Source organism: Polynucleobacter sp. KF022 (assembly GCF_027924105.1).
Classification (GTDB): domain Bacteria; phylum Pseudomonadota; class Gammaproteobacteria; order Burkholderiales; family Burkholderiaceae; genus Polynucleobacter.
The window spans coordinates 569,557-626,766 of the sequence record NZ_AP026972.1 but is presented as its reverse complement, the minus strand read 5'-3'; the positions used below and the strand labels follow the sequence as shown (position 1 = coordinate 626,766).

The window sequence follows — 57,210 nt, the reverse complement described above, 5'->3', positions numbered from 1 at the left end:
ACCGTCATGAAAATTAAAGATCAGGCCGAGCTTTTCCACCACGTGGACAACAACACCCTGCATAAAATTGGAGAGGCAACCCCTAATCCCTTAGCCAGATGATTCGATAGATGAATCTGAATTTAATTTTGGTAGATGCAATAAGGGCCATCATGTGATGGCCCTTATTGATGTCGCTTAACTACTAAAGTCTTTACGCAGGCTGCGCTTCAGTCTCGGTAATTTTTTCTAGCGCTGCTTCAAGATGACCAACAGTGCGATCAACATGTGCCAGTTTTTCCAAGCCAAATAAACCGATGCGGAATGTACGGAAGTCTGGACGCTCATCACACTGCAAAGGAACGCCTGCTGCAGTCTGTAAACCGAGTGCAATAAATTTCTTGCCGGACTGAATATCTGGGTCTTTGGTGTAACTAACCACTACGCCAGGGGCTTGAAAGCCTTTAGCAGCTACAGAGTCATAGCCTTTAGAAACTAATAAGTTACGCACCTTTGTACCCAACTCGATTTGCTTTTCCTTCAGAGCCGCAAAACCAAGTGCTTGAGTTTCTTTCATCACGTTACGTAACACCTTTAAGGCATCCGTAGCCATGGTGGTGTGATAAACGTGGCCACCTTTTTCATAGGCTTCCATGATCTGAAGCCACTTCTTCAAATCCATTGAGAAGCTGCTGCTTTGTGTAGCGTCAATACGATCACGTGCACGATCGCCCAAGGCAATCAATGCGCAACATGGGGAGCTGCTCCAACCTTTTTGAGGCGCAGTAATAAGGACATCCACATTACAAGCCTTCATATCAACCCACATTGCACCAGAGGCAATGCAATCCAATACAAATAAGCCATTTACAGAGCGAACTGCCTCACCCACCGCTTTGAGGTAATCGTCAGGAAGAATGATGCCGGCAGAAGTTTCTACATGCGGCGCAAAAACTACCGCTGGTTTTTCTTTCTTGATATAAGCCACTACTTCCTCAATAGGAGCAGGAGCAAAAACACCTTGTGTTGAATCTTCTAACTGGCGACCTTTAATCACGGTGACATCCTTGGTGATATTCGCCAAATCAAAGATTTGCGTCCAGCGGTAGCTAAACCAACCGTTACGCAAAACTAAACATTTTTCATTATTGGCAAACTGGCGAGCAACCGCCTCCATACCAAACGTACCGCTACCAGGAACGATCACTGCCGAACTAGCGTTGTAAGCATCCTTCAGGACACTTGAAATATCCACCATCACACGCTTAAATTCTTCAGACATGTGATTTAAAGAGCGGTCGGTATAAACAACCGAGAACTCTAATAAACCGTCTGGATCAACATTGGGAAGTAAGCCTGGCATAGTAATTTCCTAGGGATTTCAGTGATTAGCCCTAAATGATACTGATTTAAGTGTTTTTTGGGCAGATGGCAGCAAAACCCCATTTAAAAGGGCTTTTTTACCCATTTTCAGCGGACTACTTCCCTCTTTTTGAAGAAATAGCAATGCCAGCAACGATTAAAGCAAAAGCCAGGCCATGAAAAAGCTGCGGGGGTTCACCCAACATGGCGGCCGACAATAGCGCAGTAAAGAGCGGTATGAAATTAGCAAAAAAAGCGGCGACCGTCGGCCCTGCCCCATTGACTCCCAAACCCCAGCAACGATAAGCAATGAGAGATGGACCAATTGCAACAAACAAAATCAATGATGAAGTCCACCAATTTAAGTCGATAAAAGCATGGCCAGCAGCAATCTCAAAGCCATCAAAAAATCCTGTCCATAAAAGACCGACCGTAACCTGAGCCATTAAAAATTCAGCCCATGGCCACTGTCGCTCAGAGCTAGATCCAGGGCGACTTAGCATCCAGCTATAAAAAGCCCACAAGATCGTGGCCAGCATGATGAGGATATCGCCGATCACCATTTGCATGGATAGCAGTGCAACCAAATCACCGCGCGTCAACACAATACCAACACCAAGCAAACTGACGATTGCACCAATCATTTGCAGTGCGCTTGGCTTCACTTGATAAAACACTGCGCCAATAAATAGCATCCAGATTGGCATACTCGCACCGATCAAGGTGACATTAATGGCTGTAGAAGTTTGCAGAGCAAGATACAAAAGAACGTTATAACTCCCCACTCCAAATAAGCCTAAGAGCAAAAAGCGCTTTTTGTTTTGCCACAAAGCACTTCCAGGCATAAACACTCGCCAACCCAAAGGCAACAGAAGCAAAGCAGCTAACCCCCAGCGAACTGCGCTCAGGGTGATTGGAGAAATGCTTCCTACCAACACACGGCCCGCAATGGCATTGCCTGCCCATAAAGCAGTAGCCAATAATAGGTAGGTAATCGTTGCGAAATTAAGCTGGGGCATGGGAGATTTAAGAGGGGGAACGGTTATTTAGCGTCCCGAAACAAGGGATACCCTAGCATTGTAGAAACAAATCTCCCGGTATTGCTAAGATAGAGCTTAAATTAAGCATTTGCTTTAACAAAAGAGCATCAAATAGAAGGATTTACTGTGGCAATCATCACCAATATAGAAGACTTGCGGGTCCTCCACCAAAAACGCACCCCCAAGATGTTCTACGACTACGCGGACTCAGGATCCTGGACCGAGTCTACGTATCGCGCCAATGAATCTGATTTTCAGAAAATTAAATTACGCCAGCGAGTAGCAGTCAATATGACTAACCGCACAACCAAGACAACCATGATTGGTCAAGAGGTTGCCATGCCGGTTGCGCTTGCACCAACTGGTCTAACCGGCATGCAACATGCTGATGGTGAAATTTTGGCAGCTAAGGCAGCTGAAAAGTTTGGCGTGCCATTTTGCTTATCGACCATGAGTATTTGCTCTATTGAGGATGTGGCCGAGCGCACTACAAAACCATTCTGGTTTCAGCTTTATGTCATGAAAGATCGTGGCTTTATCGAGCGCCTGATTGAGCGCGCTAAGGCTGCGAAATGCTCAGCACTCGTTCTGACCTTAGATTTACAAATCCTTGGTCAGCGCCATAAAGATTTAAAGAACGGTCTCTCGGCACCCCCCAAGCTTACGATCGCCAATATGATCAACATGGCAACTAAGCCACGCTGGTGTCTTGGGATGGCGATGACGCCACGCAGAACATTCCGTAACATTGTTGGGCATGCTACTGGTGTTGGCAATATGTCATCACTATCCTCTTGGACTGCAGAACAATTTGATCCAGGGCTGAATTGGGGCGATGTGGAGTGGATCAAAAAACTATGGGGCGGCAAACTGATCATCAAGGGCATCCTTGATGAAGATGATGCGCGCTTAGCTGCAAACTCTGGCGCTGATGCGTTAATTGTTTCCAATCATGGCGGCCGTCAATTGGATGGCGCAATTTCTAGCATCAAAGCCTTGCCTGGAATTGTGGACGCCGTTGGCAAAGATATTGAAGTTTGGATGGATGGCGGCATTCGCTCCGGTCAAGACGTTCTAAAAGCATGGGCCTTAGGTGCGCGCGGCACGATGATTGGCCGCCCATTTCTGTATGGCTTGGGAGCAATGGGTGAAGCTGGTGTTACCAAATGTTTAGAGCTGATTCACAATGAGCTTGATATCACCATGGCGTTTACGGGCCATCGTGATATTCAAAATGTGACTAAAGATATTTTGTATCCAGGAACCTTTTAAATTTTTCACCTTCTAAACTACCCTCTTGCAGTCTTTGGCATATCGTTCATAGTATTCGCTTTCGCTGTATGGTTTGGTCATGCTGCATTGAGTCGCTATCGAACTAAAGATACTGAGACCTCTGAAGATCTAGGAATCATTCAGACGGCCACATTGACTTTGCTTGCCCTCATTATCGGGTTTACCTTCTCCATGGCAATTGACCGTCATGATCAGCGAGAAATTTTTGAAGAAGGCGAGGCAAACGCCATTGGAACTGAGTTCTTACGCGCAGATCTCTTGCCCTCAAAGGTCTCTGCAGCCACTAAAGACCTACTACTTCAATACGTAGATCAACGTATCCTGTTTTACTCCAAGCAAAGTCCAGAGAAAATTCAAGAGATTCGCAACAAGACTGAGCAGCTCCAAGCGGACTTATGGAATGAGATTCTTCCCGTTGTTCGCAAACAAGATACACCTACCATTGCACTGGTCGCCTCTGGAATGAACGATGTCATCAATTCTCAGGGCTATGTTCAAGCCGCTTGGTGGAATCGCATCCCTCTTACTGCTTGGGCGCTGATGGCAGCGATCGCAGTTTGCGCCAACCTATTGGTAGGATTTGGTGCGCGTAATTTCGAGAAGAACATGGGGCTATTCATGATCTTCCCTTTCGTGGTCTCAGTCTCACTCTTTTTGATAGCTGATATTGATAGTCCAAGAAGCGGTGTCATTCGCATTGAAGCCAGAAATTTAGTTGCATTGAAAAACAATCTCATTCAACAGATGGAAAAAGCCAAACCATCTAGCGGTGACAAATAAGCTTCACCATAAAGGCGGCTCAAATGAAACGTGTAGTGGATGTTTTTAAAAACCGTGGCCGCGAGCTAGTCTGGACCTATGTTATTCACCTGCAAAACGATGAAGAATTTCATCCAGGGCAGCTGGACTTTGAAGTGGAAGCACTCAGACTCTCTCAACTAGATAAACGCGGCGCAGCCAATGAACTTAGCGCCAAAGTACGCCTTAATAACTAGGATTTTGTGGTTTTTTGGGCCTAATTAGCCCTATTGTTGCAAATGTTAATGAGATTCATTATCATTTATGATGAATCAACTTAATAATGACGCATCATGACCCGATCCAAATACCACCCAGCATCCATCTTCTTTCATTGGTTTGTTTTCCTACTGGTGATAGCTGCTTTTATCGTGATTGAACTCAAAGGTCAGTTCCCGAAGGGTAGCGAGTATCGAGATCTATGTAAATCAGTCCATGGCGTTATTGGACAGCTCATTTTTTTAGCCATGGCTGCTCGCCTAATAATCCGTTTCATTTATGGCGTACCTCAGCCCACAAATCCAAAACCCGTAATTGTTTCACTGGCTAAGGCAATGCATTGGCTGCTCTATGCCCTACTCTTAATTTCCCCTATTTTTGGCATCTTGTATTTTCAGTATGGCGGCAAGGAAATCAATTTCTTTGGCTTAGTATGGCCTCAACTAGTAACCCCTAATCCCGAAATGAAAAAAGTGGTTGAAGGAATTCATGAGTTTTTAGGAAACACACTCTATATTTTGATTGGTATCCATGCAATTGCTGGTTTATGGCAACATTACGTTATCAAGGACGATACACTTCGTCGTATGTTGAATAAAGTGAATGCTTAAACCAAAGCAGGAGTAATGATTAAATGAAGCCACTCTCTAAAAAAGCCAAGATGGCTGTCGGTTGGACAATCCTAATGACCGTTATTGGCACTGCTATGTTGCACCAGTGGCAATTCTTTGCGATGGGCTGCGCATCCATTGCCCTGCTCCTCGTAGCCAATCACTACGACCTCTTAAAAGATCCTGAAGACAAAAAATAATCCCGCCTTTTGGCGGGATTATTCCTATACAGCCCAAGCCCGAGAGGTATTAAAGCGTTGGGTAGTCGGTATAACCAACTTCATTGCCCCCATAAAAAGTGGCGCGGTTATAAGGATTTAAAACAGCGCCCTGTTGGAATCTTTCCGCTAAATCTGGATTGGCGATATATAGGCGACCATAAGCGACCGCGTCAGCCAAACCATCTTCAAGCACCTTCTCACCCATTGCCTGGTCATAGCCGCCAGCAGTAATAAATTTTCCCTCATAGACAGCGCGGAACATTTCGGATGTAATTGGAGCCTCTTCATTCGTCTGGTCGCCACCACCTGCGCTAGTTGCACGAGGCTCGATCATGTGCACATAAGACAGCTTATAAGTATTGAGCTTTGTCATTGCTGCTGTGAATAAGGCTACTGGATCGCTATCGCCCATATCATTAAAAGTGCCATAAGGTGAAAGACGTACGCCTACCTTATCACTTGGGAATACTTTGCTAACTGCCTCTATGACCTGACCCAATAAGCGAAGGCGATTCTCGATAGAGCCGCCATATACATCAGTACGTTGATTCGTTTTGTCTTGCAAAAACTGATCCAATAAGTAGCCATTGGCAGAATGAATTTCAATACCATCAAAGCCAGCGGCTTTTGCATTTTGCGCTGCTACCTCGAACTCTTTGAGCAAGCGAGCGATATCTTCCTTAATCATTGCCTTAGGAGTCTCATAGTTGTGCAGCTTCCAATCTGCGCCATAAGTTTGGCCGGATGCAGGAATTGCTGAAGGCGCTTCAGGTGCCCCCTGCTCCGGATGCAAAGAGGAATGTGAAATTCGACCGACGTGCCAGAGCTGAGCAACAATAGAACCGCCCTTAGCGTGCACTGCTGCCACGATTTCTTTCCAGGCAGCAGTTTGATCTACAGAATAAATTCCCGGCGTGGCTGGATAGCCTTTGCCCAAAGGAGAAATTTGTGTAGCCTCAGTGATGATGAGTCCAGCGCTAGCGCGTTGTGCGTAATATGTTTTTGCCAATGGGCTTGGTACATCCCCAGCACCCGCGCGCATTCTAGTGAGTGGTGCCATGACTAAACGATTTTTTAACTGAATCGATCCAAGACTTACTGGGGTGAACATCATTTCTTTGCCTAACATTTGCTGCCTTTTATATAAGTAATAAGATGGTGGACTGTAACAAGGATTGATAATGTTTTCTGAACAATAAATCAGCGCTTTTAGGTCGCTCCAAATTGTTCGCGGATGCAATTAGCGAGCGCATTAAATTCTTGAGTATGCGCTGTAGATGATCGCGCAACTAAGGCAATCACTCTCTTAGGGGTTGGTGCGGCCAACTCTTTCGCCACTAGCTGAGAGTTATTCAATAAGCTACTTTTGACCGCCATACCAGGTAGCAAAGCAATCCCAAGACCAGACTCCACCATTTGCAATAGCGTTAACAAGCTGGTTGCTTCTAGGCCTTCTGCTTTGCGAATATCCGTCCGCCTACAGGCTTGCAAGCTATGTTCACGCAAGCAATGCCCCTCCTCTAATAACAAGAGCCTTTCAGCCATTTTGGCCGGTAAGGTTACCTCTTTACCTTTTAGCGCTGGATCACCTTCCTTAGCAACCAACCAAAAGCGATCATCAAATAATTCTTGTACCAAAAGGCCGCTGACATCATATGGCAAGGCAATCAAAGCAAAATCTAATTTATGCTCAGCCAATCTTGAAAGTAAATTTGCCGTTAGATCCTCTCTGAGAGTAATTTTGAGATCCGGAAATCGCGTGCGAACTTCCGGCAAAACCGTTGGCAATAAAAATGGTGCGATCGTTGGAATCACCCCCAAACGAATTGTGGCGGTCATTGGCTTGCCTGATGCGCCCGCATACTCCACCAAATCTTCAGAAGCAGCCAAAATTAGTTTTGCACGCTCAAGCACCTCTAGCCCAATTGGGGTGATCGAAACATTCTGACGATCACGCTCTACCAAATGAATGCCTAGCGCATCTTCCAGCTCTTTTAATCCCGCACTCAATGTTGACTGCCCCACAAAGCAGGCTTGAGCCGCTCTTGTGAAATTCAGCTCTTTAGCCAACGCAACGAAATAACCTAACTGCCTTAGAGATGGTAAATACGCCATAAATACCCCCTGTTATCGATTTATTTGATAAATACTATCATAATGATTTACTGGACTGATAAATAAATTAGGCGCACACTGAATCCATGGTTGAGAAAGTAGCAAATATGGCTCAACAAACCGAAGTTAATGAAAAGGAATCAAAATGGCCCGTCCAGAAATCAAAACCATCCACAACTTAGAGTCCGCCTTTGCGGGTGAATCTATGGCACACATCAAATATCGTTACTTTGCAAAGTTGGCTCGCGCAGCTGGCGATGAAGAGACCGCCAAAATATTTGAAGCAACTGCTGAGCAAGAAGTAATGCATGCGTTTGGTCACTTAGACTTACTCTACCCCGCCAATACAATGACACCAGCGCGTGCCTTAGAGATCGCAATTGAAGGTGAAACTTATGAATACACTGAAATGTATCCATCCTTTCGTAAAACTGCAGTCGAAGAAGGTAACGCTGCTGCAATTCAAGAAATTGATGAGCAAATCGCAGAATCAAAAGAACATGCCGAGCAATTTCAGGCGGTATTAGCTAAAGCGGCAAAACGCTTCGCTGCACTAGCTAACGTGGAAGAGCGCCATGCCAACCATTACAAGCAGGCTTTAGAGAAAGCAAAGGTTTTGGCTGCTCAATAAGAGTGGCTCAGAAATAAATTGCAATTAAATTTAAAATGAATGAATTATTTAAGGAACCAGTATGAAATCTTACCAATGTATCGTGTGCGGCTATATCTACGATGAAGCAAAAGGAATTCCGGAGGATGGCATTCCTGCTGGAACCCTTTGGGCTGATGTGCCAGAAGACTGGGAATGCCCTGACTGCGGCGTAGCAAAAGCTGACTTTGAGATGGTTCAGATAAGCTAATACTTACACTTCACCCCTAGTCCTGTTTATTATTTTGTCATTTTGGAGAGCTCAGCTTTGGATCAAACCACCCCTCAATCCCCATCCGCGATTGTCATCATTGGCAGCGGATTGGCTGGCTATACCGTCGTACGTGAAATCCGTAAACTAGATAAAACAGTGCCAATCACTTTAGTGACTCGAGAGCCTGGTTACTTTTATTCAAAGCCGATGCTCTCTACCGCTCTAGCTAGCAATAAAGAAGCTTCGCAACTCATCTCTACCCCTGCCGATGGCATGGCAACCCAACAAGAGATGACCATCATGAGTGAATGTGATGTGATCTCCATTAACCCTGATAAGCAAACCATTCAAACTAACAAAGGCGAAGTGACCTACGGAAAACTGGTGATGGCCCTAGGGTCTGATCAAATTCGCTTACCACTTCAAGGTAATGCCGCCAATACGGTGATGACTGTTAATGATTTAGAGGACTACGCACTCTTTCGTAAAGCAATTGTTGGCAAAAAGAAGGTTGCCATTTTGGGCGCCGGTTTAATTGGCTGCGAATTTGCCAATGATCTTGTGCTCGGTGACTATGAAGTGGATGTCATTGACTTAGCCCCTCAGGCCTTAGGCCGCCTATTACCAGAGGCGGCAGCGCTTGAGCTGCAGCAAAAATTGAGTGACGCTGGCGTATGCTGGCATCTATCGACCACCGTTCAGGCAATTGACCACCAAGCAGAATCATTACAAGTGACACTAGCCAATGGCAAGACGATTACTTGCGATGTATTTTTATCCGCAGTAGGCTTAAAACCGAGAATTGAATTAGCTAAAGCAACCGGTATCAACGTTGGCACTGGCATTCAGGTGAATCGCCAACTAAAGACTAATCTTAAAAACATCTTTGCTATTGGAGATTGTGCAGAAATTGAAGGTTTAGTGTTGCCTTACGTGATGCCGATCATGCAAGCAGCAAGAGCATTGGCGCCAACCTTATTGGGTCAAGCCACAGCACTCACCTATCCTGCAATGCCGGTGATGGTGAAGACCCCTGCTTTACCCACCATAGTTTCCCCGCCAGCAAAGGGCGCTGAAGGTAAGTGGACTACCACCCCAGTAGAAGGTGGCCTTGAAGCCCGCTTTGAATCTGCCGACGGCAAGCTGTTGGGCTTTGCACTAATGGGTGCAGCCACAGCACAACGTGGCGCCCTCACCAAAGAACTGCCAGCCATACTGGCCTAAGCAACATCGATACAGAAATAAAAAGGCCCGCATTGCGGGCCTTTTCTTTATGCAGCTAGCGGTGATTAAGAAACAATCACGAACCAAGTTGTGTTGTGTGATTGAGCAACCATCAAAAACAACATCGGGATAGATAGGATTGTGTTTAAACGGGATGTCAGCATCGCAACACGAGCAGACTTTGCTTTTGCATCTGCCTCGGCAGCAACGATACCAAGGGCACGCTTCTGATTTGGCCAAATAATGAACCAAACGTTAAAGGCCATGATCAACGCGATCCACATACCCAAGCCAATTGCACGGAATGGAGCTTGCAATGTGAATGCTTGATGCAAGTAACCACTTAAACCTGCAACGATCAAACCAGTAACAACAGTTAACAAAGCTGCGTAACGGAACCAAAATAATGCAGTTGGGGCAATCACTTTACCAATCGCTGGTTTTTGCTCATCAGGAATCTTTGGCATAGAAGGGATTTGCACAAAGTTAAAGTACCAGAGCAAACCGATCCACATCACACCAAACATCACGTGTAACCAACGGAAAATAAATGGGAGCTCAGCAGAACTAAAGTTTCCGCCCAATGCAAAGATGATTAAAAAGAGAAGTACAAAGCCAGCTAAAACTGTGCGGCCTAGCGAGGTCAAGATAGAAGCCATAAGATTTTCCAGATTATTAAAAATAATTACTTAGCAAAATTCTGACTAGCAAAATCCCAATTCACCACATTCCAAAAGTTTTCCAGATACTTTGGTCGCGCATTGCGAGTATCGATATAGTAGGCATGCTCCCAAACGTCGCATGTCAAAAGAGCTTTAGCATCGGTAGTAAGAGGAGTTGCTGCATTGCTGGTAGAAACTAGATCAAGACTGCCATCTGCCTTCTTAACCAACCATGCCCAACCTGATCCGAAAGTTCCAACTGCGCATTTGGTGAATTCTTCTTTGAATTTATCAAATGATCCCCACTTAGCATTAATGGCATCGGCCAATGCACCAGTAGGAGCTCCACCGCCATTCGGCTTCATGCCAAACCAATAAAAAGTGTGATTCCAAACTTGGGCTGCATTATTAAAAATACCGCCGGAAGATTTTTTAACAATCTCTTCAAGGGAGGAATTCTCAAACTCAGTGCCCTTAATTAAATTATTCAAATTAGTGACGTATGTCTGGTGATGCTTGCCATAGTGATACTCCAAAGTTTCCTTAGAAATATAAGGGGTCAAAGCATCTAGCGCGTAAGGTAACTGAGGTAAGGTATGTTCCATTTGTATTCCTTTAAATTTCATTAAGCAAAAATATAGGTTATTTTGGGATAACTATAGACTATTCTGACTTTTTTGTTTGAGGGGCAAGTAAATGCTGTACCCCCATATCTCAAGACCCAACTATAAAAAGAAATGCCGGCAATAGGCTCGCCGGCATCCGATAAGAGCAAGGGTTCTGCAGCTTATTGAGCCGTCCAGCCACCATCCATATTCCAAGCCACTCCACGCACCTCAGAAGCATCTGGTCCGCATAGAAACACTGCCAGGGCTGCTAATTGCTCGGGACTCACAAACTCACCAGACGGCTGTTTTTCAGAGACCAAGGCAGTCTTCGCAGCCTCATTAGAAATGCCTTCACGCTCAGCGCGAGCATCGACCTGTTTTTGAACCAAAGGGGTTAAAACCCAGCCCGGGCAAATCGCATTACAAGTAATGCCAGTGCGCGCGTTCTCTAGAGCAGTCACTTTAGTGAGACCAACAATGCCATGTTTGGCAGCAACATAAGCTGCTTTCTGAGTAGAGGCCACTAAGCCATGAACAGAAGCAATATTAATAATGCGACCCCAATTACGCTTCTTCATACCAGGCAAAGCATGATGCGTTGTATGAAAAGCAGAGCTCAAATTGATGGCGATGATCGCATCCCATTTGTCTGTTGGAAACTCTTCAATATTTGCAGTGTATTGAATGCCAGCGTTATTAACCAAAATATCTAATGAGCCGAAGCGCTTTTCAGTTTGCTTGATGAGATCTTCAATTTCAGCAGGCTTGCTCATATCGGCACCGTGATATTCAACCTCCACTCCACAAGCTTTAATTTTGGCAATGGCTTCATCTTTTTCACCAAAACCGTTAACCATAATATTGGCGCCTTGCTTTGCTAACGCAATTGCCATACCTAAGCCAATACCACTAGTTGAGCCAGTGACTAGCGCAGTTTTACCTTTTAATGTGGACATTTCATTTACCGTATCAAGTTGACCAAAGGGCTTTTTTGCCCAAAACTTGATGTTACAGGATCCGGGACTTAGATCAGATGCAGCCAGCGGCCTAACTGGTGCCAAAAGCTATCTGGAACCAGGGTGAGGAGCCAGGTGAACATAATGAAGCGCAATAGCTTGCCTATGAACATATAAACAAGACATGGCTGCCAAGGAAGTTTTAACCAGCCGGCCGCTAAACATAGGGGGTCACCAAGACCCGGAAGCCAGGAAAGCAATAGTAATTTAGGGCCCCAATTTTCTAGCCACCGCTTCAGGCGACTGTTACTAGGTTCATCCATGGATTTAAAACTATTGCGGGCGATAACCCCAAGCCACCAATCCACCATTCCACCCATAGTATTGCCGACTGTGGCAACCATAATGGCAACCCAAAATAAGTGCGGATTCAGAGTGATGTACCCAAATAAAATAGGTTCAGATCCAGCTGGAATTAATGTGGCAGAAATAAATGCGCTAATAAATACTGCCGGCAATCCGACAGAGGGCATTCCAAACCACGAAAAAAAATGCTCAAACATATGCTCCATTAAGCAACCGTCGCTTGCATATGTTTGATTAGGCGAACAGATGGCACCGGATGGCATCCGTCTGTATTTATTTCTATCTTCTCTCCAGGTCTCATTTGGTCTATTTTGCCTTGTTTTGGCCAATATCCAAGAATTTCAAATCTTGCTTAAACTAATGCCTTAATTGGCAAATAAACCATAAAACCTATAAATCGAGACATTCATGAGTCACCCTATCCCTAAACCTGACCAATACCAAGAAATGCGCGAAGCCTTGCGTGACCTCTGCGGCTCCTTTGATTCCGCTTATTGGCAAAAGATTGATCATGAGAGAGATTATCCGGAAGCTTTTGTAGATGCCATGACTAAGGCCGGATGGTTGGCCGCATTAATTCCAGAAGAATACGGCGGCTCTGGCTTAGGCCTTGCTGAAGCCTCCGTCATCATGGAAGAAATTAATTTTTCTGGCGGCAATTCAGGTTCATGTCATGGACAGATGTACAACATGGGCACCCTGTTACGTCACGGCTCTGAAGCTCAGAAAAAAATGTACTTACCCAAAATTGCATCAGGTGAGCTGCGCCTTCAAAGTATGGCTGTTACAGAACCCACCACTGGAACCGATACGACCAAATTAAAAACCACTGCAGTTAAAAAGGGTGATAAGTATGTAGTGAATGGTCAAAAGGTGTGGATCTCTCGTATTCAACACTCAGATCTCATGATCTTACTTGCGCGCACTACGCCAATCAGTGAAGTGCAACGCAAATCCGAAGGTATGTCGATCTTTATCGTGAACCTTGCCGATGCAATCGGCGAAGGCATGGAAGTTCGACCGATTGCTAATATGGTCAACCATGAAACCAATGAAGTGTTCTTTGATAATCTAGAAATTCCAGCGGAAAACTTGATTGGCACAGAAGGCCAAGGTTTTAAATACATCCTTGATGGCCTAAATGCAGAACGCGTCTTAATCGCCGCAGAATGTATTGGCGATGCCTATTGGTTTATTGATCGTGCACGTCGCTATGCCAATGACCGTGTTGTATTTGATCGCCCAATTGGCAAAAACCAAGGCATCCAATTCCCGATTGCAGATAGCTATATTGAAACTGAAGCAGCTAATCTCATGCGCTTTAAAGCATGTGAATTATTTGATAACCACCAACCCTGTGGGCCAGAAGCCAATATGGCCAAATACCTGGCTGCTAAAGCATCCTGGGAAGCTGCCAATGTCTGCCTTCAGACGCATGGCGGTTTTGGCTTTGCTAATGAATACGATGTAGAACGCAAGTTTAGGGAGACTCGCCTGTATCAAGTGGCGCCAATTTCAACCAATTTGATTTACTCCTACATTGCCGAACATGTTCTTGGCTTACCAAGATCTTTCTAAAAAGCGATTCTTATGAACGTTCGTCCTTTAGATGGAATTACGGTTGTTGCACTCGAGCACGTTATTGCAGCGCCATTCTGCACTCGACAACTGGCTGATTTAGGCGCGCGCATTATTAAAATTGAGCGTCCTGGCGGTGGAGATTTTGCGAGAGGCTATGACACCCAAGTTGAGGGCCTCTCCTCTCACTTTGTTTGGGTCAATCGGTCTAAGGAGAGTTTGACCCTTGACCTCAAACAAGACTCTGCAATTGCAATACTGAAAAATTTATTAAAAACAGCTGATGTCTTTATTCAGAATCTTGCGCCAGGTGCGGCCTCTCGTATGGGCCTGAGCCCAGAGGTTTTGCAAAAAGAAAATCCTGGCTTAATTACCTGCGCCATCTCAGGCTACGGGAACGATGGGCCTTATCGAGACAAAAAGGCTTACGACCTCCTAATCCAAAGCGAAGCAGGCTTTCTTTCAATTACCGGAACGCCGGAAACGCCTAGCAAAGCTGGTAACTCGATTGCTGATATTGCCGCAGGGATGTATGCCTATACGAATATCTTGGCAGCATTACTGCAAAGAGGGAAAACTGGGAAAGGCACGGTAATTGATATCTCCATGCTGGAGGCATTAAGCGAGTGGATGAGCTTCCCAATGTATTACGCCTACAAAGGTGCAGAACCACCACCTAGAAATGGCGCATCACACGCAACTATTTATCCATACGGGCCATTTAAAGCGGGTGACGGCAAAACGGTTATGTTGGGTCTTCAAAACGAGCGTGAATGGGTACAGTTTTGCGAAACGGTATTAGAAAATCCAGCACTTGCATTGGATGAGCGATTTGATCGCAACTTTAAGCGCAATGAAAAACGTGCTGAGCTCTTAGAAATTATTGATGCTTGCTTTAGTAAGCTCACTTCAGAACAGCTGATTGCCAGATTAGAGAAGGCGCAAATTGCAAATGCGCATCTCAATGATATGGCAGGCCTTTGGAAGCATCAGCAACTCAAAGCACGCAATCGCTGGACTGAGGTTGGCACCCCAAACGGCGCTATTGCTGCCCTTCTGCCTCCAGGCCTCAATGACAGCTATGAATACCGCATGGATCCCATTCCTGCGGTAGGAGAGCACACCGACTCCATCCTCAAAGAGCTCGGGCTTTCCGAGTCTGAGATAGCGTCTATGCGAGCTAATGGCGCGATTTAAAGCAGTGGCGAAGTAAGGTGCGCCGCATTCTCTAGATAACGACGCCAAGTTGGTCGTTTTGCCCAAGCTTTTGGATCCACATAATCAGCTTGTGCCAAATAAGACTCAATTAATTTTTCTAACTTAGCGCAAAAATCAACGTTGTAAACAATCAGACTGATTTCAAAATTCAGACGTAGGCTTCGTTGATCAAAATTAACAGAGCCAAAGACGGCAATGCGCTTATCAATTAATAAGCTCTTAGTGTGCAGTAAGCCGCCATGGAACTCCGCAATAATTACTCCAGAGTTCATCAAATCCTCATAGAAGCTTTTACTACTCCAAGCAACTAGCGTGGAATCATTCAACTTAGGAACAATCAAGGTGACCTTAACGCCTCTGGCTGCCGCAGCCATCAGCGCTTGAATTAAACCATCATCTGGACCAAAATAAGGTGTAGTAATGGTCAACTCTTCACGGGCATCCATAATGGCCGAGAGTAGAACTTGATACAAGATATCGTCACGATAAACCGGCCCTGAAGAGAACTCCTGAGCCAAAGCGCCACCAGCATGAGGAGAGGAAGGTGGCTCACGATCCCTAAAGTTGGTGATATTCGGGTTGTCAACACTCCAATCGAATGCAAAGGTCAATTCAAACTGTGATGCAACTGGGCCTTCAATGCGAACCATGGCATCAACCCATTCACCTACACCTGAGTCTTGCTTAAACGTCCGCGGGTCAACTAGATTCATACTGCCTGTCCACACTACAGCACCATCAATAACGAATATCTTGCGGTGTAGACGTAAATCGGCGCGACGGAACTGAAAGCGGCCAATCTGAATTGGTAACGCCTCCGTTACCTCAATCCCCGCTTTACGAAAACGTGCCGGCCATGGAGACTTAAACCAATCTTTACTACCCAGAGAATCTAGTAGTACACGACAGGCTACGCCGCGCTGAGATGCTGCAATTAAAGCCTCACAAACTCTATCGGCATCCCCGCCGAGAGCCCAAATATAAAACTCCAGATGCAAGCTCTTCTTAGCGTTATTAATCTCATCAATAAAATTATGCAAGATTTTGAGTGAGTTTGTATGCAGTTCAATTTTGTTGCCAGCTACTACTGGTGAACCATTTTTAGACTCAGCCAAAAGACTGAGGGCCCTACCCTCAACTGGCAACTGCTGTCTATCAGCCGCAAACTCCTGACGCATCGTCTCAGTGAGTTTTTCATACTCATGGTTCATGCGCACAATCTTGCGCGTCAGCTTTCGACCTACAGGTCTCTCGCCTATCAGAACATACAATGAAATTCCCAAAAGGGGTATCAATATGACGATCAGAAACCATGCAAATGCTACGCCAACCGGCCTTCTAACCGAAATTAAATGAAGGCCAAATAGAAGCACAATAATGACATGCACTATCGGAACCCATATGAGAGAGAACCCGAAAAGGGATCCAAAAATAAACGCCATAATATTCATACAAGTTCCAATTCAGCAGTAATACCTAGATGATCAGACAAATTAAGCCACTCATGCAAAATTTCCGCAGAATGAATTTTGAGTCCGCGTACATAAATCCTATCCATTGGAAGTAACGGCCTCACACTCGGAAATGTTTTGGCTGGTGATCCAGTGAGTGTCTCAAAGACCTCATTAAATCCAGCAGCCTTCATTGGCGCACTTACACGATTACGCCAATCATTAAAGTCTCCTGCAACAATCGTAGGCCCATCTTGCGTCAAATCTCGAATGCGCCTAATGATAGCCTCGAGCTGCCGCTCTCTGCCACGTTCAAAGAGCGCCAGATGCACGCAAAAACAATGAATGGGCGTATCAATGCCATCCAGACTGGTAATACTATGAAGTAGTCCCCGACTCTCAAAGCGATAGGCTGAGATATCGTAGTTATTTCCTTTTTGCTGAGGATGCCTTGAGAGAATGGCATTGCCATGATGCCCATTGCGATACTCCACATTTTTTCCATAATGCCAGTGCTGCCAAAAATCCTCGGAGAGGAAGTGAGTTAACTCTGTCAGCGGCCATTGCCCAAAACGTCTTAATCTTCCTCGATGCTCTTGTTGCAATTCTTGTAAAAAAAGGAGGTCTGGATATTGAGTGCGCATTTTTTGGCGCAACTGATAAATCGTGGCATGTCGATGCAAGGGTGATACACCCTTGTGAACATTCATACTCAAAACAGTAAAACGGGAAGAATTACTTTGGCTCATTAAAACTGTCCCGCGGCACGTTGACGCCGTACGCGCGCTAAATAGATTTCGCCCTCAATTAAATCCTGGCACTGCATACATTTATTGCAAATAGAGGCCTGCTCGCGCAACTCATCAATAGAGTCGATTGGATGGGTATCCAAATACTCGCGCAAATCCACGTCGAGGACCTCGTTGCAGAGGCAAACCACTTCAGCCATAAGTCGAAAATAGGGAAATCAATCTCATTACAGCCATTTTGCCATTGCCTTGATAGAATCAAGCGCATGTTGAAAGCTTTCCAAGACGCCCTTTCTTTACTCGCCCAGCTAGACGGTGGTGTTTTGGGCATTGTTATGGTTTCCCTGCAGGTCAGCCTCAGCGCCCTATTGATTGGCACACTGTTAGGCCTACCTATTGGCGCCCTTCTGGCGACTGAACAATTTACCGGCAAAAAGACGATTATTGTGACTCTGAACACCCTTATGGGAGTGCCGACAGTGATCGTTGGGGTCTTGGTATACCTCATGCTATCGCGCACAGGACCCTTAGGGGCATGGGGCTGGTTATTTACCATCAAAGGTATGGTTGTAGCCCAAACACTACTTACTACCCCCTTAATCGCCGCTCTGAGCCGACAAATCCTGGAGGATTCCTGGAGAGTTCATAGGGACTCTTTTCTAAGCCTGAAATTACCTCCACTATCACGCTTTAAGTGGCTTTTGTGGGATTGTCGCTTTTCCCTGACGATTGCTGTCCTTGCGGGCCTAGCTAGAGCCATTTCTGAGGTTGGCGCCGTCATGATTGTGGGCGGCAATATTGATCGCTCCACTAGAACTATGACTACTGCTATTGCTCTTGAAACAAGCAAGGGCGATCTTCCATTAGCCCTCGCACTGGGCATAGTCCTGCTGTTGATTGTCCTGCTAGCTAATTTATTTACCTTTGCAGTACGCCAAATTGCGGAGCATCGCTATGGTTAATACTATCGAAAATTTTGAGAGGTTCATTGAACTCAAAGACATCATTGTCAAGAGTAATGGCAGAACCATTCTTAATATTCCACATGCCATTATTCCCGCAGACAGAATTACCGCCTGCATTGGACCGAATGGTGCTGGGAAAACTACTTTTCTCAAGGTGCTTGATGGCCTTATCAAACCGGATAGCGGCTCCGTCACCTACTCCTTCAAAACTAAGACTTCATTAGTTCTGCATCACACCCCGATGATTAAAGCTTCTGCAGCCGCTAACATTGGGATCGTTCAAGATGTCGATTCAAGCATCACCATAATGGATATCCAACAGGTCATGGAGGAAGTTGGTCTAAGCAACTTAGCCAATAGTCCAGCACATAAATTATCTGCTGGCGAAAGACAAAAACTTTGCCTTGCAAGGGCCATTCTTCTGCAGCCCAATTTAGTTTTATTAGATGAGCCTACTGCCAATCTTGATCCCAACACCACTGAACAGGTTGAAGGCCTCATTCGAAAATTTGATCAGCATGGCGTGGATGTGATTTTTTCATCTCATCAACTAGCGCAAGTGCAAAGACTCGCTCAACATATCATCTTCATTGACCAAGGTGAGATAAAAGAAAAGGGACCCGTAGGCCCCTTCTTTGAAAATCCCCAGACAAAAGCAGCTAAACGCTACTTACATCAAGAGTTGTTATCCGATTAATTACTTCGCAGCAGGTGCTGCTGGTGCAGCTGCAGCTACCGGCGGAGTAAATGGTGGAGGTGCAGTACAAGCTCCTGGAGCCGGTGTACCTGGCGCTCTAAACTGATCCGCCACCTTGTTTTGTGACAGACATAATTTGTAGGCACCCACTCTATCTCCGTAAGCAGCCTTAGCTTTAGTTAAAGCTGCTGCTTCCGCTTGCTCAGGGGTTAATGGAGGTAGTGCAGCAAACGCTACAGTACCGGCAAAAGCGCAGAATGTGAAAGCAATGATTTTTTTCATGGCTTAACCCTTTTTATTAAGATCGTCGTACCAAAGCTCATGGTGCTCTTTAGCCCAAGTCGCATCAACGTAACCAGTCTTCATACCGTCGATTGAACCTTGCATACCGATGGTACCGATATAGATATGCCCCATCGCTAGCGCGCTCATTAAGATCGCAGCACTACTGTGAATGATGTTAGCAATCTGCATCGTGCCACGTGTGTATTCAATAGTCATGAACGGCACGATCATATCGAGCACAAACCCAGAGGCTGAAATGAGGAGACCTAAAAAGGTCATACCAAACCAGAACCAGAATTTCTCACCGAAGTTAAAGAAACCAGCCGGGATGTGTTTGCCATTCAAAATTCCACCGAAGTTCATGATCCAATTCATATCGCCCTTGCCTGGGATATTCTTACTTACGAAGAGCAAGAAGAAGATCACGATACAGATCGTAAACAATGGACCAGTGAAGTTATGAATATTCTTGCAAACATCTAAGAATGATCCGTAAGCCACTCCACCCATCAAAGGCATCGCAAAATATTTGCCGTACAGAATCAATAGGCCAGTAAACGCTAAAGCCAAGAAACTAAAAGCCATCAACCAGTGAACCAGGCGATCAAAAGCGCTGAAGCGTTTGATTTTTACGCCTGACATTGGCTCATGCAGTTTGATTGAGCCTTTGATTGTGTACATTGCAACAACACCAAAGAATGCAAGTGCAAGCAACCAGCCGCCATATACAGTGATAACGCCGTTACGAATCACGCGCCACTGTTGACCAGAACGCTGAATCAACACACTAGCTTCTTTGTCTGGAATGCTGACATAGTTGTAAGGGTCGCTATTAGCTGAAGTAAATATGGATGGATTTGCTGGCTGAGCCTGTGCTTGCGTGCCGTTAGCTAAAGCATTTGGATTGGCCGGCACAGACAATGGCGGGATATCCACTCCGCTAGGAGAAGGCAATGGCGCCATCGGTGCGCGCTCAGCTAGACTTATTCCGCTTGCCAAAGTCAGCGACAAACCTGCGGTCACCACTAAAGCACGTAGAACTTTTGAAAATGATCGTTTCATACAGATGTCCTTAAACGTTTTCGTTTTATTTATAGTTATTTAGTGGATCACTTCATGCGGCTGTATTCGTTTTGACCCTGGGTGCGCTTATCAACAGACTCAGTCCAACTAGCCTGATTACCTGGCGTCCAATTCTTAGTCATAAAGCCATTATTAGCGCCCATGTAAGGGGCAACATCTGGACGTTTAGCAGCCTTAGCAGCAATTTCTGGAGGCTCAGAGCAAGCAGCCAACAACGTGGCTGCTGCAAAACATAAACCGAGAGTTTTGAAATTAACTTTCATTATTTAGCTCCTGGAATTTTTGCAGCAGGTGTTGGTGTTGGCGCTGGTGTATCTGGGCCGCCGTAGGCAGTAGTCCAGCCAAATGCTTTAGACCCTGGATACTTACCATTTTTCTCACGAATAGCAACGCGATTGTTGTAGATGCTAGAAATAATGTCGCTATCGCCACCAATCAATGCCTTGGTAGAGCACATCTCAGCGCATAGTGGCAACTTACCTTCCGCCAAACGATTACGTCCATACTTCTCGAACTCAGCAACGCTACCGTTCTCTTCTGGACCACCACTACAGAATGTGCACTTATCCATTTTGCTGCGAGTACCGAAGGCACCCTTGCTTAAGAATTGTGGTGCGCCAAATGGGCAAGCAAAGGAACAGTAGCCGCAACCGATGCAGATATCTTTATCGTGCAACACAACACCCTCGTCAGTGCGGTAGAAGCAGTCCACTGGACATACCGCCATGCAAGGAGCATCACTACAGTGCATACATGCAACTGAGACTGATTTTTCTTGACCAATGATGCCGTCGTTCACTGTTACTACCCGACGACGGTTAACGCCCCAAGGAACTTCGTTATCGTTTTTACAGGCCGTGACACAACCGTTGCATTCGATGCATCGCTCTGTGTCGCAGATAAATTTCATTCTTGCCATTGTGTTCTCCTGACTTTATTTTTAACTTAGGCAAATTTTTCGATTTGGCACATAGTGGTTTTGGTCTCTTGCATCATCGTCACCTGGTCGTAACCATAGGTTGTTGCAGTATTGACCGCCTCACCAAGAACCACTGGAGCTGCGCCTTCTGGGTAGTACTTGCGCAAGTCATTGCCCTGCCACCAACCAGCAAAGTGGAATGGCACAAACGCAGTTCCTTGATCTACACGCTCAGTCACCAATGCACGAACCTTAATCTTGGCACCTGTTGGAGACTTAACCCAAACGTAATCCCAGTTCTTAATACCGCGATCTGCTGCAGCCTTTGGATTGATCTCCACAAAGTTTTCTTGTTGAAGTTCAGCCAACCATGGATTTGAACGAGTCTCATCACCACCGCCCTCGTACTCAACCAAACGACCAGAAGTCAGAATGATTGGGAACTTCTCATATAGCTTCTGATTCAAGTTTTGGTCTTGAACAGTCTTATAGAGAGTTGGCAAGCGCCAGAAATTCTTCTTATCCGCAGAAGTTGGATACTTACGCATCATCTTCTCGTTAGTACTGTAGAGCGCTTCACGGTGAATTGGAACTGCATCTGGGAAGTTCCAAACTACTGCGCGTGCTTTTGCGTTACCAAATGGATGGCAACCGTTTTTCATTACCACGCGCTGGATGCCGCCAGACAAGTCAGTCTTCCAGTTCTTACCTTCAGCAAGCTTTTTCTCATCTTCAGTTAACTGATCCCACCAACCAAGCTTCTTCACAAATACGTGGTCGAACTCTGGGTAACCAGTAGTGATTGCAGAACCCTTAGAGCAAGAACCGTCTCCAGCCAATAAGCTCACGCCTTCACGCTCAACACCAAAGTTGGCGCGGAAGTTACCGCCGCCTTCCATCACACTCTTACTGGTGTCATAGAGATTAGGTGAACCTGGGTGTTTGATTGCGGCAGTGCCGTAGCAAGGCCAAGGCAATCCGTAGTAATCGCCAGTAGTGTCGTAACCAGTAACCGGGTCTACACCACCACGAGACTTCAGAGTCTTCGGATCAAACGTTGCAACCATTCTCATGTGCGCTTTGAGACGCTCAGGAGTTTGGCCTGTGTAACCAATCGTCCAAACGGAGCGATTGATCTCACGCAAGATGTCTTCGATTTGCGGCTCTTTCCATTGCTTACCAGCAAATTTGGAGTTGAGCATTTTGTAGTTCTTGGACAACTCTTGACCAAAGCCAAGGCGATCAGCAAATGCTTGCATGATCACGTGGTCAGGAACTGACTCAAACAATGGGTCGATAACCTTCTCGCGCCACTGTAAAGAACGATTAGAAGCCGTCGCACTTCCACAAGTCTCAAACTGAGTTGTAGCTGGCAATAAATACACATTACGGTTTTTATTAACAGCATCACCTTCAGCAGCCGGCATTGCTGCCATTGCTGCAGTAGCACTTGGGTAAGGATCAACTACAACCAATAAATCTAACTTATTCATCGCACGCTTCATATCTAAGCCGCGTGTTTGTGAGTTAGGCGCGTGACCCCAGAAGAACAACCCTTTAACGTTAGTCTGCTGATCGATCATGTCGTTGTTTTCAAGAACGGCATCAACCCAACGAGAAACGGTAGTACCGGATTTCTCCATCATGTCAGGTGCGTAGCGACCCTTGATCCACTCGTAATCAACACCCCAAACTGTTGCGTAGTGTTTCCATGAACCAGCAGCCAAGCCATAGTAGCCAGGCAATGAATCTGGGTTAGGACCTACGTCAGTTGCACCCTGAACGTTATCGTGACCGCGGAAAATATTTGTACCACCGCCTGATTTACCAACGTTACCTAATGCCAATTGCAAGATGCATGATGCACGAACCATGGAGTTACCAATAGTGTGCTGAGTTTGACCCATACACCAAACAACAGTGCTTGGACGATTCTTAGCCATGGTCTCTGCAGCTTTGTACATCTGAGCTTCTGGTACGCCACAAGCCTCTTCAACTGCAGCAGGAGTCCACTTCTCCATAACCTCTTTACGAATCTCATCCATGCCGTAAACGCGGTCATTGATGTACTTCTTATCTTCCCAGCCATTTTTGAAGATGTGATACAGGAGACCAAACAAGAATGGAATGTCAGTACCTGAGCGAATACGGATGTATTGATCGGACTTCGCTGCTGTACGTGTGTAACGTGGATCAACAACGATCACTTTGCAACCATTCTCCTTAGCGTGCAATAAGCTCAACATAGAAACAGGATGAGCTTCGGCTGCATTTGAACCAATGTACAAAGCAGCTTTGGCATTCATCATGTCGTTGTAGCTATTGGTCATCGCGCCATAGCCCCAAGTGTTTGCGACACCGGCAACTGTTGTGGAGTGACAGATACGAGCCTGATGGTCTGTATTGTTTGTGCCAAAGAAAGAGACCCACTTACGGAGTAAGTAGGCCTGTTCGTTGTTGTGCTTTGATGAACCGATGAAGAACATTGCGTCCGGAGAATATTTCTCGCGGATGCTCTTCATCTGCGCAGTAATTTCTGTAAGCGCTTGATCCCAAGAGATACGTTGATACTTTCCGTCAACCAACTTCATTGGATAACGCAAACGATAGTCACCGTGACCGTGCTCACGCAATGAAGCGCCTTTTGCACAATACGCACCCATATTAATTGGTGAATCAAATACTGAGTCCTGACGAACCCACACACCATTCTCAACAGTAGCGTCTGTAGCGCAACCTACTGAACAGTGAGTACAGATGGTGCGCTTAACTTCAATCTTGCCCTTGCCATCCAGCATTGCTTTGCTAGGTTCAGCAACTGCTTTTTGTACCATGGTCAATTGGCTAGCAGCGATACCAGCTCCAACTCCAACGCCTGAACGCTTTAAGAAAGTTCGACGGTCCATTGTTGGAACTGCTGCCTTCAAACCACGAGATAGGCTACCTATCAAATGAGATGAAGAGCGGCTGCTTTGTGGGGTATTTGATTTACGAGTCAGACTCATATGGTGTCCCTGAGAAAGTTTTTTTATTTATTGAATAACCAACTAGATCTAATACTTAAAGCTTTGTAGTTTCGTAATACTTGCGCATGTGTGCAGTGATTTGCTGTCCATCATGATTAGGCTTTACTGTGCTGCCAATTTCTTGCATCACCGCTTTACCAACTGAAGTTTGAGAAGCCACTGCAACAGCGCCAACAGTGGCACCTGCGCCAATAAAAAACTTACGGCGTGATGGTTTGTTTTCTTCGCTTAAAGCAACATTTGATTTAGTGCTCATGGCTTGCTCCTAATTGGTTTTTATTGATTTCAATCAAGTGTAATTGGTAATTGCATTTTTCGCATATTGTCATATCGAATTACATATAAGGCTTACCCTCTGTTGCGCTGCAACATTAAATCATGTCAAAGCCTTGTCCCTCAATAGCAAGGAATTCTCTGGTTAGAGCGGCAACCGGGTGATACAAATGCATCTCTGGAATACCTTCTATTGCATCGCACAATTCGTCATACCAAGGGCGAATATGCTCATTGAAAAAAACCCTTTGGTTTGTAAGGTTGGAGATTTCAACATCATCCCCAGCTATAAGGTATCGCATCACTTCGCAAAGCGCTGAAATGTGGTCTTCTGTTTCAGTGATCTCTTCCGCAGCCTCAAGCCCAAACTCCTGCAGAGCTCTGCGGATATTAACCAAAGGCTTCTCATTTAAGTGGCCAGCCATATAAAAAGAGCCGTTCAACACCACATTAGGCTTGCCAACGCTAATGAAATTCAAGTCAAACTCATCGTGCCAGGCCTTGGCAGGATTATTTTTAGCAACCTCAACGACATCCATCCAGACTTTTGCCAAAGGCGCCTCATCAGAAGCGTCATGCTGCTCTGCTGTGGCTGCAATTTGATCTAGCAACTCTTGATCTGGCGGCAACTGAAACAAGCGAGCAATCAGGCCATATAAATCCGCTCTTGCCAAATCCTCAGGCAAGCCAACATCTCCTACTTCAGCCTTCACATTTTCTTTTACAACTTCTTTAGCTGTTTCACTCATGTTCTTTTTTCACCATATCTACTACTCGACAATCACTACACATCTTCAATCGATCCATTGCTGCTCCAGCAAAAGCGCCATGCGCGCCCAACTTGGTGAGCATCAAGTCAACCATCTTAAGTGTTCCGAAAACTTTGCCACAGCTAATACAATGAAAAGGCTGGGTTTCATTGAGCGTTACTCTTTGTTTACGTTGCTCTACAGTCTGCAAACGAGGAGCAAGAGTTAATGCATGCTCTGGACAGGTTTGCGCACAAATTCCGCATTGAACGCACTGCTTCTCAATAAAGGAAAGTATGGGCTCATCAGGATTATCTAAAAGCGCACCTTCAGGGCAGCTGCTTACACAAGACATGCACAAGGTGCAAGCATCCTTGTTAATTGTTAGTCCACCTAATAATGAGGACTTAGGAAGCGCCACGCCTGCTTCAGGTAAAGGTGTCTTAGCTTGCTTTTGCAGATGCTCTAAAACCGCCTCAAGTGTTTCTCGCTTCTGATTCGACAAGCCCATGGTGGCGGGAGTACAAATTGGATTTAGAGAGCCGCGTTGACGCAATGCTCCCATTGCTTTCGATACGGTCGATAAATCATCAGTAGAACTTGCCAATACCAACTGAATGCGCCCATCAAATCCATACGCCTTCAGAATGCTATTCGCTAATTCTGCTTGCTCTTCGAGAGCAGCGCGGTATGCAGGATCTTCATCTCCACTTAGCAACAAGATGATTTCAGCAAATCCATAGGACAACGCGCCTAGCCACAAGTCCAAACCAGTCGAAGCGATGTGCTCAATACCATAAGGAATTACAAACGCTGGAAGGCCTTCAAACTGCTTTGGCATGATGTGCGAGGATCTGCCCAAACCATCAATCATTTGCGTGCCAGTTTTTAAGGTGTGTAGCAGCAAACTAGGTGCCGTAGCTTGGTTGATCTTTTTGGCTTCAGCTGTAAATACATTCGCTATTGTTTTTAACTCTTTCCCCTGATGAGAAACACTAGGGTAGTTGTAACTCATTGCGCCCGATGGGCAAGAAGTGGCACAGGCTCCGCAGCCCATACACAGATTTGGATTAACCTCGACCGAGCCCTGGCCATTTTTGAAGATGGAACCAATAGCGCCGGTTGAGCAAACATCAATACAAGCACTACAACCTACTTTGCCATTGCGACCGTGCGCGCAAATCTTTTCGTTGTAAGTAAAGTATTTTGGCTTCTCAAACTCGCCCACCATCTCGGTTAATTGATTCACTGCGAGCGCTTGATCGAGAGGATCATTGCCAGGGGCAAAGTAGCCTTGCGGGGTTTGACTCATGCGCATTTTTGGATCAGTACGTAAATCCAAAATCAAATCAAATTCAGAATTACGCTTTCGCTCTTTTCGATCAAATGAGATAGCGCCAATACCAGCGCAGGCAGTAACGCAAGCACGGTGAGACTTACATTTATTCAAATCAATCTGAAAGGAGAGATCAATAGCACCTTCAGGGCAAACTTCGACACAAGCACCGCAGCGAGTACACATCTCGGGATCAATTGGATTTTGCAAATCCCAGTCCACTGAAAAGTTGCCGAGGTATCCGTCTAACTTCGTAACAGCACCGGTGTAGATTGGATAACTTCTGTTGAGCGGCAAATCACCAGGCTCAGTACACAGAACGGAAACATCTAAAGCGGAGCTTAATTTTTCTGCCCATGGAATTGCTTGAGATCCTGCGCCAACAATCAACAACCTGCCCTGGCTCTCATAATTCACCACCGGAACTGGATCAGCTTCAGGCATATCAGCTAAAGCCAGTAGTGCAGCAATCTTGGGTCCCGATGCTTTTGCTTCTTGCGTCCACCCGGCAACTTCACGGATATTTACAAAACGCAGTGGGGCAACTAGAGGCTTCTCAGCTTGATCAGCCAACTCACCAAAAAGTGCAGCCTCTTGTGTGCATGCCACCACTACAGAATCTGAGCCCTCTAGAGCTTTCAAAAATGATCCGACCTCTTGTCTACATAAAGCAGTGTGCATCGGCACACCAAGTGCTTTTGCATCCAAGGGCATGGTGCTATTACAGTTACAGACTAATTTTTGACTCATGCGCTATCTTCTTAAGTTTTTTTCTGTTCAGGCTCAGTCGAGGCATCTTTAGGGACCTCGTCCAACTGGGTGGAGAGATTTGGTTGTTTGGATGTTAAATCACTTTGCTTTTGTGCATCCAAGGCGCTAGCCTCCAACTCAGGATTAGAGGCTTGAATCTCGGATTGTCGAGAATCTGCGGTTACCTCTTTAGCAGGATCTTCGGGAGACTTGCTGAAAAGATTCAACATATCGCTCTGCACCATTCTTTCAAGCATTCCTGGCGGTAGTGGATCTGGTTTGCTGTAATCATCAATGTAGATGTCTAACCCATCCATGATGTTGAAATGGGGGTCTGTGAACATTTTCTTTAAGGCAGCCTGCTGAACAGAGGGGTCAACATCTGGCTTCATGAAGGCAGAAAAATCGGGATCAAGCCGATCGATCTTTGCAACATCATCCAATGTCGGCAACGGTGGTGCCTCATCTTCAATCTTCTCAGTTGACGGAACTGGAGATGACTCCTTAGGCGCTTCGACTTTCTTCTCTACAGGATCCGCCTCTAAACCCGCCTTGCGCTTAGACCAACGACCAAGAAACCCGTCAGCCATTATTCCTCCGTGGTGCGTTGTGCACCCTTAAATGATGCAGGCTTATGACGCTTTTTAGGCTCTGGATGATATTTTTCATCTACATACTCTTGTAACCAAGATGCATGCTGCTCACTCATGGGAACGGTATCAACTGATTCCCCGCCATCAAGTAAACGAGCCGCTTCGTTATAGCTAACGCAAATTCGATGTGGCACAGCGAATGATGATTCCGCCTTTGCTAACTCGAGAGATTGCTCGTCAACATATCGCTCAATATCTTCCTCAAGACGCCACATCACAAACCAGCTTGGGTTTGTGGCAGAAACGTTGAGATAGTAACCTTCAGCCTCATCAGGGAAAAGGTCAAGCTCGAAGCCCGTGAATAACCAAGACTCCCCCTCTGCATCACGTCCGAGGAACTGGCCTGAAATGGCATTACTTTGATTGCTATTAAATTGCCCCAAATCAGGTACCACCTCTTGAGGTACCCAACGGTAAGAAACCCATGGGTTATCCATATTTTGTTTACGCATCAATACAGCAAAGCGCATAAATGTTCAGTGCCTTAGGTATTTTGAACAACAATGTTCGGAAATTTACTACTCATATCTTTGGATAGAGTAGCAACACGAATAGCAACCTGTCTAGCAATGCCTTTATAAATCGCACTAATTGCGCCGTCAGGATCCGCAACCACTGTAGGACGCCCTGCGTCTGCCTGTTCTCGAATAGAGAGATTCAAAGGTAGATCACCCAAGAAATCCACTCCATATTCTTTGCACATCTTTTGACCGCCACCCGTACCGAATACATGCTCTTCGTGTCCACATTTTGTACAAACATAAGTACTCATGTTTTCGATGATGCCGATGATCGGTACGCCCACCTTTTCAAACATCTTCAGACCTTTGCGGGCATCTAACAACGCAATGTCTTGGGGTGTAGTAACAATCACTGAGCCAGTAACAGGCACTTTTTGCGCCAGAGTCAATTGAATATCACCAGTACCCGGTGGCATATCCACAATTAAATAGTCCAAATCACGCCAACGGGTTTGACGAAGCAGTTGCTCGAGAGCAGAAGTCACCATTGGGCCACGCCAGACCATTGGGGCATCATCATCAATCAAAAAGCCAATTGAACTTGCCTGCAAGCCATAAGCCTCCATTGGCTCAATCGTATTCTCTTCAAGAGAGTCTGGTCTACCAGTAATACCCAACATCATTGGCTGACTTGGGCCGTAAATATCTGCATCCAAAATGCCAACCTGCGCACCCTCGGCCGCTAGCGCCAAAGCCAAGTTCACCGCTGTTGTCGATTTACCAACACCACCCTTACCACTGGCAACCGCAATAATATTTTTTACACCAGGCAATAGCTTGACGCCACGTTGCACTGCATGCGCAACAATTTGACTAGAAATATTAACACTGACATTTTTAACGCCAGACAATTCGCGCAGGGCATTAATAACTGATTTACGAATCGAATCAAGCTGACTCTTCGCAGGATAGCCTAGTACGATATCCAAAGAAATATCACCATCTTCTACTCGGAGATTCTTTACGTTTTTAGCGGTAATGAAATCAACCTTAGTATTGGGATCAACTAAGCTTTTGAGTGCTGCTTGTACTAACTCTGGTGTAACCGACACAACCTTCTCCTAATATAAATAAACCTAGAATGGGATTCTAGGTTTTGGTATTTTTCTTATTTAGCGCTAGCTTACTCGTAGCTGCAAATATTTGCTTAAATGGGCGTCAGCCATCATTAAGCAAGTACTCTAGAAAATGAGCAGACTCAGATAATAGACCGCCATGGACATGAGCGCAGTTGCTGGAATAGTGAAGATCCACGCCCAGACGATGTTTCCGGCAACTCCCCAGCGAACCGCACTAGCCCTTTGGGTTGAGCCAACACCCACAATAGCCCCAGTAATCGTATGGGTAGTGGAAACGGGAATGCCAATAGCCGTTGCTGCAAATAAAGTAATTGCGCCACCAGTTTCAGCACAGAAACCGCCAACCGGCTTAAGCTTGGTGAGCTTCTGTCCCATGGTTTTAACAATTCTCCAGCCACCAAACATCGTGCCCGCAGCAATAGCGATGTAACAAGAAATAATTGTCCATGTCGGTGGCATCTTTGCACTAGCTTCAGCGTAACCAGTGATGATGAGCAAAAGCCAAATAATGCCAATGGTTTTTTGGGCATCATTACCGCCATGACCCAAACTATAAGCACTTGCAGAAACCAATTGCAGGCGACGGAACCAACGATCTGTTTTGGCTAGATTTGCATTTCGGCAAACCCATGCAACTATCAACATCATTAGAGAGCCGAGCAAGAAGCCAACAAATGGTGAAATGAAGATGAAAGAAACAGTTTTAATGATTCCCGACCAAACCAAGCCATCCGTACCTGCTTTTGGCAATGCAGCACCAACTAAGCCGCCGATTAAGGCATGAGAAGAACTTGATGGAATGCCGTAGTACCAAGTAATCACGTTCCAGACAATTGCGCCCACCAAGGCGCCAAAGATGACATGTAAGTCAACCGCCGCAGGATGAACAATCCCCTTTCCCACTGTGGCAGCAACGCTCAAATGAAAAATGAAGATCGCCAGAAAATTAAAGAAGGCTGCAAAGACCACTGCTTGCTGTGGCTTTAAAACGCCCGTCGAGACCACAGTCGCAATGGAGTTAGCAGCATCATGAAAACCATTCATGAAATCAAATGCAAGTGCTAACGCCACTAAAAGCGCTACAACCCAAAAGGCTACTTCTATCGCTGGCAACTCAATTCGCCTTAAGAGTTTTCAAGAACGATGCCTTCAACCAAGTTGGCAACGTCTTCACATTTGTCGGTAACTTCCTCAAGCAGCTCATAAATGCGCTGGCACTTAATAAGCTCGCGCACTTCGATGTCTTCACGGAATAATCTGGTAATCGCAGTAGATAAAAGGCGATCAGCCCCAGACTCTAGATGATCAATTTCATCGCAGGTCTTCAAAGCAGCTTTTGCCACCTCTGGATCAGAGATATCTTTTAATGTAGCAACAGCATTCTTCATGCTGATGCAGCACTGATTGCAAAGCTCCGCCATTTGAATCATTTCTGGCGTCATTTGCTTTACGTTATACAAATGCATTGCTTCTGTACCGTTTTGCAACAAGTCAGCAACGTCATCCATCGTATTGATGAGTGAGAAAATTTGATCGCGATCGATTGGAGTGATAAACGTTTTGTGCAATCGACGATGTACTTCTTTAACAACGTCGTCGCAAGCATGCTCGGCTTTATCAACGTCTTGTGTATATTTCGCGCGCAATGCTTCATCGCCGTAATGCTCGACGAATTTTAAGAAAGATTCAGAGGCGGAAACGATATTGCTAGCATGCTCGTTGAAAAGCTCGAAGAAATTACCATCGTGAGGCATTAACTTACTGAAGAACATAAATCACGATCCTTTAGGAACAAAAACTACGGGTTTTGTTAGGTTTACTGACATTCTAAACAATTGCTATTTGGCCACTGGAAAGCCGGCGTCTGTTATAAGCTGACTGGCCTGCGCTTCAGATAATGTCGTTTCTAGGTTGACTGTCTGACTTGCCAAGTCGGCCTGAACTTTGGCTTGAGGGTCCTGAGCCTGGACGGCTCTCGTTACTGCGTTAATACATCCCCCACAAGTCATCCCGGATACTTTTAAAGTCAACATATATGCCCTTTTGATGTAAATCTGGCTTGCATGCAGTAGATTATCTTCTATATGAGCCTCCAAATAGACACTAAATCAGAGCTATTTACTCTGGATATCGACGGGATGACCTGCGCCTCCTGTGTAGGCAGAGTTGAGAAAGCTTTGGACAAAATACCCGGCGTAGAGGCTGCCAGTGTGAATTTGGCAACGGAACAGGCCAAGGTACGCTTAAAAGCAGATTCTGGGCTTAATGCGGACGACCTTATCGCCACAGTCCAAAAAACAGGCTATGAAGCAAAAATCAGTAGCCCTCATCAAATTTCAGAAACGGCACCCTCTAAGCTGTTTTGGGGAGCGAATGGTTTGGGGCGCGTATTGCTGGGTTTCGCCCTCTCCGCCCCACTTTTTCTCCCAATGTTCCTCATGCCTTTTGGCATTCATTGGGCACTCTCACCAAAGTGGCAACTTCTGCTTGCCACCCCTGTGCAATTTTTTCTAGGATGGCGTTTTTATAAAGCAGGTTTCAAATCCCTCATGTCAGGTGTTGGCAATATGGATTTGTTGGTAGCGCTCGGCACAAGCGCAGCATATGGCCTCAGTATTTATCAAATGATCGCTTCACCTCATGCGAGTCACGAGCTTTACTTTGAAGGATCGGCAGTCATCATCTGCATGGTCTTACTAGGCAAATGGTTAGAGGCCAGAGCTAAGCAACAAACTAGTAAAGCAATTCGTGCATTACAAAAGTTGTGGCCAGAACATGCCAAAGTCATTGAACGAGATATTGTCATCACCGAAAACTCTGCCTTAGATCAATATCGTGATCTACCTTTAGATCAGGTATTTCCGAAAGACCGTGTCTTGGTTCTACCCGGCGAACGCATCCCAGTGGACGGCATCATCCTACTTGGCAATAGCCATATTGACGAATCACTACTCACTGGAGAAAGTGATTCAGTCAAAAAACATATCGGAGAAAAAGTCATCGGCGGCTCACTCAATGGTGAAGGTGTCTTAGTCATTGAGGCTCAAGCAGTGGGCGTTGAGAGTGTGCTTTCAAAAATTATCTCCCTAGTTGAAGATGCGCAAACCCAAAAGGCGCCAATACAAAAATTGGTAGATCAGGTGAGTGCTATTTTTGTTCCTAGCGTGATCGTGATTGCAATCATTACAGGATTGGCAAACTGGTTTTATTTGGACTCAGCATCCATTGCTATATTGAGAGCTGTATCGGTACTCGTGATTGCCTGTCCATGCGCACTAGGACTTGCAACGCCAGCAGCCATCATGGCAGGAACCGGGGTGGCGGCACGTTTTGGAATTTTAATTAAAGACCCACAAGTTTTGGAGTTGGCGCATCGCTTGAACGTGGTTGCGTTTGATAAAACGGGAACGCTCACTGTTGGCAAACCAAGACTACTGAAAGTCATTTCTTTTAGCGGATCATTTTCTGAGAATGACATTCTGGCAGCAGCCGCAGGTCTTCAGCTTGGTAGTGAGCACCCTCTTGCAAAAGCACTCCTGGACGCTGCCAAACAAAATGGCTTGACCCCGATAACGCCGACCGATAGCAAAGCATTGCCGGGTATTGGCATTAGTGGCAAACCTAGCATTGGCGCTCTTGCTGGGCAGAGCCTTACCTTACAAAGCATTGCATCCCTAGAGAGTAGTCACCATCATGCCGAAATACTAGGAAAGGCCCTGGCTTGTTTTGAGGCAGGTCAGACTGTTTCAATCCTGATGAGCAATGAAGTGCCCACCTCGCCAATTGCCATATTCTCATTTGGGGATGAGCTAAAAGAGAATGCTCAAGAGGCAATTACCTCATTACGCCATCTCAATATTCGCGCTGTAATGCTTTCTGGTGACAACATCGCTGCAGCGAATCGTGTTGCAGGAAAAATTGGTATTGATGAAGTGTTTGCGCAAATTATGCCAAGCGATAAAGCAGAGATTATTCGTAAACTTCAATCTAAAGATGGTCATCGCCAATTTGTTGCCATGGTAGGCGATGGTGTCAACGATGCGCCCGCCCTAGCTACCGCAGATGTTGGCATGGCCATGTCTACTGGCACTGATGTAGCAATGCAAGCGGCTGGCATCACCTTAATGCGAGGTGATCCTATATTGGTAGCCAATGCAATCGATATATCCAAGCGAACTTGGAAAAAAATTCAGCAAAATTTATTCTGGGCTTTTATCTTTAACGCCACCGGTATTCCATTGGCTGCGCTGGGCTACCTATCCCCGATGCTGGCTGGAAGTGCTATGGCGCTATCTAGCTTTTGCGTTCTGAGCAATGCGCTTTTACTCAAGCGCTGGCGCCCTACTCGCCACTAAAAACATCTTTTTAGTACGTTTTACTTATTTTGTATTCTTGCGAATCAATTCAATATCGCCATAAAACGCTCGCGTCTCTGACTTAGTGTTATCAGTATCCGTCAGCAAGGCAATGCCAATGACTTCACCAGGCGCTTCGCCATAGGCACGCTTATAGTCAGCAGCTAAATCACGCTGGTGTTTATGCCATTGCCCTAAGTTATCCCAACCAGAATCCACCACAATCATTTTGATACGAGAAGTATGTGCATTTGGAATGATGGTATCGACAGGTGATTTTCCAGACCAGATATACATCAGCGTGGCATACGGCATCTCTTGACCGCTAATGAGGTTGGCCATCTCAAAAGTCATTTTTTCTTTTAAGGGTAATTTGGATTTATTGCCATCAAATGCAACCAAAATACGTAACGGCGCATCGTCGGTATGACCTTCGACATTATCTGCATTGACGATAGGCTTTAGCGCCTTCCACTCCCACTGCAAAAGTAAATTACCTGCCTGACGGGGGCGTAACTTCACCGCCAATCCAGATGCGGAGGTTTTTGAATTCGCGCTGAGCACTGTTTTACCTTGATAGTTTTCAAGGCGATATACCGTGTTCTTTTTAAATGGCGCTATACGATAAAAATTCCACCCGCTCGGCATGCCATCGCGAGCTGTCTCGGCAGAAAATTTAGGCAACTCCTCTTGAGCCGGCAGCAAATCTGCATTAAATGGTTGGCCGGCTTCGTTTTGCACCGAATCGCCACTCAAACCAGCACAACCACCCAAAAAAAGGATCGTACAGAGGATCAAAAATAAAGGGGCTGGCTTTGACATACTTCAATTGTCCCAAAGAATGAGACTTGTGAGTCTAAAATCATCTGATGCGCCATCAATCACCCTCAAGCTGGGCCTTCATCTGCGTCTTTATTGCCGCGTTGGTGCATTTAGCCCTGGGTTTTTCTATTGAGTTCTCAGTAGATGAAGCTCACTACGCTTTGTATGCCCAACACTTGGCTTGGAGCTATTTCGATCATCCACCATTGGTAGGTTGGATTCAATGGCCTTTGGTGGCCGTGACATCTTCAGAAGGGATTATTCGATTAATTCCAGAATTACTGTGGGCCGTCTCTTGTTTCTTGGTGTATCGAGTCACTATTGAACTGCATCACCTGATTCAAGGACGTAACGCTGGTTATCTGACGAGTGCACTGCCATCGGCAAATTTATGTGGGCTGATGGCCGTATTAACTATTGTCGCTGCACCCATGTTGCATATTCTGGCAATTGGCTTGTTACCAGACACTCTTCTTGCCCCCTTAGGTCTCGGCTTAATGTTGATGGCTCTTCGTTGGTTAAGAAAAGATCAATTTAGTACAGGTGATTGGATTCTGACTGGAATCCTATTGGGCTTAGCAGGGTTAAGTAAATATACCGCCGCTTTTACTGCGTTCGCATTACTCTTTGTATTTCTTAGCTCACCCAAAAAATCTTGGCTAACAAAACCGGGCTTCTGGCTAGCTGCATTAACCGCTTTGCTACTCATTACTCCAGTCCTATATTGGAATTGGGTTAACGATTGGATTTCATTCAAATATCAACTAGCGCATGGTGGTGGTGGTGAGTGGCTGTGGCGCAGGCTAGCAGCCTATTTTGGCATTCAAATTCTGGTCTTTGGCCCTCTATTGATTCTGGGTTTCATTATTTTCTTAAAAGACTGCATCCATGGGGCAAAGATTTCTCTGTTTGCACTTATAGGATTCTTTTTTATTCCTTTTGCAATCTTTACTAGCCTATCCGGGGGTGGCGGTCTACCTCACTGGACTTCGCCCGCATGGTTTTGTCTTACGCCATTCGCCGGCATTGGTCTAGCAAAAGCATGGTCTATACAACATCGCAACTGGATTCGTATTTTATTTTTGATACAGATCGCACTGTGTTGCATTGGCTTTGCCTATGTCTTATCCGGGGGCATTAGTAATGCATCGATTAAATCCAATCCGATTGCAGATTTATATGGTTGGAAAGTAGCCGGGCAAAAAGCAGCCGAACTAGCCAAGGCGACTAAAGCAGATGGTATTGCCGTTCAAAATTGGACTCTAGGTAGTCGCGCTGCTTGGTATGCATCTCCGACCCCGGTATTTGTTTTAGATCAGAGACGGGATCAATTTGATCTCTGGTTTGGAGAAATCCCGCCAGGAGGGAGCGCCCTGCTCATTAACTGGTCAGGCATGCCCCACTCGATACCAGTCGGCAATAAGTCGGCTTTTGAGACATGCGAACCATTGGATAGCCTAGAAATTGAGCGTTTTGGCCGAGTTTTATCCAAATTCGACTTTAGCCTTTGTAGGAATTGGCAGGGACCCGGTCGCTCAGAGTAATTCCCCCAAATTCAAGACCTTAGGCCTCCAAGGCATTATCCTTACGCTTATGAGTTCACAGACCCAGCCCACTCCTAAAACCCAATCGGGCTGGAAAACCATCCTCAAGCGCGCTTGGCCCACTATTCGGATCCTTCTATCTATTGCACTGCTTTGGAAGGCAACCAGCGGAATTGACTGGCACTCACTATTTGATACCCAGATTCAGATGCAGCCCCTTTGGTTTATAGCAGCACTAGTGAGCATGATGAGTGCCTTCATCTGCGGCGGCTATCGCTGGGGATTATTTATGCAGGCCGTTGGATTTCCACGCCGAATTCGCTCCTACATTGGCCTCTATTTTGCAGGCGGACTGATTAATCAAGGTCTACCAAGTACATTGGGTGGCGATAGTTATAGAGCCATTACTGCAACCCATTTAACCAGCACTGGCAATTTATCCGAAACTAAGGAGTTGGATGAAGAGCTGCATCACTCAGTAGATCTTGAGCATGCAACACCAAAGTTACGCTTAAGTTTTTCAATGGTTTTAGTTGATCGTCTACTGGGTCTGGCGGGAAATAATTTACTTGGCGCCCTTGGATTAATTCTAGGCGGCGCCACATTGGCGGCTTGGGGTCAGGACTTAGGCTATGCAGTTATGGTGGTGATGCTGTTGGCAGGCGTAGCTATTGCACTTATCTTGGCTTGGGGACCAAGCAAGCAGCTATTACAAAAATTCTTAGATCGCTTCAATATGAATAATGCAATGCCTGGAATTCAGTTAGCCTTTGCTTGGCCTAACAATATTGCCCAAGCAGGTTTAGCTATTGGCATTCACTTTCTTACAATCTTAACGCTGCTCTTTTGCCTCAAGGCTTACGGCGTTGACGCTCCTATTGAAGGGCTCATGATTGGCTTGCCTGCACTTAGCTTGCTACTCATGTTGCCGATCAGCATTTCTGGATGGGGATTGCGTGAAGCCACCCTCTCCTCAGTCTTGGCCCTCTGGGGTGTCAACCCCTCCTTAACAATTCTAGCTTCCATAAGTTATGGGGCAATCACTGTTTTGTCAGTTCTACCTGGCGCCTATTTTTTACTAAAACGAAAATAATTTTTTAGAGCAAAACTATGACTATTAGCGTCAACACTATGCGCGCCATTGATCATTGGGTCGGCGTACCCCTATGTGCAATTGTGAGTCCAGTTATTGCTTTGCTTGATGGCGTAAAAAATATATTTAATCGCGGACCAGAGACCCCAAAAAAATTACTCTTTATTGAGTTATCAGAAATGGGTAGTGCGATTTTGGTCGACCCAGCAATGCGTAATGCTCAAGCGCGTGGAGCAGAAATCTTTTTCTTGATTTTCAAAAGTAATCGCGCCAGCCTCACATTACTCAATACCGTAAAGCCAGAAAATATCTTTACTATTGACTCATCCAGCTTGGGTGGCTTAATTAAAGACACCCTACTCTTTCTGATGCTTGCTCGCAAACACCGCATCGATACCGTCATTGACCTAGAGCTGTTTTCGCGCTTTACAGCCCTTTTAACTGGCATGTGTGGTGCACGGCGTCGTGTGGGTTATCACATCTTTCACGGCGAGGGGCTATGGCGTGGCTTCATGCTCACCCGCAAAGTGCATTACAACCCGCACATTCACATTACTAAGAATTTTCTTTCTTTGATTCATGCTGCTTTTGCCCAGAAGATTGAAGTTCCTTTTAGCAAAATTGAAATTCCAGATTCTGAAGTTCGCTTAGAGCAAGCCATCATCAACCCAAGCGCTCTAGAAAAAGTGCGTGAGCGAATTGAGAAATTAGCTAAAGAAGCAAATATCAGCTACACCCCTGGAAAAAATCGTCTGATTTTGATTAACCCTAATGCAAGTGATCTTTTGCCGCAACGCCGCTGGGCTCAGCAACGTTTTTCTGAGTTAATTCAAGCGATCCACCAAGAATATCCAAATGATCTGATTCTGATCACAGGCTCACCCGCTGAGTTTGCCTATGTAGAGAAAGTTCGTGTTGTTGCAAATATTAAGAACGCGCTGAACTTTGCTGGGCAAGTCAGCTTCGCAGAATTACCACCCCTTTACACCCTGTCCGATGTAATGGTGACTAACGATTCTGGTCCTGGTCATTTCTCAGCAGTAACGCCATTAAGAACGGTTGTTCTCTTTGGACCTGAAACTCCAGCACTCTACGGATCGGTTGGCAATTCTATTGCTATCACTGCAAACCTTGCATGCTCTCCTTGTGTGAGCGCTGCCAATCACCGTAAAACACCTTGTCACGACAATGTCTGTATGCAGGCCATTACAGTCCCACAAGTTTTAGACAAAGTCATCAAGCAATTGCAGGATGCCGATCAAGCGAAGGCCCGTTAAGCCGGATGAGTAAAAAGGCTATACCTGGATTTGCTTGGTTTATCCCGCTAGCTCCGCTCGCGCTTGCATTCATTCTCTACTTTGGCAATCTACAAAGCAGTAGTTTTTTATTCATCAATCAATTTACCCAGCAGTTGCCAGACACACTTTGGACTTGGCTTACTTTTTTAGGTAATGGTTGGGGCGTATTTGCAATCGCATTTCCACTCTTACTTTTGGCACCAAGAATCTTAACTGCAGGTATTTTTGCAGGTACCATAGCGGCGCTATCAAGCGCTGCATTAAAAGGCCTATTTAATCTACCAAGGCCTGCAAGCATTCTGAACGAGGGAAGTTTTTATCGTATCGGTGAAGCACTACTTCATAGAGCCTTCCCTTCTGGTCATACGCTAACCGCATTTGCGATTGCAAGCGCTTTCTATTTTTCAGCAAGTAAAGAGAAGAGAGCACCGCTTCTGCTTTTGTTTGCTCTTGCTGCATTGGTTGGGCTATCGCGCAATGCAGTTGGTGCCCACTGGCTCACCGACGTTTTGGGTGGAGCGGGATTTGGTATTTGGTGTGGCATGATTGGAGCCTTACTAGCCAATCAATTCCCAGAGAGTCAACTGGGTCCCAAAAAGATATGGGCTCATCTGATTGCGCTTGGAGGTGTTATCGCAATCTATTCTCACCTCACTCAAATAATGGATCACGAATTAAACCAACCGCTTCAATATGCTTCTGTCGCTATCATCGTGAGTACGCTTGTGATGTATGGCAAAGCGCAATTTACTCAAGGACGCCCACTGTGAGTCCATCTAGATATGTTTAGCTATAGACATGCATTCCATGCTGGAAGTCATGCAGACATTCTGAAGCATCTCACCCTGATTCACCTAGTTGAATACCTACAAGAAAAGCCGGGTGCGCTCACAATTGTCGATACGCACGCCGGCGCAGGTATTTACAGCCTGCAGGATGGCTTCTCAACAGTAAGCAAAGAAGCGAATGGCGGAATCTTTCGCCTCGCTCAATATGTCGAAACATGTAAACATGCGAATAGCCCGATACCCGAAAGCATCCTCGAGTATTTAAAGCATATCGAAGCTGAAAATACTGATGGCCAATTAAGGTCCTACCCAGGATCCCCTTTTATATTAGCTGGCTTGTTACGCCCGCAAGACCGTCTTAAGCTATTTGAATTGCATCCAAAAGAGATTGATATTCTGCGTCACAACATAGGTGAGCTAAAGCAATCAAAGCAGATTGATATTTATGCCGAGGATAGCTTTGCCAGACTTAAGGGTTTGCTACCGCCACCAAGTAGACGAGGTCTAGTATTAATTGATCCATCCTATGAAGATAAACAAGATTATCGATATCTTGAGACTGCCATGGAAGAGGCATTGCAACGCTTTGCCACAGGCTGCTATGCAATCTGGTATCCCGTGATCTCCAGAAGAGAATCTATTGCTCTGCCTGATCGCCTGAAAAAAATTGCTGCAAGCCATAAGCGCTCTTGGCTCCATACTGAATTACGCGTTGAAAATGCTCCCGGTGAGCGACGTCTTCAGTCGAGCGGTATGTTTATTATTAATCCGCCGTGGACCCTTGAAAAACACTTAGCAGCTGCCTTGCCCACCTTAACAAAAACTTTAGGCATTAATGGTGGCGGTCAGTTTGTACTTAAGAGATTTGAAGCAAAGAACTAGTCACGTAGACTAATCATGACCTCGTTGCGGCGCATAAATGGCAAAGTCCAAGGTGGGTTATAACGAGCAAAATTTGGCGTGCCAGTACCCTGCAAATTTTTAGACTTCATCCACTGCTCCAATTCCAGAGTTTTCTCAGCGACTTTTTGATCGTTATAGAACCCAGTAAAGCTAATGACTGCTTTTTTGATTGCAGGAACTTGACGTAATTGCACCAGCGGATTGATTGGTTTAGGTATTGTTTCCATAGTGTATTCAGCCGGCATCACAAAAGACACTGCCCACTTGCCAGCATTTGACTCAATCCCCACTGGGGCAGTCATAGCAATCTTTGCATTCTTTGCCGATTGATCTTGCACTGTAACCGGCGCAGTCATAGCGATCTTTTCACTCACTTGATTTTGGCCAAATATATAGGCCGCAATTAAGCGAAAGCCTTGACTAGATGCGCCATCCAAATCACCCTCAACTTGAACCTCGGCCACAATCATTGGCGCATAAGATCGAATTTCAAAAGGGGATTCTTTTTCGAGAACAGTATATTTTGGCTCTTCAGTTGCCATAACTGCTCCTGTAAAGGTAAATGCAATGAGAAAGAAGATGCTTCTGATACAGGGGCGCTTCAAGAGGTGACTAATCGTTACCACAGCGCCTTAAGCTCAAATCCATTTGAATTGAAATTTAAGCTAGCTGTAGCGCCAATAGGCAGAGTCAATTTATTTGCTTGGTGCCCAAATGGCAGCCCGGTCAATATAGGAATCTCTTTTGGCAAGCGTTTGCGAACTACTTCGATAGCGCGCTCAAGTGAATAACCCCTGTCGTTATCGTATAGACGATAAGCGGAAAAACCGCCCAATAAGATGGTGCTTTGATTTGAAAGAACACCTGCATCTAGAAGTTGCATCATCATTCTCTCAAGCCGATAGGGATGCTCATTCACATCTTCTAGAAACAAGATACCGCCTTGCGTTTGCTTGGCATCAGGGAGATATGGAGTGCCGACCAAACCAGCGATCACAGTCAAATTACCTCCCCACAATAATCCTGCGAGGGAGCCAGTATTAGCTTTACCCAAAAAGGATTGCGGGGTTAAAACCTGACAGTCGAGTTTGCGATTTTGAATAGCGCTCTGAAAATGCTCCCACATAAATGCATCTGGCACCACTGGAGCGCCATTATCGCCAAGACGTCCAAAATCATAGTTGAGCATTGGGCCAGCCAAAGTAATGGCACCTGTTTTTGCCAGCAAAGCCAACTGAAATACCGTGAAATCACTATGGCCACAAACTTGTAAACCAGTTTGAATTGCCTTAGCAATAGCACTCCACTCTATATCTGGAAGCAAGCGGTGCAAACCGTATCCCCCGCGCATAGCCATCACTAGGGTTTTTGAATCTAATTGCGCAATCTGATTAATCTCAGCAAGACGCGCTTCATCGCTGCCAGCAAAGCGCTCGTAGACTCGATGTACGCAATCTGCATTTTGGACATCAATACCTTGCTCCTCTAACCAGTCAATGCCAGCCAAAGGACTTTTGCTATCTAAACTTGCTCCAGATGGAGCAATCAGGTGAATGGATTTCAACGTCGTCCCTTAAAAAAATCACGTAACAACTGACCACACTCTTCACTCATGATGCCACCTTCGACGCTTGTCTGGTGATTAATCTGCTTAGAAGCAAATAAATCCAAGACGCTGCCTGCAGCACCTGTCTTAGGGTCTGGGGCGCCAAAGACTACACGATCAATCCTAGCATGAAGCATTGCTCCAGAGCACATCGCACATGGTTCTAGAGTGACATATAAAGTGCTGCCAGGAATACGATAACTCCCTTCAGAAAGCGCAGCCTCTCTCAAGGCCAACATTTCTGCATGTGCACTGGGATCATGATTTGCAATAGGTTTATTAAAGGCTTTGGAAATGACTTGGCCATCTTTAACCAAGACAGCCCCGACAGGAACCTCGCCTGATTGCGCAGCCAACTGAGCTTGCTCAATTGCCATACGCATATATTGCTGGTCAAGCTCAGCTTGCATCATTTACGCAGAGTGGACATCAGCCCAGCAATTAGGCGTCTCATAAAGACGAACAGAAGAGAGTTCCAGGCGACCACCAAAGGCTTTATTAAAAACTGGTTGCAGTATTGCGAAAGCAGCATTTGCTAAATTTTCTACAGTCGGAACGTGATCCATGATGACTGTCTTGTGATTGGGCAAAGTAGCCAAAAACGCCACCAAACCTTCATCCTCCTTGGCGACCAGAAAAGCATGGTCCCAAAGGTCCACAACATACTGATTAGTTAAGCGCTTGATATCACCAAAATCAAGCACCATCCCATCCTCAGCCTTACCTGGATGATCTGCCACTTCACCAGTCAGAGTGACTTCAATCGCATAACGATGGCCATGTAGATGGCGGCATTGACCATCATGGTTTGGGATGCGATGTCCTGAATCAAACTCGAGGCGACGGGTAATTGAGATGGGAGGCTGTTTATTTGTCATTAGGTACTTAATTATCCTGTTTGAGCTCGGCCAAATTACCGAATCCCGATCAGCTTATGAGACTGCAGACTCAATCGCCATAAGGGACGCTTTTGACACAAGCTTACTGCTAATTCTGTATTGCTTTTAAGATTTTGACCATCCATAGGCTGCAAGAAACGATTTCGATAATCCATCTTCTCAAAGCGAGCCATGAGTTTTTCTAACTCTAGATTATCTTGCTGAGGAATTACCAGCTTTAACTCATCTGCTTGCAAAACAATTAATTCAGATCCAGCCTTAGGACTGACGCAAACCCAATCAACCCCTTTAGGAATTTTAATAGTCCCATTTGTTTCGATTGCAACTTCAAAACCTTTGCGATGAAGGGCTGCGATTAGCTCATCATCCAATTGCAGAAGAGGCTCACCGCCAGTAAAAACAACATAACGCTGCTGAGGTCCAGCAGAGGTGCTGCGCCATGAAGACTCAATGGCATCTGCAAGTGCATTGGCCGTTTCAAACTTACCGCCACCAATGCCATCGCTACCCACAAAATCGGTATCGCAAAACTGGCAAATAGCTGTGGCACGATCTTCTTCACGCCCACTCCAAAGATTACACCCAGCAAATCGGCAAAATACTGCCGCCCTACCAGCGTGGGCACCTTCACCCTGAAGGGTAGGAAATAGTTCTTTTACGGTATACATAGCAATTAGACTATTTTAAGCGCTTTGCTTATTTCCAGGAGATTAACTCCCACTCCAAGTAATCTTCCCAGTAAGCATTCGCCCAATAAACGCCTGGCGTAATGTAACGCCCATAGCTCCTACGTATCACCCAGCGACCAACTTCTGGCGAGAGCCAAAGCAAATCCTCACGGTAATTTGCTACTCTAAAAACATCCTGACTTTCAAAGTAAGGCATCTCATTTTGATATTTCAGGGTCAAAAATTCACCCGCCGTAACTGAAATACGTTCCCATTGATAGGAATTGACATTTACCCCACAATAGAAGCTGCCGTCTGGATGACCCAGGACCTGATACCGGGTTCTATAAAAGCCATTCCAATTGGCTTTTAATTGTTCAGGCCATATAGGAATTGCAGAAGTAAATTTTTGTGGCGGACTCCAGTGTGGATCCTGAATCACAAATCCCCAGGGAGATTGGATTTCATCTGGTAAGGGGCCTGCTTTGACGCCGACCCTAGAAATGCGAATTTGCTCTCCAACCGAAACTACTTTTTCAGTAACCGTATCCACTATCTCCTGGTTAAAAACATTACGTACTCGATACACCCATTCTTGCCCTACTTTTGGAGCGCGAATGGAAGGAGTGGGAGTGGGCTGAGCCTCAACGACTCCATTTGGAAATGGTTGAGAGGAGATACATGCCGTCAATAAGACGGACATGATTAAGTAAACAATATGGCGGGCAGTCATCATGTCGTCAGCTTATCGATACAAAGCATTCTCTATAAAATTATGGGCAACCGTCGTCTTTGGGATGGCCATTCCTAAACCATCAAACCAAGAGTGCGCTTTAAGCTCAAAACCTACTCCATGCATATAGTTATAAATAGCCTTTTTCAATCCTTGACCCAAGGCATCATGGTCAACGCCAGTTGGATCAATAAAGGCAACATCATTCTTGGCAAAAGTAATTTCTGGCAACGGTACTAATTCAATTCCATACTCTTGTGGATTTAAACCCACAGGAGAATGAACGGTGCAGATAAAGCGGTGAAAAAATCCACTTTGGATACAGCCACTCTCAAATAACTGCCTTACATATTCCAAAGCATCTACCGTTTCTTGTACTGTTTGAGTAGGAAAGCCATACATCAGATAAGCATGCACCAAGATGCCCGCATCTGAAAAACCTTTGGTAACCTGAGCCACTTGCTCAACGGATACACCCTTTTTCATCAGGTTTAGCAATCTGTCAGAGGCAACCTCTAAGCCACCGGACATCGCTATACAACCACTTTGGGCTAGAAGTTCGGCCACTTGCGGAGTAAAAGTTTTTTCAAAGCGAATATTGCCCCACCAAGAAATGACCACCTTACGACGAATCAACTCCTCAGCTAGGGCTTTTAATGCCTTAGGTGGAGCTGCCTCATCCACAAAATGAAATCCCGTTTGGCCAGTCTCGGCAACGATCTGCTCAATACGATCCACCAATAAGCTGGCTGAAGCAGTTTCATAACGAGAAATGTAATCAAGCGAAACATCGCAGAAGCTACATTTTTTCCAATAGCAGCCGTGCGCAACAGTGAGCTTATTCCAACGACCATCACTCCATAAGCGATGCATTGGATTGAGCATGTCCAAAAGTGATAAATAAGAATCTAGAGGTAATCCATCCCAGGTAGCTGTACCAACCTCTTCAAATGGAATGTCCGGCTCCTGCCAATTGAGGTATTGAACTTGATTTTTTGAATTTCGAATAAAAGTGCGTACCAATCTCTCTGTGGAGCGCTTACCCCGCAGATGTTCTAGCAAAGCAAGCAAGGGTCTTTCCCCAGAATCGAGCGTAATGAAATCTACATAATCAAAAATACGAGCATCGCTCAGCTCGCGCAGCTCTGTATTGACATAGCCCCCACCTAATGCAATCTTGATTTTTGGGTGAGCTCTTTTAATGACTTGAGCAATCCGCAAGGCCGCATACATCGCCCCAGGAAATGGTACGGATAGAAGCACTAGGTTGGGCTGATGGTCCTCAATAGTCTTACTTGCAAGTTCTTGCAAATGCAAATCCATTAGCGTCGGGTTCGCATTCAGTGCATCAGCTAAAGGCGTGAATGTAGGCTGGCTACTTGCAAGAGATTCCGCATAACGGACAAACTCAAAACGATCATCAACGGCATCGCGCATCACATCCGATAAATCATTGAGATACAAGGTTGCTAAATGACGTGCTCGATCATGTGATCCTAGAGCCCCAAAAGCCCAAGCCAATGAGTCGCCATCTTCATCATCAAAGGCATCCAAAGACGCAAAGCGTGGTCCTTCAGGCAAAAAAGCGCGCGAGTTAATACGGTGGCTAAGAGTACTATCTCGGCCTTGCAAAAAACTAATCACTGATGAGATAGTGGATTGGTAGCTAGCAAAATAGTCTAAGAAAAAATTGACGCTAGCACTACGACTTTCCTCCGGAACTAGAAGGGCTTCCCCGTAAATTTTGGCCAGGCCTTCTGGCGTAAAAAAACTAAGTACCAGTGCCAGAGCTAAATCCTCTTGGGCGGCATCTACTCCGCGTGACCTCAAAAATCCCGTGAGATAGGCCGTAGAGGGATATGGTGTATTAAGCTGGGTCATTGGGGGAATGAGGCTCAATACCTTCATATTCATTTACGATGCCCCCAGAAGAGTTAACTCTTCGCTTGTAAATCCAGCTCGCTGACGAGCTTCTATATTGAATGGCCCCCTTAAAACAGGTGCGCGATATTTTTCAGCCAACTCTCGGTAAGTAGCAATCGGCGAAAGATGATCCTGTGTACACAAGAAATTAAACCAACGATTGCCAATCAGAACATGGCCGATTTCATCATTGAGAATAATCTCCAAAATCTCAACCGCCCTTGTCTCTTTAATTTGCTTAAAGCGATCTCGAATCATCGGCACGGCATCTAGTCCTCTTGCTTCCATGGTTCTAGGCACAAGCGCCATCCTAGCAATAACTGAATCAGTTGTTCTTTCAACCATCTCCCACAAACTATTGTGAGCCGGAAAATCACCATAGGTAAAACCCAGTGATTTCAGATGTTCATTTACCAAACTGAAGTGATACGCCTCTTCTTTAGCAACCTTAAGCCAGTCCTCGTAGTACTGCTGAGGCATATTTGGAAAGCGCCAGATTGCATCCAGAGCAAGATTCATGGCATTAAATTCAATATGTGCAAGTGAGTGCAACAAACCTGCCCTACCTTCGGGCGTATCCATTCTTCTTTTGGGGACTAACTTTGGCAGAACTAACTCTGGCTTGGCTGGGCGCCCAGGAAGTGTGAGGTCTTGAGAATCAAGTACACCAGAAATATCGAGAGTCACCTGCTGCTGTTGATATTCATCAAACAGGTGCAATAACTGACTGACTTTAGTCTGATAATCGACGCTTGCTAGGATTGCGAGTGAGGTTGCTCGTAACTCAAGCATAGGAATTGGTAGGCTTTTTTAGCCCGCCCCTTATTCCCACTCGATCGTTGCTGGCGGTTTTCCGCTAATGTCGTATACGACTCGATTGATGCCACGCACTTCATTGATGATGCGGTTTGACACTTTACCAAGCAACTCATGCGGCAAATGAGCCCAATGCGCCGTCATAAAGTCTTGAGTCTGCACAGCTCTAAGTGCTACAACATATTCATACGTTCTGCCGTCACCCATCACACCTACAGACTTCACTGGTAAGAAAACAGCAAATGCTTGACTGGTGAGGTCATACCAAGATTTTTGACTGACTTCATCAATCGTATTGCGTAACTCTTCAATGAAGATGGCATCAGCACGTTGAAGCAAGCTCGCAAACTCAGCCTTTACTTCACCCAAAATGCGCACGCCAAGACCAGGACCAGGGAACGGATGGCGGTACACCATCTCACGTGGCAAACCTAATGCAACGCCGAGCTCGCGAACTTCATCTTTAAAGAGCTCGCGCAATGGCTCAAGTAATTTGAGATGCATATCCTCAGGTAAGCCACCAACATTATGGTGACTCTTAATAGTATGTGCGCCCTTCTTACCTTTACCAGCAGACTCAATCACATCCGGGTAAATAGTTCCTTGAGCAAGCCATTTGGCGTTTTTTATTTTTCCAGATTCAGTTTGGAAAATTTCCACAAACTCTTTACCGATAATCTTGCGCTTAGCTTCTGGATCAGAAACGCCAGCCAACTCACCCATAAAAGTTTCTTTGGCATCAACGCGAATGACTTTCACACCCAAATTGCGTGCAAACATCTCCATCACCATGTCGCCTTCATTTAGACGAAGCAAGCCATGGTCTACAAACACACAAGTCAGTTGATCGCCAATGGCGCGATGAATCAACGCTGCAGCAACGCTAGAGTCAACGCCACCAGATAAACCAAGAATGACTTCCTCATCCCCAACTTGCTTGCGAATATTGTCTACAGCTTCCGCGATGTAATCGCCCATCACCCAGTCAGGCTTGCACTGACAAATCTCATGCACAAAACGCTCAATGATTGCCGTGCCTTGAATGGTGTGGGTCACTTCAGGATGAAACTGGAATGCATAAAAACGACGCTCTTCATCAGCCATACCTGCTATAGGGCAAGACTCGGTCGAGGCCATCAACTTAAATGATGGCGGCAATGTAGTAACGGAGTCGCCATGACTCATCCACACTTTCAGAATGCCATGACCTTCACTAGTCGAGAAATCCTGAATGCCTTTGAGTAAATTGGTATGGCCATGGGCGCGCACTTCTGAATAACCGAACTCACGCGCCTTACCCAAAGACTCGGCAGACGCAACCGCACCACCCAATTGAGTAGCCATCGTTTGCATGCCGTAGCAAATACCTAGAACAGGAACACCCAGTCCAAAAACGATTTGGGGTGCACGAGGACTACCCTCTTCAGTTACTGAGCTTGGTCCACCAGAAAGAATGATGCCTTTACCGCCCTGCTCTTGAATGAACTTGCGAATGAATTCTGGATCGCAATCGTAGGGGTGAATCTCGGAGTACACACGTCCATCGCGTACGCGTCTTGCAATGAGTTGAGTTACTTGTGAACCAAAGTCGAGAATCAGTATTTTGTCGTGCACGAATGAAGCATAATCTTATTTAAGTCTTAATCAATATGGTAGTTTGGCGCTTCTTTAGTGATCTTCACATCATGAACGTGCGATTCACGCACACCAGCAGAGGTAATCTCAACAAAGTTCGCTTTCTCATGAAGCTCGTCGATCGTTTTGCAACCAAGATAACCATGGAAGAGCGAATGCCACCAGTTAATTGGTGCAAGATTGCCAAAACGCTACCCTTATAAGGCACTTGACCCTCAATACCTTCAGGCACAAGCTTCTCAGCATTCGCAACGATGTCACTTTGGAAGTAACGATCAGCAGAACCATCAGCCATCGCGCCCAAAGAACCCATACCGCGATAACTCTTATATGAACGCCCTTGATATAAAAATACTTCTCCAGGAGCTTCTTCAGTACCGGCAAACATGCCGCCCATCATTACAGAACTAGCGCCAGCTGCTAATGCTTTTGCAACATCACCGGAATAACGTACGCCACCATCAGCAATCAATGGAATGCCTGTACCTTTGAGTGCAGTGGCCACATTCACAATCGCAGTAATTTGCGGAACACCGACACCAGCAACAATACGAGTGGTGCAAATTGATCCTGGACCAATACCAACCTTGACGCCGTCGGCACCATGATCAGCCAATGCTTTAGCAGCATCGCCAGTAGCAATATTGCCGCCAATCACTTGAACGTGAGGGAAAGTTTTCTTGACCCACTTCACACGATCTAATACACCTTGGCTATGTCCATGCGCAGTGTCAACTACGATCACATCAACACCTGCGCGCACCAATAATTCAATGCGCTCATCATTATCTGGACCTACACCTACTGCAGCACCTACGCGCAGCTTACCTTCGCTGTCTTTACAGGCATTCGGATGCTCAGTCGCTTCAGAATATCTTTTACTGTAATCAGGCCACGTAACTCAAACTTGTCGTTCACAACCAATACGCGCTCTAAACGATGCTGACTCATTAAACGTTTTGCTTCGTCTAATGAGCAACCTTCTTTAACAGTCACTAAACGCTCGCGTGGAGTCATCTTGCTTTTACTGGCGCATCTAAGTCTCTTCGAAACGCAAATCGCGGTTAGTGATGATGCCAACCACCTCTTTGCCTACGAGAACTGGAAATCCAGAGAAGCCATGTTCACGAGAAAGCTGAATCACTTGACGCAATGTGACATCAGGACTAATGGTGATTGGATCACGCAATACGCCAGATTCGTAGCGCTTTACTTTCGCCACTTCACGCGCTTGTTCAGCAGGCTTTAGATTTTTATGAATAATGCCAATACCACCTTCGCTGGCCATGGCAATTGCCCAAACGACCTTCGGTCACAGTGTCCATAGCTGCAGACACCAATGGTGTATTGAGTGAAATTTCTCGAGTTAACTTACTTGCCAAGCTGGCATCTCGAGGGAGTACCGATGAATAGGCCGGTACGAGGAGCACATCGTCAAAAGTGAGTGCTTTTTGAATGAGTCGCATGCAAAACCCCTAGTCGCAAAAACCGATTATAGCCTCCTAGCCTTTCTTTTAGCTGCGGCAGCCTGGAATTTGGCATCTTGGTTCTGGTTGGCCTTTTTACGCCGAACGGTCTTAGGGTCTATGATTAGCGGGGAATATAGCTCCAAGCGATCACCGGCATAAAGCGGGCTATCCCAGTCCTTGCGCTTGCCAAAGACCCCAAAGCAGCCTTTTCTGGCTATAGCAGGGTCATCAGGACCTAAGGCGATTCCAGTCTTGACCAGAGCCCAGCCAATCGTAGCCACCTCTCCAGCCTCCAAAATGAGCTTGGTCGGCGTTAACTGTGGCTCCCCCTGTCTTGCATCACAAAGTAGCAGATCCAGTATGCGCTCAGCCATACAGCTCCTCTGCACGCTTTACAAAACAATCCACAAAGGTGCCGGCGATGTGGCCAAAGACGGGCCCAATAATCTTATCGAGAATGACGCTCTTAAACTCCCAATGGAGCTTGAACTCGACCTTACAGGCATCTTCGCGCAGAGGAATAAAGTTCCATTGCCAGAAAAATGCTTAAACGGCCCATCTACAAAGACCATATCAATCGTTTCTGGGCGGTGGTTAACGTTGCGGGTATGAAAGTACTGAGTAATGCCCTTGAAATGAATATTGATTTTGGCATCAAGCACTGTCTCAGTTTGCTCAAAAATTTCCACACCGCCACACCATGGCAGAAACTCAGGATAGCGGGCAACATCGGTCACTAAGCCGTACATGCGGTCGGCTGATTGACCAATTAAAACGGTCTTGTAGACGTCTGCCATAATCGTTCTTGAGAGCTAAATAAATATGAGTATCGTCGATAACAAAAAAAGCCTTCTTTGATTATTTTATAGAGGAGCGCTTTGAGGCAGGTCTTGTGCTGGAAGGCTGGGAAGTAAAAGCTATCCGCGCTGGGCGCGTGCACATCAAGGAAGCGTATGTTGTTATACGTAAGGCGGAGCTATTCCTGATCGGCTGCCATATCACCCCCTCTCCTTTCAGCCTCTACCCATATCGTTCCGGACAATACCCGCACTAGAAAGCTGCTTCTCAACGCTATTGAAATCCGCAAACTCATTGGCAAGGTTGAGCAAAAAGGCTACACGCTAGTGCCACTCAACCTGCATTTCTCCAAAGGAAATGTGAAGTGCGAAATTGGCCTGGCCAGAGGAAAAAAACAGCACGATAAACGGGCTGCCACCAAAGAACGTGAGTGGGAAGTGCAAAAAGGCCGAATCGCCAGAGGCGATTTAAACGCTTAACCTCCCAAAAACTGGGTTAGACTGGCTTGAGAGCCAATATCTGAGCATTTATGCACTTTTATGGTGCAATACAGCACCAAGCCGCTTCAAATCCCTCAATTCAGACCTTTTAAAGGCATTAGTTTTATAACTATGAAATTGCCTTTTGACGAAATGCTCGACGCCGCAGCAAAGCGCGTCCCCACTACCAAATTTTTCATAATTGGCTAAAACAGCAAAGTGACACCCTGATGGGTCTCAAACGAGCTGAAGCTGACCTGATCTTTAGGCGAGTCGGAATTACCTTTGCTGTTTATGGAGATGATCTCGGCGCGGAGAGAACTATTCCTTTTGATCAAGTACCTCGCATCTTTACCGCTAAAGAATGGGAGCAGCTTGAGGCTGGTTTACGCCAACGCGTTAAAGCACTAAACCGCTTTATCTATGACGTATATCACGATGAAGAAATTATCAAAGCAGAATTGTTCCAGCCGAGCAAATTTATAACAACGCACAATATCGTCCTGAGATGCGCAACGTCAGTGTGCCACGTGACATCTATGCGCAAATTGCTGGGATCGATATCGTACGCGCTGGTGAAGGCGAGTTCTACGTATTAGAAGATAACTTACGTGTTCCCTCTGGTGTGTCTTATATGGTTGAAGACCGCAAGATGATGATGCGCCTCTTTCCAGACCTCTTCCAAAAATATCGCATTGCCCCTGTAGAGCACTACCCCGATCTTTTGCTCGAATGCCTTAAGTCCGTTAAACCAGATGACGTTAAAAAACCAAATGTGGTAGTGCTAACGCCTGGCATGTATAACTCCGCCTATTTTGAGCACAGTTACCTTGCGCAACAGATGGGTGTGGAGCTGGTTGAAGGTAAAGATCTGTTTGTTAAAAATGAACAAGTCTTCATGCGTACCACTCAGGGCCCCGAGCGAGTGGATGTAATCTACCGTCGCGTTGATGATGACTTCTTAGATCCCCTGGCATTCCGCTCCGATTCAACCTTGGGTGTTGCAGGACTCTTATCTGCCCATCGTGCTGGTAACGTTACTTTAGCCAATGCGATTGGCACCGGCATTGCCGATGACAAATCAATATATCCATACGTACCCGAGATGATTGAGTTTTATCTTGGCGAAAAACCTATCCTCAATAACGTTCCTACTTTCCAGTGTCGCAAAACGGATGATCTGGCATACACCTTAGCGAATTTAGATAAGCTAGTTGTCAAACTCACTCATGGTGCTGGTGGCTATGGCATGTTGGTGGGCCCAGCATCTACCAAAGCAGAGATTGAAGAATTTAGAACGCATCTGATTGCAAACCCAGACAAATATATTGCTCAACCGACCTAGCGCTCTCTACCTGCCCTACTTTTGTGGAGTCAGGCGTTGCACCAAGGCATATCGATTTAAGACCCTTTGTACTTTCAGGCAAAACCATCAAGATGGTGCCAGGTGGATTGACTAGGGTTGCGCTTAAGAAGGTTCTTTAGTAGTGAACTCCTCCCAGGGTGGTGGAACTAAAGACACCTGGGTGTTAGAGAAATAAGGAAAGAGTAAACATGCTTAGCCGTACCGCTGATTGTCTTTATTGGATGGCTCGCTATACCGAGCGCGCAGAAATACCGCCCGCATGCTTGATGTTAATCATCAAACATCCCTGCTGCCACAACCTGCTGAGTTTTTGGAACAAAGCTGGAAAAAGCTACTCACGATATCTAAGTTGGAGGAGGCATTCCTCAGTAAATATGATGTGATTAATCGTGAAAATGTGTTGGATTTCATGATTTATGAAACCAGCAATCCTTCGAGCATTGTTTCCTGCTTATATGCCGCCCGTGAAAACGCACGCGTGATTCGCGGCAAGATCACTTCGGAGGTGTGGGAAACCCAGAATACGACTTGGCTTGAGTTACAGCGCATTCTGGAAGCAAGGCATCAAGCTGATCCTAGTCGCCTGTTGGAATGGGTCAAGCACCGCTGCCACCTTTCTAGAGGCGTTCTCTATGGCACGATGCTGAAGAACGAGGCTTTCTACTTTATTAGCGTTGGAACATTGCTTGAGCGTGCCGACAATACTGCCCGTATCTTAGAAACGAAATATGAAGATCAAGCAACGATAAAGGTACTTGGTGCCAATAAATCCTCAGATGAAGGTACCGATGGGGAATTCTTTGATTTTTACCACTGGGCTGCATTACTTCGCTCAGTTTCCGCATTTGAGATTTACCGTCAAATTTATTCCGATCAAGTAACCCAAAACAAGTTGCTGAGCTACTGATCTTTAATAAACAAATGCCGCGTTCCTTAGTATGCTGCGTAAATGAACTCATTCCCCTTATTTCCGAGGTAAAGAATCAGCATCCAAAGAAATTGAACGCTTACTTGGCAAACTCAAAGCCAGCATGGATTACTCTGATATCGATGAGGTGTTTGAGCAGGGCTTAGAAGAATTTATTGAAGAATTTCTAGAGCGCATTAATCATATTGCTGATGAATTTAGTAATGCGTACCTCATCCCACTAGCGGTTGCTTAAGACTTCACCAAAGAATATATGCACTTAAAGATTCGTCACCGCACTGAATACCGTTATGAAACTCCGGTACGCTACTCTATTCAAGAGTTGCGCCTCACTCCGCCAGCCGTCGCAGGTCAACAAATTGATAAGTGGAAGATTAGCACTCCCATTAAGGCATCCAACTCAATCGATACCTTTGGCAACGTATGCAGCGTCTTTGTGCAAGAGACCCCCTATACCTCGATGATGCTTGAGGCTGAGGGTGAAGTCCACACGGAAGATGCTTTTGAATTTATAGATGATCCTAAATCTGTTTCCCATATTATCTTCTGCAGCAGACCAATCTCACAGAGCCTACAGAAGCCATGTTGGAATATTTCTCTTACAGTCTTCCAAAGAAAAATTCAGTTGATCAAGTATTAAAACTCGCTGAGGCTGTTCAGGTTTAATTGTGTACTCCCCAGGCCAAACAAATTTCGCTACAACTGCCGCGCAAGCTTTTGCTATGAAATCCGGTGTTTGCCAAGATCATGCCCATATTATGCTTAGCCTTTGTCGTGCCTCACAAATTCCAGCACGTTATGTCAGCGGGTATTTCTTTGCGGAAGAGTCTCCAAATCTAGCAAGTCATGCTTGGATTGATTTCTGCAGCGATATTGACAAGGGCATCTGGACTAGCGTTGACATTACTCATGCCTGCCTCATCGATTCACGTCACATCAGGTTAGCAGTGGGTCGTGACTACTACTCTGCAGCCCCTGTAAAAGGGGTGCGCACCGGAGGCGGAGGCGAAGAACTAAGCGCCAATATCTCTATTCAACAGCTCGGCTAGCCCATCTGATTTTTAAGAGATAATCTCAAGAAATAATGAAGAGGGTTAGAGAATGACGTACTGTGTTGGGCTTTGTCTTAAAGATGGTCTTGTATTTTTATCGGACACCCGAACAAATGCAGGTGTAGACCAAATCGGCACCTTCAGAAAAATGACCCTGTTCCAAGAAAAGGATCGTTTCTTCACCCTCATGAGTGCGGGCAATCTTGCCATCACTCAAGCCGTTAAAGAAATCCTCTTACAAGGCCAACTACTCAATGGCAAGAATCTTTGGACCGCTGAGAATACGCATGATGCCGCTGTCGTTATTGGCGACGCCGTCAAGCAAGTTTATGAACGCGATCACAAGGCGCTTGAAAAGGCTGGGATCGATTTCAATTGCAATCTAATTTTTGGTGGCCAAGTAAAGGGTGAAAGACCCCGCCTATTTAATATCTATTCTGCTGGCAACTTTATTGAAGCCACTCCAGAGACTTGTTACTTCCAGATTGGTGAATCCAAGTATGGCAAACCAATTTTGGATAGAGTGCTGAACTTCAATACCTCATTGAATCTTGCAACCAAGTGTGCCTTGATCTCCATGGACTCCACTCTAAACAGTAATATTTCCGTAGGTCTGCCGCTCGACTTACTTGTATATGAGAAGAATTCCCTTAAAGCCAATAAGCTCGTCACCATGGATGAATCTAACCCCTACTTCCAGATGATTCATCAGCTTTGGGGTGAAAAGCTACGCGCTGCGTTTAACTCGATTTCAGAACCTAGCTGGAGTGGCGCCAATAAGTCGAGCGCCATTTCAGCGCCGGCTAAAAAGATGGGTGCAGTTCCCATTAATCGCCAGCCTGCAAAATCAAAAGCAAAGGTAGTAACCCCAACTGCCAAAAAGCCAGTAAAGAAAACCAGCATCAAGGCAAAAGCAAAATAATTAGCTAAAGAGCTCTTCCACTTCACCAAACAAAAAGGCCTAGAAAAATCTAGGCCTTTTGCTTTTTACGACTTCGCCAATTAGGCTTTTAAGCTCTTACCCAACATCTCCCAAGTAGCCACTACGCTATCTGGATTTAATGAGATGGAAGTAATGCCCTTCTCAACCAACCAACGGGCAAAGTCTGGGTGATCTGAAGGACCCTGACCGCAAATGCCAACATACTTGTTTTGTTTACGGCAAGCATCAATGGAGCGGGCAATCATGAACTCCACCGCTGGATCACGCTCATCAAAGTCGATTGCGAGCAACTCCATACCAGAGTCACGATCTAGACCCAGAGTTAATTGAGTCATATCATTTGAGCCGATAGAGAAGCCATCAAAATACTCAAGGAACTGATCCGCCAAAATTGCATTGGAAGGAATCTCGCACATCATGATGAGGCGCAAACCATTAACACCACGCTTGAGGCCGAACTTCTCCATCATATCGATCACGCGCTTAGCCTGATTAATAGTGCGCACAAACGGAACCATGATCTCAACGTTATCTAGACCCATATCTTCACGAACACGCTTCATTGCCGCGCACTCGAGAGCAAAAGCCTCGCCAAAATCTTCTGATACATAACGTGATGCACCGCGGAAGCCTAACATTGGATTTTCTTCATCCGGCTCGTAACGCGATCCTCCAATCAACTTCTTGTACTCGTTAGATTTGAAGTCTGACAAACGAACGATTACTGGCTTTGGATAGAAAGCAGCAGCAATGGTTGCCACACCCTCAACCAGCTTATCTTCGTAGAACTGACGTGGGCTAGCGTAACCGCGGGCCACACTCTCAACCGCACGCTTGAGATCTGGATCAATATTTGGGTACTCCAATACTGCGCGTGGATGAACACCAATGTAGTTATTGATAATGAACTCTAGACGCGCAAGACCAACACCAGCATTCGGAATTTGGCAGAAATCAAATGCCAATTGAGGATTACCAATGTTCATGGTGATCTTCACTGGAATTTCCGGCAATACGCCACGTGACACTTCAGTAACTTCAGTTTCAATCAGACCATCGTAGATGTGGCCTTCATCACCTTCAGCACAAGAAACAGTCACCATCATGCCGTCTTGTAAATGCTCAGTCGCATCGCCACAACCAACTACCGCAGGTACGCCCAATTCACGAGCAATAATCGCAGCGTGACAGGTACGACCACCACGGTTAGTCACAATCGCTGAAGCACGCTTCATTACTGGTTCCCAGTTTGGATCAGTCATGTCTGCAACTAATACGTCACCAGGCTGAACACGATCCATCTCGCTTGGGTCACGAATGATGCGGACAGGACCAGCACCAATCTTTTGACCGATTGCACGACCCTTGGCTAATACCTTTGAGCTACCTTTTAACTTATAGCGCATCTCGACTTGGCCAGCAGCCTGACTCTTCACTGTCTCA

General features: G+C 45.8%; 59 protein-coding genes and 5 pseudogenes (2 of these 64 cut by a window edge). 25 read left to right on the top strand and 39 right to left on the bottom strand.

The window, feature by feature from the left end:
- Positions 1-102 carry the 3' end of a heme-binding beta-barrel domain-containing protein gene (locus PKF022_RS03300; protein ID WP_281777205.1) on the top strand. It extends 528 nt beyond the left edge of the window, so 102 of the gene's 630 nt are visible here — the last part of the coding sequence; the start codon falls outside the window, past its left edge; the stop codon is at positions 100-102.
- 91 nt (positions 103-193) lie between these two features.
- Here the strand turns inward: PKF022_RS03300 and PKF022_RS03295 are convergent, their stop codons facing one another.
- Entirely contained in the window at positions 194-1,342 is a 1,149-nt protein-coding gene (locus PKF022_RS03295; protein WP_216231553.1) for an aminotransferase class V-fold PLP-dependent enzyme, read from the bottom strand.
- A 115-nt stretch (positions 1,343-1,457) separates the two neighbouring features.
- On the bottom strand, positions 1,458-2,360 hold the full coding sequence (locus tag PKF022_RS03290; RefSeq protein WP_281777204.1) for a DMT family transporter: 903 nt from the start codon (positions 2,358-2,360) through the stop codon (positions 1,458-1,460).
- 147 nt (positions 2,361-2,507) lie between these two features.
- Here PKF022_RS03290 and PKF022_RS03285 point away from each other — a divergent pair, with 147 nt between their 5' ends.
- From PKF022_RS03285 to PKF022_RS03265, 5 genes are all read left to right on the top strand, one after another.
- On the top strand, positions 2,508-3,653 hold the full coding sequence (locus PKF022_RS03285) for an alpha-hydroxy acid oxidase (protein ID WP_216231551.1): 1,146 nt from the start codon (positions 2,508-2,510) through the stop codon (positions 3,651-3,653).
- 87 nt (positions 3,654-3,740) lie between these two features.
- A complete protein-coding gene (locus tag PKF022_RS03280; protein ID WP_281777203.1) occupies positions 3,741-4,454 on the top strand; it encodes a hypothetical protein in 714 nt (237 codons plus the stop codon).
- A gap of 23 nt (positions 4,455-4,477) precedes the next feature.
- Positions 4,478-4,669 carry a hypothetical protein gene (locus PKF022_RS03275; RefSeq protein ID WP_216231550.1) on the top strand — a complete coding sequence of 64 codons (192 nt, stop codon included), beginning with the start codon at positions 4,478-4,480 and terminating at the stop codon, positions 4,667-4,669.
- A 96-nt stretch (positions 4,670-4,765) separates the two neighbouring features.
- Positions 4,766-5,302, top strand: coding sequence for a cytochrome b (locus PKF022_RS03270; RefSeq protein WP_281777202.1), 537 nt, complete (start codon positions 4,766-4,768; stop codon positions 5,300-5,302).
- A gap of 23 nt (positions 5,303-5,325) precedes the next feature.
- Positions 5,326-5,502, top strand: a complete 177-nt coding sequence (locus PKF022_RS03265; protein WP_161484699.1) for a hypothetical protein — start codon at positions 5,326-5,328, stop codon at positions 5,500-5,502.
- A 49-nt stretch (positions 5,503-5,551) separates the two neighbouring features.
- Here the strand turns inward: PKF022_RS03265 and PKF022_RS03260 are convergent, their stop codons facing one another.
- Together PKF022_RS03260 and PKF022_RS03255 are read right to left on the bottom strand one after the other, a co-directional pair.
- Positions 5,552-6,637: an alkene reductase gene (locus PKF022_RS03260; protein ID WP_281777201.1), complete on the bottom strand. Its 1,086-nt coding sequence runs from the start codon at positions 6,635-6,637 to the stop codon at positions 5,552-5,554.
- Between the two features lie 95 nt (positions 6,638-6,732).
- A complete protein-coding gene (locus PKF022_RS03255) occupies positions 6,733-7,638 on the bottom strand; it encodes a hydrogen peroxide-inducible genes activator (protein WP_281777200.1) in 906 nt (301 codons plus the stop codon).
- A gap of 145 nt (positions 7,639-7,783) precedes the next feature.
- Here PKF022_RS03255 and PKF022_RS03250 point away from each other — a divergent pair, with 145 nt between their 5' ends.
- The 3 genes from PKF022_RS03250 (at position 7,784) to PKF022_RS03240 (ending at position 9,725) form a co-directional block, all read left to right on the top strand.
- Positions 7,784-8,269 (top strand): rubrerythrin family protein, encoded by a 486-nt coding sequence (locus PKF022_RS03250; protein WP_281777199.1) that lies wholly within the window; start codon positions 7,784-7,786, stop codon positions 8,267-8,269.
- A 61-nt stretch (positions 8,270-8,330) separates the two neighbouring features.
- Positions 8,331-8,498 (top strand): rubredoxin, encoded by a 168-nt coding sequence (locus PKF022_RS03245; RefSeq protein ID WP_216231545.1) that lies wholly within the window; start codon positions 8,331-8,333, stop codon positions 8,496-8,498.
- 57 nt (positions 8,499-8,555) lie between these two features.
- On the top strand, positions 8,556-9,725 hold the full coding sequence (locus PKF022_RS03240) for an FAD-dependent oxidoreductase (protein WP_281777198.1): 1,170 nt from the start codon (positions 8,556-8,558) through the stop codon (positions 9,723-9,725).
- A gap of 65 nt (positions 9,726-9,790) precedes the next feature.
- On the opposite strand, the gene PKF022_RS03235 is transcribed toward PKF022_RS03240, so the two are convergent.
- The 4 genes from PKF022_RS03235 to PKF022_RS03220 all read right to left on the bottom strand — a co-directional run bounded on the left by PKF022_RS03235 (position 9,791) and on the right by PKF022_RS03220 (position 12,523).
- A complete protein-coding gene (locus PKF022_RS03235) occupies positions 9,791-10,384 on the bottom strand; it encodes a urate hydroxylase PuuD (protein WP_281777197.1) in 594 nt (197 codons plus the stop codon).
- Positions 10,385-10,410: 26 nt separating this feature from the next.
- Entirely contained in the window at positions 10,411-10,992 is a 582-nt protein-coding gene (gene sodB / locus PKF022_RS03230) for a superoxide dismutase [Fe] (protein ID WP_281777196.1), read from the bottom strand.
- A 182-nt stretch (positions 10,993-11,174) separates the two neighbouring features.
- Positions 11,175-11,951: a 3-hydroxybutyrate dehydrogenase gene (locus PKF022_RS03225; protein ID WP_216231541.1), complete on the bottom strand. Its 777-nt coding sequence runs from the start codon at positions 11,949-11,951 to the stop codon at positions 11,175-11,177.
- Between the two features lie 68 nt (positions 11,952-12,019).
- Entirely contained in the window at positions 12,020-12,523 is a 504-nt protein-coding gene (locus PKF022_RS03220; protein WP_216231961.1) for a VTT domain-containing protein, read from the bottom strand.
- Positions 12,524-12,725: 202 nt separating this feature from the next.
- Between PKF022_RS03220 and PKF022_RS03215 the strand changes: the two genes are divergently transcribed.
- Entirely contained in the window at positions 12,726-13,895 is a 1,170-nt protein-coding gene (locus PKF022_RS03215) for an acyl-CoA dehydrogenase family protein (protein ID WP_281777195.1), read from the top strand.
- Between the two features lie 12 nt (positions 13,896-13,907).
- A complete protein-coding gene (locus PKF022_RS03210; protein WP_281777194.1) occupies positions 13,908-15,092 on the top strand; it encodes a CaiB/BaiF CoA-transferase family protein in 1,185 nt (394 codons plus the stop codon).
- On the opposite strand, the gene cls is transcribed toward PKF022_RS03210, so the two are convergent.
- The 3 genes from cls to PKF022_RS03195 are packed head-to-tail and all read right to left on the bottom strand — an operon-like array spanning position 15,089 to position 17,513.
- Complete coding sequence (gene cls / locus PKF022_RS03205) at positions 15,089-16,564, bottom strand: cardiolipin synthase (protein ID WP_281777193.1); 1,476 nt, start codon at positions 16,562-16,564, stop codon at positions 15,089-15,091. The genes PKF022_RS03210 and cls overlap by 4 nt on opposite strands.
- The gene (locus PKF022_RS03200; RefSeq protein WP_281777192.1) at positions 16,561-17,313 is read right to left on the bottom strand and encodes an endonuclease/exonuclease/phosphatase family protein; all 753 of its coding nucleotides are present in this window, start codon (positions 17,311-17,313) and stop codon (positions 16,561-16,563) included. The genes cls and PKF022_RS03200 overlap by 4 nt, the downstream gene beginning before the upstream one ends.
- Positions 17,313-17,513: a hypothetical protein gene (locus PKF022_RS03195; protein WP_216231536.1), complete on the bottom strand. Its 201-nt coding sequence runs from the start codon at positions 17,511-17,513 to the stop codon at positions 17,313-17,315. Before PKF022_RS03195 ends, PKF022_RS03200 begins: the two co-directional genes overlap by 1 nt.
- A gap of 66 nt (positions 17,514-17,579) precedes the next feature.
- Here PKF022_RS03195 and PKF022_RS03190 point away from each other — a divergent pair, with 66 nt between their 5' ends.
- Together PKF022_RS03190 and PKF022_RS03185 are read left to right on the top strand one after the other, a co-directional pair.
- Positions 17,580-18,275, top strand: a complete 696-nt coding sequence (locus tag PKF022_RS03190) for an ABC transporter permease (protein ID WP_216231535.1) — start codon at positions 17,580-17,582, stop codon at positions 18,273-18,275.
- Positions 18,268-18,975, top strand: a complete 708-nt coding sequence (locus PKF022_RS03185) for an ATP-binding cassette domain-containing protein (protein ID WP_281777191.1) — start codon at positions 18,268-18,270, stop codon at positions 18,973-18,975. Before PKF022_RS03190 ends, PKF022_RS03185 begins: the two co-directional genes overlap by 8 nt.
- Here the strand turns inward: PKF022_RS03185 and PKF022_RS03180 are convergent, their stop codons facing one another.
- From PKF022_RS03180 to PKF022_RS03115, 14 genes are all read right to left on the bottom strand, one after another.
- A complete protein-coding gene (locus PKF022_RS03180) occupies positions 18,976-19,257 on the bottom strand; it encodes a hypothetical protein (RefSeq protein WP_216231533.1) in 282 nt (93 codons plus the stop codon).
- Positions 19,258-19,260: 3 nt separating this feature from the next.
- The gene (locus PKF022_RS03175; RefSeq protein WP_216231532.1) at positions 19,261-20,322 is read right to left on the bottom strand and encodes a formate dehydrogenase subunit gamma; all 1,062 of its coding nucleotides are present in this window, start codon (positions 20,320-20,322) and stop codon (positions 19,261-19,263) included.
- A gap of 47 nt (positions 20,323-20,369) precedes the next feature.
- The gene (locus PKF022_RS03170; protein WP_216231531.1) at positions 20,370-20,606 is read right to left on the bottom strand and encodes a hypothetical protein; all 237 of its coding nucleotides are present in this window, start codon (positions 20,604-20,606) and stop codon (positions 20,370-20,372) included.
- Positions 20,606-21,262: a formate dehydrogenase FDH3 subunit beta gene (gene fdh3B, locus PKF022_RS03165; RefSeq protein WP_216231530.1), complete on the bottom strand. Its 657-nt coding sequence runs from the start codon at positions 21,260-21,262 to the stop codon at positions 20,606-20,608. Before fdh3B ends, PKF022_RS03170 begins: the two co-directional genes overlap by 1 nt.
- Positions 21,263-21,288: 26 nt before the next feature.
- Positions 21,289-24,267, bottom strand: coding sequence for a formate dehydrogenase subunit alpha (locus tag PKF022_RS03160; protein ID WP_281777190.1), 2,979 nt, complete (start codon positions 24,265-24,267; stop codon positions 21,289-21,291).
- A gap of 55 nt (positions 24,268-24,322) precedes the next feature.
- Positions 24,323-24,544, bottom strand: a complete 222-nt coding sequence (locus PKF022_RS03155; protein ID WP_216231528.1) for a hypothetical protein — start codon at positions 24,542-24,544, stop codon at positions 24,323-24,325.
- A 115-nt stretch (positions 24,545-24,659) separates the two neighbouring features.
- A complete protein-coding gene (locus PKF022_RS03150) occupies positions 24,660-25,310 on the bottom strand; it encodes a molecular chaperone TorD family protein (RefSeq protein ID WP_281777189.1) in 651 nt (216 codons plus the stop codon).
- Positions 25,303-27,396, bottom strand: a complete 2,094-nt coding sequence (locus PKF022_RS03145) for a 4Fe-4S binding protein (RefSeq protein ID WP_281777188.1) — start codon at positions 27,394-27,396, stop codon at positions 25,303-25,305. Before PKF022_RS03145 ends, PKF022_RS03150 begins: the two co-directional genes overlap by 8 nt.
- Positions 27,397-27,407: 11 nt before the next feature.
- Positions 27,408-27,986 (bottom strand): DUF3306 domain-containing protein, encoded by a 579-nt coding sequence (locus tag PKF022_RS03140; RefSeq protein ID WP_281777187.1) that lies wholly within the window; start codon positions 27,984-27,986, stop codon positions 27,408-27,410.
- On the bottom strand, positions 27,986-28,519 hold the full coding sequence (locus PKF022_RS03135) for a DUF3305 domain-containing protein (RefSeq protein WP_281777186.1): 534 nt from the start codon (positions 28,517-28,519) through the stop codon (positions 27,986-27,988). Before PKF022_RS03135 ends, PKF022_RS03140 begins: the two co-directional genes overlap by 1 nt.
- A gap of 14 nt (positions 28,520-28,533) precedes the next feature.
- Positions 28,534-29,622 (bottom strand): iron-sulfur cluster carrier protein ApbC, encoded by a 1,089-nt coding sequence (gene apbC / locus PKF022_RS03130; protein ID WP_281777185.1) that lies wholly within the window; start codon positions 29,620-29,622, stop codon positions 28,534-28,536.
- A 129-nt stretch (positions 29,623-29,751) separates the two neighbouring features.
- Positions 29,752-30,762 carry an inorganic phosphate transporter gene (locus PKF022_RS03125; RefSeq protein WP_216231522.1) on the bottom strand — a complete coding sequence of 337 codons (1,011 nt, stop codon included), beginning with the start codon at positions 30,760-30,762 and terminating at the stop codon, positions 29,752-29,754.
- 11 nt (positions 30,763-30,773) lie between these two features.
- The gene (locus PKF022_RS03120) at positions 30,774-31,421 is read right to left on the bottom strand and encodes a DUF47 family protein (RefSeq protein ID WP_216231521.1); all 648 of its coding nucleotides are present in this window, start codon (positions 31,419-31,421) and stop codon (positions 30,774-30,776) included.
- A gap of 66 nt (positions 31,422-31,487) precedes the next feature.
- Positions 31,488-31,682, bottom strand: coding sequence for a heavy-metal-associated domain-containing protein (locus PKF022_RS03115; protein ID WP_281777184.1), 195 nt, complete (start codon positions 31,680-31,682; stop codon positions 31,488-31,490).
- A 51-nt stretch (positions 31,683-31,733) separates the two neighbouring features.
- On the opposite strand from PKF022_RS03115, the gene PKF022_RS03110 reads away from it, so the two are divergent.
- A complete protein-coding gene (locus PKF022_RS03110; RefSeq protein ID WP_281777183.1) occupies positions 31,734-34,004 on the top strand; it encodes a heavy metal translocating P-type ATPase in 2,271 nt (756 codons plus the stop codon).
- Between the two features lie 24 nt (positions 34,005-34,028).
- Here PKF022_RS03110 and PKF022_RS03105 read toward each other — a convergent pair whose 3' ends face one another.
- A complete protein-coding gene (locus tag PKF022_RS03105; protein ID WP_281777182.1) occupies positions 34,029-34,826 on the bottom strand; it encodes a DUF3047 domain-containing protein in 798 nt (265 codons plus the stop codon).
- Positions 34,827-34,873: 47 nt separating this feature from the next.
- Here PKF022_RS03105 and PKF022_RS03100 point away from each other — a divergent pair, with 47 nt between their 5' ends.
- From PKF022_RS03100 to rlmJ, 5 genes are read left to right on the top strand one after another with little or no spacing between them, the layout of a single operon-like run.
- Complete coding sequence (locus tag PKF022_RS03100) at positions 34,874-36,370, top strand: glycosyltransferase family 39 protein (protein WP_281777181.1); 1,497 nt, start codon at positions 34,874-34,876, stop codon at positions 36,368-36,370.
- 49 nt (positions 36,371-36,419) lie between these two features.
- Positions 36,420-37,463 carry a lysylphosphatidylglycerol synthase transmembrane domain-containing protein gene (locus tag PKF022_RS03095; RefSeq protein ID WP_281777180.1) on the top strand — a complete coding sequence of 348 codons (1,044 nt, stop codon included), beginning with the start codon at positions 36,420-36,422 and terminating at the stop codon, positions 37,461-37,463.
- A gap of 17 nt (positions 37,464-37,480) precedes the next feature.
- Positions 37,481-38,740 carry a glycosyltransferase family 9 protein gene (locus PKF022_RS03090; protein WP_281777179.1) on the top strand — a complete coding sequence of 420 codons (1,260 nt, stop codon included), beginning with the start codon at positions 37,481-37,483 and terminating at the stop codon, positions 38,738-38,740.
- Between the two features lie 5 nt (positions 38,741-38,745).
- A complete protein-coding gene (locus PKF022_RS03085; protein ID WP_281777178.1) occupies positions 38,746-39,531 on the top strand; it encodes a phosphatase PAP2 family protein in 786 nt (261 codons plus the stop codon).
- Positions 39,532-39,543: 12 nt separating this feature from the next.
- Positions 39,544-40,431 (top strand): 23S rRNA (adenine(2030)-N(6))-methyltransferase RlmJ, encoded by an 888-nt coding sequence (rlmJ, locus tag PKF022_RS03080; protein ID WP_281777177.1) that lies wholly within the window; start codon positions 39,544-39,546, stop codon positions 40,429-40,431.
- On the opposite strand, the gene PKF022_RS03075 is transcribed toward rlmJ, so the two are convergent.
- The 12 genes and pseudogenes from PKF022_RS03075 to PKF022_RS03020 form a co-directional block, all read right to left on the bottom strand.
- Positions 40,428-40,994, bottom strand: a complete 567-nt coding sequence (locus PKF022_RS03075; protein WP_281777176.1) for a heme-binding protein — start codon at positions 40,992-40,994, stop codon at positions 40,428-40,430. The genes rlmJ and PKF022_RS03075 overlap by 4 nt on opposite strands.
- A 77-nt stretch (positions 40,995-41,071) precedes the next feature.
- The gene (locus PKF022_RS03070) at positions 41,072-42,016 is read right to left on the bottom strand and encodes an LD-carboxypeptidase (RefSeq protein WP_281777175.1); all 945 of its coding nucleotides are present in this window, start codon (positions 42,014-42,016) and stop codon (positions 41,072-41,074) included.
- Complete coding sequence (gene tadA / locus PKF022_RS03065; protein WP_281777174.1) at positions 42,013-42,471, bottom strand: tRNA adenosine(34) deaminase TadA; 459 nt, start codon at positions 42,469-42,471, stop codon at positions 42,013-42,015. The genes PKF022_RS03070 and tadA overlap by 4 nt, the downstream gene beginning before the upstream one ends.
- Positions 42,472-42,936, bottom strand: coding sequence for a 6-carboxytetrahydropterin synthase QueD (gene queD / locus PKF022_RS03060; RefSeq protein ID WP_281777173.1), 465 nt, complete (start codon positions 42,934-42,936; stop codon positions 42,472-42,474).
- A gap of 35 nt (positions 42,937-42,971) precedes the next feature.
- Entirely contained in the window at positions 42,972-43,625 is a 654-nt protein-coding gene (gene queE / locus PKF022_RS03055; RefSeq protein WP_216231508.1) for a 7-carboxy-7-deazaguanine synthase, read from the bottom strand.
- Between the two features lie 28 nt (positions 43,626-43,653).
- The gene (locus tag PKF022_RS03050) at positions 43,654-44,361 is read right to left on the bottom strand and encodes a hypothetical protein (protein ID WP_281777172.1); all 708 of its coding nucleotides are present in this window, start codon (positions 44,359-44,361) and stop codon (positions 43,654-43,656) included.
- 9 nt (positions 44,362-44,370) lie between these two features.
- Positions 44,371-46,239: a radical SAM protein gene (locus PKF022_RS03045; protein ID WP_281777171.1), complete on the bottom strand. Its 1,869-nt coding sequence runs from the start codon at positions 46,237-46,239 to the stop codon at positions 44,371-44,373.
- Positions 46,240-46,272: 33 nt separating this feature from the next.
- On the bottom strand, positions 46,273-47,073 hold the full coding sequence (locus PKF022_RS03040) for a ferritin-like domain-containing protein (protein WP_281777170.1): 801 nt from the start codon (positions 47,071-47,073) through the stop codon (positions 46,273-46,275).
- Positions 47,074-47,103: 30 nt separating this feature from the next.
- Positions 47,104-48,711: a glutamine-hydrolyzing GMP synthase gene (gene guaA, locus PKF022_RS03035; protein WP_281777169.1), complete on the bottom strand. Its 1,608-nt coding sequence runs from the start codon at positions 48,709-48,711 to the stop codon at positions 47,104-47,106.
- Positions 48,712-48,737: 26 nt separating this feature from the next.
- Positions 48,738-50,198, bottom strand: a pseudogene (gene guaB / locus PKF022_RS03030) (IMP dehydrogenase).
- 26 nt (positions 50,199-50,224) lie between these two features.
- On the bottom strand, positions 50,225-50,575 hold the full coding sequence (locus PKF022_RS03025; protein ID WP_281777168.1) for an RnfH family protein: 351 nt from the start codon (positions 50,573-50,575) through the stop codon (positions 50,225-50,227).
- A pseudogene (locus tag PKF022_RS03020) lies at positions 50,568-50,998 on the bottom strand (type II toxin-antitoxin system RatA family toxin). Before PKF022_RS03020 ends, PKF022_RS03025 begins: the two are co-directional and overlap by 8 nt.
- 25 nt (positions 50,999-51,023) lie before the next feature.
- On the opposite strand from PKF022_RS03020, the pseudogene smpB reads away from it, so the two are divergent.
- From smpB to PKF022_RS02990, 6 genes and pseudogenes are all read left to right on the top strand, one after another.
- A pseudogene (gene smpB / locus PKF022_RS03015) lies at positions 51,024-51,478 on the top strand (SsrA-binding protein SmpB).
- 191 nt (positions 51,479-51,669) lie between these two features.
- Positions 51,670-53,019, top strand: a pseudogene (locus PKF022_RS03010) (circularly permuted type 2 ATP-grasp protein).
- A 13-nt stretch (positions 53,020-53,032) separates the two neighbouring features.
- A pseudogene (locus PKF022_RS03005) lies at positions 53,033-54,007 on the top strand (alpha-E domain-containing protein).
- 18 nt (positions 54,008-54,025) lie between these two features.
- Positions 54,026-54,412, top strand: a complete 387-nt coding sequence (locus PKF022_RS03000; RefSeq protein ID WP_281777167.1) for a transglutaminase N-terminal domain-containing protein — start codon at positions 54,026-54,028, stop codon at positions 54,410-54,412.
- Between the two features lie 82 nt (positions 54,413-54,494).
- On the top strand, positions 54,495-54,821 hold the full coding sequence (locus PKF022_RS02995; RefSeq protein WP_281777166.1) for a transglutaminase family protein: 327 nt from the start codon (positions 54,495-54,497) through the stop codon (positions 54,819-54,821).
- Between the two features lie 52 nt (positions 54,822-54,873).
- The gene (locus PKF022_RS02990) at positions 54,874-55,746 is read left to right on the top strand and encodes a peptidase (RefSeq protein ID WP_281777165.1); all 873 of its coding nucleotides are present in this window, start codon (positions 54,874-54,876) and stop codon (positions 55,744-55,746) included.
- Between the two features lie 80 nt (positions 55,747-55,826).
- Here the strand turns inward: PKF022_RS02990 and ppsA are convergent, their stop codons facing one another.
- Positions 55,827-57,210: the 3' portion of a phosphoenolpyruvate synthase gene (ppsA, locus tag PKF022_RS02985; protein WP_281777164.1), read on the bottom strand. 1,022 nt of this gene lie beyond the right edge of the window; only the last 1,384 of its 2,406 coding nucleotides appear in the window; its start codon lies beyond the right edge, outside the window — the gene reads right to left on this strand; its stop codon occupies positions 55,827-55,829.

What these genes read in the sequence shown, in the direction of transcription:
- PKF022_RS03295 (WP_216231553.1), bottom strand. Translation starts at nt 1,342, where the DNA reads ATGCCAGGCTTACTTCCCAATGTTGATCCAGACGGTTTATTAGAGTTC.
- PKF022_RS03290 (WP_281777204.1), bottom strand. Translation starts at nt 2,360, where the DNA reads ATGCCCCAGCTTAATTTCGCAACGATTACCTACCTATTATTGGCTACT.
- PKF022_RS03275 (WP_216231550.1), top strand. Translation starts at nt 4,478, where the DNA reads ATGAAACGTGTAGTGGATGTTTTTAAAAACCGTGGCCGCGAGCTAGTC.
- PKF022_RS03270 (WP_281777202.1), top strand. Translation starts at nt 4,766, where the DNA reads ATGACCCGATCCAAATACCACCCAGCATCCATCTTCTTTCATTGGTTT.
- PKF022_RS03265 (WP_161484699.1), top strand. Translation starts at nt 5,326, where the DNA reads ATGAAGCCACTCTCTAAAAAAGCCAAGATGGCTGTCGGTTGGACAATC.
- PKF022_RS03260 (WP_281777201.1), bottom strand. Translation starts at nt 6,637, where the DNA reads ATGATGTTCACCCCAGTAAGTCTTGGATCGATTCAGTTAAAAAATCGT.
- PKF022_RS03255 (WP_281777200.1), bottom strand. Translation starts at nt 7,638, where the DNA reads ATGGCGTATTTACCATCTCTAAGGCAGTTAGGTTATTTCGTTGCGTTG.
- PKF022_RS03250 (WP_281777199.1), top strand. Translation starts at nt 7,784, where the DNA reads ATGGCCCGTCCAGAAATCAAAACCATCCACAACTTAGAGTCCGCCTTT.
- PKF022_RS03245 (WP_216231545.1), top strand. Translation starts at nt 8,331, where the DNA reads ATGAAATCTTACCAATGTATCGTGTGCGGCTATATCTACGATGAAGCA.
- PKF022_RS03235 (WP_281777197.1), bottom strand. Translation starts at nt 10,384, where the DNA reads ATGGCTTCTATCTTGACCTCGCTAGGCCGCACAGTTTTAGCTGGCTTT.
- sodB (WP_281777196.1), bottom strand. Translation starts at nt 10,992, where the DNA reads ATGGAACATACCTTACCTCAGTTACCTTACGCGCTAGATGCTTTGACC.
- PKF022_RS03225 (WP_216231541.1), bottom strand. Translation starts at nt 11,951, where the DNA reads ATGTCCACATTAAAAGGTAAAACTGCGCTAGTCACTGGCTCAACTAGT.
- PKF022_RS03220 (WP_216231961.1), bottom strand. Translation starts at nt 12,523, where the DNA reads ATGGAGCATATGTTTGAGCATTTTTTTTCGTGGTTTGGAATGCCCTCT.
- PKF022_RS03215 (WP_281777195.1), top strand. Translation starts at nt 12,726, where the DNA reads ATGAGTCACCCTATCCCTAAACCTGACCAATACCAAGAAATGCGCGAA.
- PKF022_RS03210 (WP_281777194.1), top strand. Translation starts at nt 13,908, where the DNA reads ATGAACGTTCGTCCTTTAGATGGAATTACGGTTGTTGCACTCGAGCAC.
- cls (WP_281777193.1), bottom strand. Translation starts at nt 16,564, where the DNA reads ATGAATATTATGGCGTTTATTTTTGGATCCCTTTTCGGGTTCTCTCTC.
- PKF022_RS03200 (WP_281777192.1), bottom strand. Translation starts at nt 17,313, where the DNA reads ATGAGCCAAAGTAATTCTTCCCGTTTTACTGTTTTGAGTATGAATGTT.
- PKF022_RS03195 (WP_216231536.1), bottom strand. Translation starts at nt 17,513, where the DNA reads ATGGCTGAAGTGGTTTGCCTCTGCAACGAGGTCCTCGACGTGGATTTG.
- PKF022_RS03190 (WP_216231535.1), top strand. Translation starts at nt 17,580, where the DNA reads ATGTTGAAAGCTTTCCAAGACGCCCTTTCTTTACTCGCCCAGCTAGAC.
- PKF022_RS03185 (WP_281777191.1), top strand. Translation starts at nt 18,268, where the DNA reads ATGGTTAATACTATCGAAAATTTTGAGAGGTTCATTGAACTCAAAGAC.
- PKF022_RS03180 (WP_216231533.1), bottom strand. Translation starts at nt 19,257, where the DNA reads ATGAAAAAAATCATTGCTTTCACATTCTGCGCTTTTGCCGGTACTGTA.
- PKF022_RS03175 (WP_216231532.1), bottom strand. Translation starts at nt 20,322, where the DNA reads ATGAAACGATCATTTTCAAAAGTTCTACGTGCTTTAGTGGTGACCGCA.
- PKF022_RS03170 (WP_216231531.1), bottom strand. Translation starts at nt 20,606, where the DNA reads ATGAAAGTTAATTTCAAAACTCTCGGTTTATGTTTTGCAGCAGCCACG.
- fdh3B (WP_216231530.1), bottom strand. Translation starts at nt 21,262, where the DNA reads ATGGCAAGAATGAAATTTATCTGCGACACAGAGCGATGCATCGAATGC.
- PKF022_RS03160 (WP_281777190.1), bottom strand. Translation starts at nt 24,267, where the DNA reads ATGAGTCTGACTCGTAAATCAAATACCCCACAAAGCAGCCGCTCTTCA.
- PKF022_RS03155 (WP_216231528.1), bottom strand. Translation starts at nt 24,544, where the DNA reads ATGAGCACTAAATCAAATGTTGCTTTAAGCGAAGAAAACAAACCATCA.
- PKF022_RS03150 (WP_281777189.1), bottom strand. Translation starts at nt 25,310, where the DNA reads ATGAGTGAAACAGCTAAAGAAGTTGTAAAAGAAAATGTGAAGGCTGAA.
- PKF022_RS03145 (WP_281777188.1), bottom strand. Translation starts at nt 27,396, where the DNA reads ATGAGTCAAAAATTAGTCTGTAACTGTAATAGCACCATGCCCTTGGAT.
- PKF022_RS03140 (WP_281777187.1), bottom strand. Translation starts at nt 27,986, where the DNA reads ATGGCTGACGGGTTTCTTGGTCGTTGGTCTAAGCGCAAGGCGGGTTTA.
- PKF022_RS03135 (WP_281777186.1), bottom strand. Translation starts at nt 28,519, where the DNA reads ATGCGCTTTGCTGTATTGATGCGTAAACAAAATATGGATAACCCATGG.
- PKF022_RS03120 (WP_216231521.1), bottom strand. Translation starts at nt 31,421, where the DNA reads ATGTTCTTCAGTAAGTTAATGCCTCACGATGGTAATTTCTTCGAGCTT.
- PKF022_RS03115 (WP_281777184.1), bottom strand. Translation starts at nt 31,682, where the DNA reads ATGTTGACTTTAAAAGTATCCGGGATGACTTGTGGGGGATGTATTAAC.
- PKF022_RS03110 (WP_281777183.1), top strand. Translation starts at nt 31,734, where the DNA reads ATGAGCCTCCAAATAGACACTAAATCAGAGCTATTTACTCTGGATATC.
- PKF022_RS03105 (WP_281777182.1), bottom strand. Translation starts at nt 34,826, where the DNA reads ATGTCAAAGCCAGCCCCTTTATTTTTGATCCTCTGTACGATCCTTTTT.
- PKF022_RS03100 (WP_281777181.1), top strand. Translation starts at nt 34,874, where the DNA reads ATGCGCCATCAATCACCCTCAAGCTGGGCCTTCATCTGCGTCTTTATT.
- PKF022_RS03095 (WP_281777180.1), top strand. Translation starts at nt 36,420, where the DNA reads ATGAGTTCACAGACCCAGCCCACTCCTAAAACCCAATCGGGCTGGAAA.
- PKF022_RS03090 (WP_281777179.1), top strand. Translation starts at nt 37,481, where the DNA reads ATGACTATTAGCGTCAACACTATGCGCGCCATTGATCATTGGGTCGGC.
- PKF022_RS03085 (WP_281777178.1), top strand. Translation starts at nt 38,746, where the DNA reads ATGAGTAAAAAGGCTATACCTGGATTTGCTTGGTTTATCCCGCTAGCT.
- rlmJ (WP_281777177.1), top strand. Translation starts at nt 39,544, where the DNA reads ATGTTTAGCTATAGACATGCATTCCATGCTGGAAGTCATGCAGACATT.
- PKF022_RS03075 (WP_281777176.1), bottom strand. Translation starts at nt 40,994, where the DNA reads ATGGCAACTGAAGAGCCAAAATATACTGTTCTCGAAAAAGAATCCCCT.
- tadA (WP_281777174.1), bottom strand. Translation starts at nt 42,471, where the DNA reads ATGATGCAAGCTGAGCTTGACCAGCAATATATGCGTATGGCAATTGAG.
- queD (WP_281777173.1), bottom strand. Translation starts at nt 42,936, where the DNA reads ATGACAAATAAACAGCCTCCCATCTCAATTACCCGTCGCCTCGAGTTT.
- queE (WP_216231508.1), bottom strand. Translation starts at nt 43,625, where the DNA reads ATGTATACCGTAAAAGAACTATTTCCTACCCTTCAGGGTGAAGGTGCC.
- PKF022_RS03050 (WP_281777172.1), bottom strand. Translation starts at nt 44,361, where the DNA reads ATGATGACTGCCCGCCATATTGTTTACTTAATCATGTCCGTCTTATTG.
- PKF022_RS03045 (WP_281777171.1), bottom strand. Translation starts at nt 46,239, where the DNA reads ATGACCCAGCTTAATACACCATATCCCTCTACGGCCTATCTCACGGGA.
- PKF022_RS03040 (WP_281777170.1), bottom strand. Translation starts at nt 47,073, where the DNA reads ATGCTTGAGTTACGAGCAACCTCACTCGCAATCCTAGCAAGCGTCGAT.
- PKF022_RS03025 (WP_281777168.1), bottom strand. Translation starts at nt 50,575, where the DNA reads ATGGCTGAGCGCATACTGGATCTGCTACTTTGTGATGCAAGACAGGGG.
- PKF022_RS03000 (WP_281777167.1), top strand. Translation starts at nt 54,026, where the DNA reads ATGCACTTAAAGATTCGTCACCGCACTGAATACCGTTATGAAACTCCG.
- PKF022_RS02995 (WP_281777166.1), top strand. Translation starts at nt 54,495, where the DNA reads ATGAAATCCGGTGTTTGCCAAGATCATGCCCATATTATGCTTAGCCTT.
- PKF022_RS02990 (WP_281777165.1), top strand. Translation starts at nt 54,874, where the DNA reads ATGACGTACTGTGTTGGGCTTTGTCTTAAAGATGGTCTTGTATTTTTA.